This window comes from Pseudomonas lutea, from assembly GCF_000759445.1.
Classification (GTDB): Bacteria; Pseudomonadota; Gammaproteobacteria; order Pseudomonadales; family Pseudomonadaceae; genus Aquipseudomonas; species Aquipseudomonas lutea.
In genome coordinates this window covers 230687-287604 of record NZ_JRMB01000002.1, presented here as the reverse complement: position 1 = coordinate 287604, position 56918 = coordinate 230687, and the positions used below count along the sequence as shown (strand labels likewise).

Below are 56918 nucleotides of genomic sequence, written 5' to 3'. Positions count from 1 at the left end.
TGGTTTTGACGGCAGCCCTGTCGGTGTACAACAGCGGCACCTATTGCAATGCGCGCATGCTGTTTGGCATGGCCGAGCAGGGCGATGCGCCGCAAGCGCTGGCGCGGGTTGACGGTCGGGGTGTTCCGGTGCGGGCGATCCTGGTCTCGGCGGCTGTGACGCTGATTGCGGTCCTGCTCAACTACCTGATGCCGCAGGGCGCGCTGGAGTTGCTCATGTCGCTGGTGGTCGCCACCCTGGTGATCAATTGGGCAATGATCAGCTATTCCCACCTCAAATTCCGTCAGCACCTGACCCGCATCGGTCAGCGCCCCCTGTTCAAAGCGCTGTGGTACCCCTTTGGGAACTACCTCTGCCTGGCGTTCGTGGCACTGATCTTGGTCATCATGCTGTTGATTCCGGGCATCCGTGTCTCGGTCTACGCCATTCCGGTATGGGTGGCGGTGATGTGGGCGTTTTACGTGGTCAAGAACAAACGCCTGGCCCGGAGCGAGTCGATGGCCCAGCGCACCTCGATCATCAAATAATGCGAAAGCCGCTGCCCGCCTGGCAGCGGTTTTTCAGGACCCAGGGTTTTCATGCTGATCATTTCCAACAACATCCACTTGCCGGACAGCGACGTCGAGCTGACCGCCATCCGTGCTCAGGGTGCGGGTGGTCAGAACGTCAACAAAGTCTCCAGCGCCGTGCACCTGCGGTTCGACATCAATGCCTCGTCGCTGCCGCCGTTCTACAAGGAACGTCTGCTGGCGCTGCGCGACAGTCGTATCACCAGCGAGGGCGTGGTCGTCATCAAGGCGCAACAATACCGGACCCAGGAACAGAACCGAGCCGATGCGCTGGAACGGTTGAGCGAGATCATTATCAGCGCCGGCAAGGTCGAGAAGAAGCGCCGACCGACCAAGCCCACCCTGGGCTCGAAGACGCGCCGGCTGGAGTCGAAAACCAAACGCGGGTCGATCAAGGCAGGGCGAGGCAAGGTCGATTTTTGACCGGTGGGGCTGTATCAGGCCGTCGCCTTTATTACCTTGCTGCCTGTCTGGAAAAAACGGCGACCTGGGCAGTTTTGCAGTCATAGGAGCCGGCTTGCTGGCGAACCGTAATGTGCCAGTGCGTCCCTGCTGGCCTGGCGTCACGCGGTCGTTGGCAACCAGGCTCCTGCAGCAATGGGGGCGTCAAACTGCGGCAGGTTTTTCGCGCATCGCCTTGGCCTGTTTGTGCAGATACACGCTCAGTCCAAGTCCGCTCACCGCGGCGAGGGCCGCAAACAGGAAGATTGACGCAAAGCCGAATCCTGCGGCGACAGCGCCCGCCACGGGCCCCGTGATGCCCAGCGACAAGTCGATAAACAGCGAGTACGCGCCCACCGCCGCACCGCGACTCGCCGGCGGCACCAAGTTGACCGCTTCGACGCCCAGGGCCGGGAACACCAAGGAGAACCCGAAGCCGGTCAGTGCGGCACCCGCCAGGGCCAGGTTCGGGTTGGGCGCCAGCCACAGCAACAGCAGGCCCAGCGTCTCTACCGACAGGCAGACGATCGCGACGCGGAAGCCGCCGAGGCGATTGATCAGGTTGCCAAACAGCAACCGCGCGCCGATAAAGCACGCACCGAACAGGCTCAGGCACAGCACCGCGTTGGGCCAGGAATGGCTGGCGTAATACAGCGTAATGAACGTTGCGATGGTGCCAAAACCGATGGAGCCCAGCGCCAGCCCAGTGCCATGGGGTAGCACACGGCCGAGTACGTGCAGGAACGGCAGCCGCTCGCCGTGGACTAGCGGTGCAGGGGTTTTCTTCCAGGCCAGGGAAATGCCCAGCGCGGCCAGCAGCATGATGCTGACCCCCATGCTCCACAGCCCCAGCGCGTTGACCAGCAGCACGCCCAGCGGAGCACCAATGGCCAGCGCGCCGTAGCTGGCGATGCCATTCCAGGAAATCACTTTTGCGGTATTGGCAGCGCCCACTCTGCCAATGCCCCAACCGATGGACCCCGATCCGACCAGGCTTTCTGCACTGCCAAGCACTAGACGACCGATGAACAGGCTGATCAGGCTGACCATTGGCCATGCGTCGAGCCAGTCGGCGAGGAGCATGAACACCCCACTCAAGCCGCAGCCGAACAGGCCGACGATCACCGCTTTTTTCGGGCCGCGGGTGTCGATGATGCGACCGGCATACGGACGGCTGAGGAGCGTCGCAAGGTATTGGACGCTGATGACCAGTCCGGCGGCCACCGCGCCGAAACCGAGATCGGTGTGGACATAGCCTGGCAATACGGCAAGCGGGATGCCGATATTCAGGTACCCGATGAAGGTGAACAGGACGATGGAAACAACCTGCAGCGTGACGGCCATAGGACGTTGAGGGACAGCGCTCGAAGCGTCTGGCATGGGCATAGATCCACGGTTACGACTGAAAGGAAAGGCGAGGGTTAAATCTGATTGAAGCGTAGACGCTTGAGTTCCCGCGAGGGCACATCAATAGCGAGGTGTGACTGTCGGTGGGGAAGAGAATCGGGACGATCTGGAGTCGGGACGACTCGGATGTGAGCAGGGGTACAAACTGGCGCGAATGATTCAGCCCTTATGGAAATACGCCTTGAAGACGCTCTTCCATAGGGGCTGAAAAATCAGCCTTTAGCGCGGGCTTTGGGCTTTGTTGCGGTCACTGCTTTTGCTGCCTGCCTTCATTTCGATCGGCTGACCGAGTTCCTGGCGAGCTGCTGCGCTTTGCTGGGTCTGGCTTGGGAAGGGGAAGTTGGGGATTTCATGCATATCGTCGCTCCTCACAAGTTGTTGCCGCTGAATTGAACAGCGCGTCCTAAAACGCTCAGGGAGGATACAGCAGTACAAATGACAATCAGACTTTTAAATGCGGGCCGCCGGTCATGTAGTGAACACGCGCAGCTACAACACGCCTTCTGGATGCGGACGGAGCAGTGAAGAGCCCGCGGGCCCGCGAACGCCTGGTCCTGAATGCCTGGCCCCGCATGCCGTTGCGCACACAGGCCTGGCTAATCGCAGGCCAGTGTGCGCGGCACGCTGCCGTCTCAGTCCTGACACACCGCAGCAAACGCCGCCGCCAGTTCGTCCAGCCGCTTTGCGTCGATGCCTGCAATGTTGGCTCGCCCGGCCGCCACCATGTACACGCTATGCTCGTTGCGCAGGCGATCCACTTGGTGGTCGTTCATGCCAGTGTAGGAAAACATTCCGCGTTGCACGGCAATGTGAGCGAAGCGTTCGCCCAGGCCCAGCGGGGTCAGCGCGTCGACAAGGCCCACGCGCAGCTGTGCTATACGGCTGCGCATGGCTTCGACCTCTTCGGCCCACAGCGCTTTCAACTCGGGATCACCCAGGATTTCGGCGACCACCGCAGCGCCATGATCCGGCGGGTTGGACCACAGATTACGGGCCGTGGCTGACAGTTGGCTGCGTACATCAAGCAGCTTTTCCGGGGTGTCTGCGCAGACCAGCAACGCGCCCGTGCGCTCACGATAAAGGCCGAAATTCTTCGAGCACGAGCTGGTGATCAGCAGCTCGGGCAGCGCCGCGGCAAACAGCCTCACCGCCCATGCGTCTTCCTCCAGACCATCGCCAAAGCCCTGGTACGCGAAGTCAATCAACGGCAGCAGGTTGCGTTGTTTGACGATCTCAAGCACCGCATGCCAGTCATCCTGGGAGAGGTCAAAACCCGTAGGGTTGTGGCAACACGCATGCAGCAGCACGACGTCGCCTTCGGGGATGGTGTTCAGCGTCTCCAGCATGGCTGGCACGTTGAGCGTGTTGTCGCTGCCCACGTAAGGATAGTGACTGACCTTCAGGCCGGCAGCGGCATAGATGGTTTCGTGGATCGGCCAGGTCGGATCGCTCAGCCAGACGCCTTTGCCGGGGAGGCAATTGGCAATGAAATCTGCGCTCAGTCGCAGCGCGCCGGTACCGCCGGGTGTTTGCGTGGCGCCGACACGTTTGCTCGCTATCAGGGGCGAATCGCCTCCCATGACCAGCTCACAGATCAGCGTGCCGAAACGCGGTTCGCCATGCCCGCCGATGTAACTTTTGGTGGGCTGCGAGTCCACCAGGCGCTGCTCGGCGAGTTTCACTGCGCGCGGAATGGTCGTCAGGCCCTGCGCGTCTTTATAGACCCCAACGCCCAGATCGAACTTGTTCGGGTTCGGGTCTTTGGCATAAGCCTGGATCAGGCCCAGGATGGGATCGTCCGGTACGCGCTGAATCTGTGAGAAATGCATTTACTTACGGCCCTCGGCGCCTTTGGCCACCTCGTCTGTGCGGGAGGCCATGATGAAGTCATTGCGGTGCAGCCCCTTGATCGAGTGGCTCCACCAGGTCACGGTCACCTTGCCCCATTCGGTCAGCAGACCTGGGTGGTGACCTTCGGCCTCGGCAATTTCGCCGACCGCGTTGGTAAACGCCAGCGCAAATTTGAAATTCTTGAACAGAAAGACTTTTTCCAGCTGCATGACGCCGTCACGCACCTCGATGTTCCAGTCTGGGATCTGTCTTAGCAGGTCGGGCAGCTCGGCCTCGCTGACTTGAGGGGCATCGGCGCGGCAGGCTTCGCACTGGGATTGGTTGAGAGCGGTCATGGAGAGGTTCCTTTATCGGGGATCGGGTTCAGGCGGCCCGGGGTTCAGGCGGCTTTTGTCTTGGCGGGAAACTTCGGTGCGTGCAGGCCTTTTTCGCAGGCCGTACGGGTCATGCCCATGATGTCTTCCTGCGCGAGGTCGAAGAGACGCTTGAGGTCAGGCAGCACAAAATAAAGCGGCTGCAAAATGTCGATTCGGTAAGGCGTACGCATGGCTTCAATGGGGTCGAACGGCTGATGCTCGGGGGTTGATGACACGCTGTACACCGTTTCCTTGGGCGAGGAAAGGATGCCACCACCATAGATTTTGCGCCCCTGCGGTGTGTCGACCAGTCCAAACTCGATGGTCATCCAGTAGAGGCGGGCAAGATACACCCGCTGCTCTTTGCTGGCTGCCAGACCGAGCTTGCCGTAAGTGTGGGTAAATTCTGCAAACCAGGGGTTGGTCAGCAACGGGCAGTGTCCGAAAACCTCATGAAAGATGTCGGGCTCTTGCAGATAGTCGAGCTCTTCCTGGCTACGAATGAAGGTCGCGACGGGAAATCGCTTGCTCGCCAGCAGTTCGAAGAATGTCTGAAAGGGGATCAACGCGGGTACGCGCTCCACTTGCCAGCCCGTAGTGGCACCGAGAACGCGATTGATCTCGCCCAGTTGCGGGATGCGGTCGTGAGGCAACGCGAGCTGATCGATTCCATCCAGGTACTCCTGGCAGGCGCGCCCTTCGACAACCTTCAGTTGCCGCGTGATCAGCGTGTTCCAGACCTGGTGCTCGGCCTCGGGGTAGTCAATAAACCCGGTGGCGTCCGGCTCGCGGGCGACGTAATGCGTACTCATGCGGCTCTCCTGAATGGCTTGTTCTTATATGCAGCAAAGCGGTCGCGCGTTGGCGCAGCGCTCTATAGATAGCCGATTCTCCGGGTTGGATGTCGCAGGGCTTATATGAAAGGGCTGTAGATGGTTTGCCAAAACGTAAAGAAATCGTGACAGCTAGAGCGTTTGTGGAGGAACGGCGGGGATTATCGCGGCCCATACGGCTTGTGCTGTCACGTATTCTTGACGGTAAACTCTTCTGCATCCGTAATCGCTGCCACGTCGAAGAGAACTTATGCGTATCAAAGTCCATTGCCAGAACCGAGTTGGCATCCTGCGGGACATTCTTGAACTGCTGGTGGCCTACGGCGTGAACGTCTCCGGCGGTGAAGTAGGAGGCGAGCATGGCGATGCCATTTATCTGCGCTGCCCGAATCTGATCAATCTGCAGTTTCAGGCGCTAGTGCCAAAATTCGAGACCGTTGCCGGCGTGTTCGGCGTCAAGCGTGTGGGATTGATGCCCAGCGAGCGTCGGCACATGGAGCTGAATGCCTTGCTGGGAGCGTTGGAATTCCCTGTGTTGTCCATCGACATGGGCGGCTCGATCGTGGCCGCGAACCGCGCCGCCGCTCAGTTGCTCGGCGTGCGGGTCGATGAGGTTCCAGGCATTCCGCTTTCACGTTACGCCGAAGATTTTGATCTGCCGCAGTTGGTGCGCGCCAATCGCTCGCGCATTAACGGTCTGCGCGTGAAGGTGAAAGGCGACATCTTTCTCGCGGACATCGCCCCTTTGCAATCAGAGCATGAGGACAGCGAAGCCATGGCTGGCGCGGTGCTGACGCTGCACCGTGCAGATCGCGTTGGCGAGCACATCTATAACGTGCGCAAGCAGGAACTGCGGGGCTTTGACAGCATCTTTCAGAGCTCCAGGGTGATGGCGGCGGTGGTCAGGGAAGCGCGACGCATGGCGCCACTGGACGCGCCATTGTTGATCGAAGGCGAAACTGGTACGGGGAAGGAGTTGCTTGCGCGGGCCTGCCACTTGGCGAGCCCGCGCGGTCAGTCGCCCATGATGGCGCTCAATTGCGCCGGTTTTTCCGAGTCCATGGCCGAGACAGAGCTGTTTGGCTACGGCCCCGGCGCATTCGAAGGGGCACGCGCGGAAGGCAAGCTGGGTTTGCTCGAACTGACGTCGGGCGGGACCTTGTTTCTCGACGGCGTAGCGGAAATGAGCGCGCGATTGCAGGCAAAATTGCTGCGCTATTTGCAGGAGGGTTGCTTTCGGCGTGTAGGCAGCGATGAAGAGGTGTACCTGGACGTGCGGATCATCTGCGCGACCCAAGTGGACCTGTCGGAACTCTGCGCCCGAGGCGAGTTTCGTCAGGACCTTTACCACCGGTTGAACGTCCTCTCGCTGCACATTCCGCCTTTGAGGGAATGCCTGGATGGCCTCGCGCCGCTGGTGGAACACTTCGTTGATCAGGCCAGTCGGCAGATCGGGTGCGCGTTACCCAGACTGACGCCGGATGCGATGGCGCGCCTTAGCCAATACCACTGGCCTGGCAATGTGCGGCAACTGGAAAACGTATTGTTCCAGGCTGTTTCATTGTGTGACGGTAAGTGGGTAAAGCCTGAGCATATTCGTCTGCCCGATTACGGCGTTAGGCAGCCCCTGGGAGATTTCTCACTTGAAGGCGGATTGGACGATATGGTGGGACGGGTCGAGAAGGCGGTGCTCGAACAGTTATATGCAGCGCACCCAAGCAGTCGCCTATTGGGGAAGCGATTGGGTGTTTCCCATACAACGGTCGCCAACAAGTTAAAGCAGTACGGAATTGGCCAGCGACAGTGACTCATTGATAAACACCTGCAGGAGCGCGCTTGCCCGCAAATCGATTGTCTGGCATTGCATATTTAAACGGGCAAACCCTTTTCGCGGGCAAGCGCGCTCCTACACCTAGATGGCGCGCTGTCTACTTGGCTAATCATCGACGCAGTACCGAATAGGCCATTGCCAGTGATTTATCGATAAACACCTGTAGGAGCGCGCTTGCCCGCGAATCGATTGTTCTGGCATTGCATGTTTAAACGGGCACACCCTTTTCGCGGGCAAGCGCGCCTATAAGTAGGCGGCGCTCAGCCCTGCGTGACCACCTGCTGATCAGCCGTTGCTGCAACCATTGCCCATGACCTGATACTCAAGCACATGGCGTTTGCCGTGCGAGTCGTCGTAAGTCATATGCTGCGGCACCACCCTGCAGACGTTGGGTACTTCGTCCACCGATATGACTTTGGCAATATCAAGTTTGGTGCCGTATTTGTATTCCTCGACGCGCTGTTGTTGAGCGGCTACTTTTGCGCCAGATTCTTCTGCCATTGCCATGGCGCTGAAACCACAAAGAGCCATTACAACCAGTGCAGCTTTCATTACTTTATTCCTCTAAGTTGCTTCGTTGCCCAGCGGCGCAGAAAGTGCGGTCGGCAGGGCGCACAGATCCTTTGTAAGGCTCTGAGTGAAGCGAATAATAATCGGGTGGTTTGATTGACAGCCCAGTGGGGGGAACTGTTGCCAATCAATCGTTTGCCGTGTTGGCGGAACGAATTCTATGCCCCTGTCGGGGATTCATATAGAAACCATTCTGATAAAGACTGTTGAGCAAATCGGCAATAATCATCATTCCGGCTCATCAGCACAGGCTGCGCTACGCTTCAGGACCTGCCCGGCATGAAGCTTTGTCTGAAAGCGGGCACTTGGGGTGCGTTCGGGGCTATGCTCGGGGTCGGTAAGACCATCGTCGAATGGCCATTCAGGCCATCGGCAGATACAACAGGGCCATAAAACAACAACATTTCCACCGAGGTAAGAAAGATGAGTGCGGCTTCCCTGTACCCCGTCCGCCCTGAAGTGGCAGCCACGACGCTGACTGACGAGGCGACCTACAAGGCGATGTACCAGCAGTCGGTGGTCAATCCCGATGGCTTCTGGCGCGAGCAAGCCCAACGCCTTGACTGGATCAAGCCTTTTACTACCGTCAAACAGACCTCCTTCGACGACCACCGCGTCGATATCAAATGGTTCGCCGACGGCACTTTGAACGTTTCCTACAACTGTCTCGACCGCCATCTGGCCGAGCGCGGTGATTCGATCGCCATCATCTGGGAAGGCGACGACCCTTCCGAGAGCCGCAATATTACCTACCGCGAACTGCATGAAGAAGTCTGCAAGTTCGCCAACGCATTGCGCGGCCAGGATGTCCATCGCGGCGACGTGGTGACCATCTACATGCCAATGATCCCCGAAGCCGTGGTCGCCATGCTGGCCTGCGCGCGGATCGGTGCGATTCATTCGGTGGTGTTCGGCGGCTTCTCGCCTGAAGCACTGGCCGGTCGCATCATCGACTGCAAATCGAAAGTGGTGATCACCGCTGACGAAGGCCTGCGTGGCGGCAAGAAAACCGCGATGAAGGCCAACGTCGACCGGGCGCTGACCAACCCGGAAACTGCCAGCGTGCAGAAGGTCATCGTGTGCAAGCGCACCGGTGGCGATATCGAATGGAACCGTCACCGCGACATCTGGTACCACTCGCTGCTGGACGTGGCCTCCAGCACTTGCGCGCCGAAGGAAATGGGCGCCGAAGAGTCGCTGTTCATCCTTTACACCTCCGGCTCCACCGGCAAGCCCAAGGGCGTGTTGCACACCACCGCAGGCTATTTGTTGTATGCCGCCCTGACCCATGAGCGGGTGTTCGACTACCGCCCGGGTGAAGTTTACTGGTGCACCGCTGACGTCGGCTGGGTCACCGGCCATAGCTACATCGTCTACGGGCCACTGGCCAATGGCGCGACCACGCTGCTGTTCGAGGGCGTTCCGAACTACCCGGACATCACCCGCGTGTCGAAAATAGTCGACAAGCACAAGGTCAATATTCTCTACACCGCGCCAACCGCCATCCGCGCAATGATGGCCGAAGGCACCAAGGCTGTGGATGGCGCAGACGGCTCGAGCCTGCGCCTGCTGGGTTCGGTGGGCGAGCCGATCAACCCGGAAGCCTGGAACTGGTACTACAACACCGTTGGCAACAAGAATTGCCCGATCGTCGACACCTGGTGGCAAACCGAAACCGGCGGCATCCTTATCAGCCCGTTGCCGGGGGCCATTGCCCTCAAGCCGGGCTCGGCTACGCGTCCGTTCTTTGGCGTGATTCCGGCGCTGGTGGATAACCTCGGCAATCTGATCGAAGGCGCGGCCGAAGGCAATCTGGTGATTCTTGACTCCTGGCCGGGTCAGTCGCGCAGTCTGTACGGCGATCACGACCGTTTCGTCGACACTTACTTCAAGACGTTCCGTGGCATGTACTTCACCGGTGACGGCGCCCGTCGCGATGAAGACGGCTATTACTGGATCACCGGTCGCGTCGACGACGTGCTTAACGTGTCCGGTCACCGCATGGGCACCGCCGAGATCGAAAGTGCCATGGTTGCTCACCCTAAAGTTGCCGAAGCGGCGGTAGTGGGCGTGCCGCACGACTTGAAAGGGCAGGGCATCTACGTCTACGTCACGCTCAATGGCGGGGAAGTGCCGGACGAGGCGCTGCGTATCGAGCTGCGCAACTGGGTGCGCAAGGAAATCGGTCCAATTGCTTCGCCGGATGTCATTCAATGGGCGCCGGGTTTGCCGAAGACGCGTTCCGGCAAAATCATGCGCCGGATTCTGCGCAAGATTGCGACCGGGGAGTACGACGCGCTGGGCGATATTTCCACGCTGGCCGACCCGGGTGTGGTTGCGCATCTGGTGGAGACCCACAAGACCATGAACGTCGCCTGACGGTCGTGCTTCGCAAGATCCAGAGCGTCTGCCTAACGGCAGACGTTTCGCCTTCGGCGAGTTACTTGGAAAGGTCGAAAGTCGCACCATCCCCAAGTAACCAAGGGTGCTTGCTCCTGGTTTGGTCCCTCCTTCGTCGGAATACCCTCACTCCGGTCCCGCTCCGGGGCCCGCCGCCATCCGCCATCCATGGCGGGGGGCGGCTCTCGCGGCATCCATGCCGCTCGGCCCATTTCACGAGACCTGCATTCAGCCTGCAACCCAAGTCGCGTTTGGCGGTGTCTGGGCTATTGCGTAGAAGGTCAACAGCAACAGCAACAGCTTCCCGGCTAAAGCCGGTCCCACTGCTGCGTTGGTCTCCCTGGCTAGAGCAGGTTCCGCTGCTGTGCTGGTCCCTCTGGCTAAAACCATTCCCAGTGCTGTGCTGGTTCCTCTGGCAAAGCAGGTCCCACTGCTGCGTTGGTCTCGCTGGCTGAATGCAAGCCTCTGTAGGAGCCGGCTTGCTGGCGAAAGCATTTATCCAGCCGCCATCTACATACCAGACCCACCGCGTTCGCCAGCAAGCCGGCTCCTACAGGGGGGGCTGCGTTCATCCAGTCTGACCAGCGCAGGTACCGGCTTCAGCCGGAAAGCCATTGATCCTTCCATGCCGGTCCATCCTTGGTCTGCGCTTGGTCTGCGCTTGGTCTGCTCTTGATGTCCTTGATGTCCTTGATGTCCTTGATGCTCTTAATCCGCCCTTGATCTGCTTCTGATTTTCCTACGCAAAAAGCTCATACACCGCCAATCGCGACTTGGGTGCAGGCTGAACGCAGGTCTCGCGCAGTGGGCCGAGCCGCATGGATGCGGCGAGAGCGCCGTCAGGACATGGATGTCCGTTCGGCGCGGGCCCACGGAGCGGGACCGGAGTGAAGGAACCCCGACGCAGGAGGGGCCAAACCAGGAGCACAAGCCCTTGGTTACTTGGGGCTTTATCAAGTAACTCGCCGAAGGCGAAACAGTCTGCCGTTAGGCGGACGCTCTTAAAACCCTAAGCACCGGTGGAGAACCGGGATATATCGATTTGTTACCAAACACCCAACTCGGTAACCTCGCGCACCGGAGTGGGGCATTTCGACTCGACCCCAACGCATTTTATCGGCCTGCAGAAACCTGCTCCCACGCTGCGCTTGCCGGATCACAAGGCTTTGCCAATAATGGGCGCGTTATTTGCTTCGTTGATAGGTTTGCCCGGTCGGGCAGTTTCACAAAGCTTTTTGGATGTCAATCGTGTGGTCGTAGTTTTCATGCGCTTCTGTAACTTGTTGTCGCATTGAAGAAATATCGACTTTCCGCCTGCCGCTAAAATGCCGATCACTCGCCGAAAGCCTGTCGGGACTGATACCCGACGGCACATCGCGTCGCAATTTCTGATTCCTCCTGCTCATTGAGCGTTTTCGCTCACTGCCATTTGTCGCGTTATACCGATGGAGTTCCAAGAAATGAAAAAGCTCATGCTGCTGGGTGCGCTGGCACTGTCCGTACTGGCACAGCCAACGTTCGCCGATGAAAAGCCCCTCAAAATCGGTATCGAAGCGGCATACCCTCCATTTGCTTCGAAGGCGCCGGATGGCAACATCGTCGGTTTCGACTACGACATCGGCAACGCCCTGTGCGAAGAGATGAAAGTCAAATGCGTATGGGTCGAGCAAGAATTCGACGGCCTGATCCCTGCTCTGAAAGTGCGCAAGATCGACGCCATTCTGTCCTCGATGTCCATCACCGAAGACCGCAAGAAGTCCGTCGACTTCACCAACAAGTACTACAACACCCCGGCCCGTCTGGTCATGAAGCAAGGCACTGCCATCAGTGATGGCATGACCGAGCTCAAGGGCAAGAACATCGGCGTGCAGCGAGGTTCGATCCACGAGCGTTTCGCCAAGGAAGTCCTTGCTCCGCTGGGTGCTGAAATCAAGCCCTACAGCTCCCAGAATGAAATCTACCTGGACATCGGCGCCGGTCGCCTCGATGGCACCCTGGCGGATGCGACCTTGCTGCAGGACGGCTTCCTCAACACCGATTCCGGTAAAGGTTTTGCCTTCGTCGGTCCGGCCTTCACCGACGTCAACTACTTCGGTGACGGCGTCGGCATTGCCGTGCGCAAGGGCGACAAGGCTGATCTGGACAAGCTCAACGCAGCCATCGCGGCCATTCGTGCCAATGGCAAATACAAAGCCATCCAGGACAAGTACTTCGACTTCGACATCTACGGCAAGTAACGTGGTTTGAAGCCGTCAATGGCGCAAGCAGCAGGTCCTGTACCGACTGATTGCGCCATTTTTCTATCCCGCGCTTGAGGGCCAAACAACATGTTGAAAGGTTACGGAGCCGTCATTCTCGACGGCGCATGGCTGACCTTGCAGCTCGCTCTGTGCTCCATGGCGCTGGCGATCGTGCTCGGCCTGATCGGCGTGGCATTGCGGCTGTCGCCGGTGCGCTGGCTGGCGTGGCTGGGCGACCTGTATTCCACCGTGATCCGCGGCATTCCCGATCTGGTGCTGATTCTGCTGATTTTCTACGGCGGTCAGGACCTGCTCAACCGCATCGCGCCACTGCTCGGCCATGACGACTATATTGACCTGAACCCGCTGGTGGCCGGTATCGGCACGCTGGGTTTCATTTTTGGTGCGTACCTTTCTGAGACCTTTCGCGGCGCATTCATGGCGATTCCTAAAGGGCAGGCCGAAGCCGGCATGGCCTATGGCATGAGCGGCGGGCGGGTGTTTTTCCGTATTCTTGTCCCGCAGATGATTCGTCTGGCGATTCCCGGCTTCACCAATAACTGGCTGGTACTGACCAAGGCCACGGCGCTGATTTCCGTGGTTGGTTTGCAGGACATGATGTTCAAGGCCAAGCAGGCGGCAGATGCCACCCGCGAACCCTTTACTTTCTTCCTCGCAGTCGCGGCCATGTACCTGGTAATCACCAGTGTCTCGCTGCTGGTACTGCGCTACATCGAAAAGCGCTACTCGGCTGGCGTAAGGGTGGCGGACCTATGATCTTCGATTACAACGTGGTCTGGGAAAACCTGCCGCTGTATTTCGGCGGCCTGCTGGTTACCCTCAAACTTCTCGCCCTGTCGTTGTTTTTCGGCTTGCTTGCAGCGTTGCCGCTGGGCCTGATGCGCGTGTCGAAAATCGCCTGGGTGAACCTGCTGGCCTGGAGCTACACCTACGTCATCCGCGGCACGCCGATGCTCGTGCAGTTGTTCCTCATCTATTACGGGCTGGCGCAATTCGAGGCGGTGCGTGAAAGCGTGCTGTGGCCGTGGCTGTCGAGCGCGACGTTCTGCGCCTGCCTGGCCTTCGCGATCAACACCAGCGCTTACACCGCCGAAATCATTGCCGGCAGCCTCAAATCCACGCCGCCGGGCGAGATCGAAGCGGCGCGCGCCATGGGCATGTCCAAAGCCAAGATGTACCGCCGGATCCTGCTGCCATCGGCCTTGCGTCGCGCATTGCCGCAGTACAGCAACGAAGTGATCATGATGCTGCAGACCACCAGCCTGGCGTCCATCGTCACGCTGATCGACATCACCGGCGCGGCGCGCACCGTCAACGCGCAGTTCTACTTGCCGTTCGAGGCCTACATCACGGCAGGCGTGTTCTACCTGTGCCTGACGTTCATTCTGGTGAAACTGTTCAAGCTGGCCGAGCGCCGCTGGCTCAGTTACCTCGCGCCGAGGAAGCACTGATATGCAGCGCATCGATCACGACCTGCCATGGGGCAACCTTGGCACCCAGCGTACGTTGAGCGTGTTCCGCTTCGGTCAGGGCGAGCGCAAGGCCTACATTCAGGCCAGCCTGCACGCCGATGAACTGCCCGGCATGCGCACCGCCTGGGAGCTGAAGAAGCGCCTTGTTCAGCTCGAAGAGCAGGGCTTGCTCAACGGCGTCATCGAGCTGGTGCCGGTCGCCAACCCGATTGGCCTGGGCCAGCTGTTGCAAGGCAATCACCAGGGACGTTTTGAATACGGCAGCGGCAAGAACTTCAATCGCGATTTCACCGAGTTGAGCGCGCCGGTGGCTCAAGCACTGGCGGGCAAGCTGGGCGATGATCCCCACGCCAACACTCGACTGATTCGTCAGGCCATGGCCGATGTACTCGCCCAGTTGCCACCTGCCGGCAGTGAGCTGGCCGGCATGCAGCGGGTGTTGCTGAGTCACGCCTGCACCGCCGACGTCGTGCTGGACCTGCATTGCGACACCGATGCGTCGCTGCACATGTACGCCTTGCCGCAGCACTGGCCGCAGTGGCGTTCGCTGTCCGCGCATCTGGGGGTGACCGTCGCGCTGCTGGCCGAAGATTCCGGCGGCAGCTCGTTCGACGAAGCCTGTTCGCTGCCGTGGTTGCGGTTGTCCAAGCAGTTCCCCGACGCGCAGATCCCTCTGGCGTGTCTGGCGACCACGCTGGAGCTGGGCGGCCAGGCCAACACCGGCAAGGCCGAGGCCGAGGCTTACGCTGAAGGTATTCTGGCGTTTCTGGGCGAGCAGGGGCTGATCAACGGCGAGTGGCCGCAGCCTGGCTATGAGGCCTGCGAAGGCATGCCGTTCGAAGGCACCGAAATGATTTACGCGCCCCATCCCGGCGTGCTGACCTTCCTGCGCCCGGCCGGGGCCTGGGTGGAACCCGGCGAGCCGCTGTTTGAAGTCATCGACCCGTTGACCGATCGCGCCACCACCGTCTGTGCCGGCACGGCCGGGGTGTTGTTTGCCATCGAAAAACTGCGTTACGCCCAGCCGGGTTTCTGGATGGCCAAAGTGGCCGGCCGCACGCCCCTGCGCAGCGGTCGCCTGCTCAGCGACTGATTACTTGTGAGAACCGACATCATGAACAAACTGGAAGTCCAGGACCTGCACAAGTGCTACGGCAGTCACGAAGTGCTCAAAGGCGTTTCGCTGACCGCCAAGGCCGGCGATGTCATCAGCATCATCGGCTCCAGCGGCTCGGGCAAAAGCACGTTTTTGCGTTGCATCAATCTGCTGGAACAACCCAAGTCAGGCCGTATCCTGCTCAACAACGAAGAGCTCAAGCTTGTTTCCAACAAGAACGGCGGTCTGAAAGCTGCCGACCCGAAACAGTTGCAGCGCATGCGCTCGCGCCTGTCGATGGTGTTTCAGCATTTCAACCTGTGGTCGCACATGACTGCGCTGGAAAATATCATCGAAGCGCCTGTCCATGTACTGGGTGTACCGAAGAAAGAGGCGCTGGAAAAGGCCGAACATTATCTGAACAAGGTCGGTGTTTCGCACCGCAAGGACGCCTATCCAGGGCATATGTCCGGCGGCGAGCAGCAGCGCGTGGCAATTGCCCGCGCGCTGGCGGTTGAGCCGGAAGTCATGCTGTTCGACGAACCAACATCCGCGCTGGACCCCGAGCTGGTCGGCGATGTGTTGAAGGTCATGCAGGCGCTGGCGCTGGAAGGCCGGACCATGGTTGTGGTGACCCATGAAATGGGTTTTGCGCGGGAAGTGTCGAACCAGCTTATTTTCCTGCACAAGGGCCTGGTCGAGGAGTGCGGCAACCCGCGTGAGGTGTTGGTCAATCCGAAGTCCGAGCGCTTGCAGCAATTTCTGTCCGGCAGTTTGAAGTAAGACGCCGCTGCGTTTGCGCGGTGCGTTTTGCCTCACAACGGTGCATGCTGCGCGTCGTTCAGCCTGCCGCCCCCGCCTGAACGATAAACGAGTTTCCATCGCACGCCCGGCGTGCGACTCCTATCAGCGACACGTTTCGGATTGCACGCCATGACTGCCCATCGAATCGGATTTCTCATCTGGCCCGGCACCAAAGCCTTGACCCTGGCGCTGGCCGAGGAAGCCCTGCGTGTTGCTCAGCGCGTTCATCCCGAAGTGGTTTACGAGCTGTCATTTCTGCAAGCCGAGCCACCGGTAGAAAACACCGGCTGGCAACTGCCCGGGGAGCCGTGGGTGGGGCGTCTGGAGGGGTTTCAGAAGGTTTTTCTGCTGGCTGACGAGCCCCCTGCGCCTATGTCGTCTGCGCTGGGCGGCTCCCTCAAACAGTTGGTCCGCGCCGGCTGTGTCATCGGCGGGCTCTCGGCGGGCGTCTATCCACTGGCCCAATTGGGCCTGCTGGATGGCTACCGGGCCGCAGTGCATTGGCGCTGGCAGGACGACTTCGCCGAACGCTTTCCCAAAGTCATTGCCACCAGTCATTTGTTCGATTGGGATCGCGACCGCTTGACGGCGTGCGGCGGGATGTCGGTTCTGGACTTGTTGCTGGCGGTGCTGGCGCGGGACCATGGCGCCGAACTGGCCGGCGCCGTGTCCGAGGAACTGGTGGTCGAGCGCATCCGCGAAGGCGGCGAGCGCCAGCGCATTCCGTTGCAGAACCGTCTGGGTTCCAGCCACCCGAAGCTGACCCAGGCCGTGCTGTTGATGGAAGCCAACATCGAAGAGCCGCTGACCACTGATGAAATCGCTCAGCACGTGTGCGTGTCCCGACGCCAGCTGGAGCGCATCTTCAAGCAGTACCTCAACCGCGTGCCAAGCCAGTATTACCTGGAGCTGCGCCTGAACAAGGCCCGCCAGATGCTGATGCAGACCAGCAAATCGATCATCCAGATCGGCTTGTCATGTGGGTTCTCTTCGGGGCCGCACTTCTCCAGCGCCTACCGCAACTTCTTCGGTGCAACCCCACGCGAGGACCGCAATCAGCGCCGCAGCAGCAGCCCGTTCGAATTGTCATCGGTGCCCGCCGAGCGCGGTTGAGACGTGCGTCGGTCCTGTTGCATCGCAGCACTGCTACAGCCACGCGCCAACGTTTGAACTGCGCCATTGCGACGCAATTTGTCGCATTGCCGAAAACTCCGGAAAAACCCGGTTTGGCGCTATAAGAAGTTGTCGCTTGGCGGCAAGGCCCGGCCCGAATCAGTCCTTACAATCCTTCCATCGCTCGCCAGTTCCAGGCAGGCGTTCCTCTTCAGGAGACTCCGATGTCCGTTGAGCAAGTACCGGTGCAACGTGCCGATTTCGACCAGGTAATGGTTCCCAACTATGCCCCGGCAGCGTTCATTCCTGTCCGTGGGCAGGGCTCTCGTGTCTGGGACCAGTCGGGCCGTGAATTGATCGATTTCTCCGGCGGCATCGCAGTCAACGTGCTGGGCCACGCACACCCGGCGCTGGTCGGCGCGCTGACCGAGCAGGCCAACAAGCTGTGGCATGTCTCCAACGTATTCACCAATGAGCCGGCACTGCGCTTCGCCAAAAAACTGGTCGATGCCACGTTCGCCGACCGCGTGTTCTTCTGTAACTCCGGCGCTGAAGCCAACGAAGCTGCCTTCAAGCTGGCGCGTCGCGTGGCCCATGACCTGTACGGCCCGGACAAGTACGAAATCGTCGCTGCCCTGAACAGCTTCCATGGCCGCACGCTGTTCACCGTGAGCGTCGGCGGTCAGCCGAAGTACTCCGATGGCTTCGGTCCGAAAATCACCGGTATCACTCACGTCCCCTTCAATGACCTCGATGCGCTGAAAGCCGCCGTCTCGGACAAGACCTGCGCCGTGGTGCTGGAGCCGATTCAGGGCGAGGGCGGCGTATTGCCTGCCGAGCTGGAATACCTGCAAGGTGCGCGCAAGCTGTGTGACGAGCACAACGCGCTGCTGGTGTTCGACGAAGTGCAAAGCGGCATGGGCCGCAGCGGCCATCTGTTCGCCTACATGCATTACGGCGTGACACCGGACATCCTCTCCAGCGCCAAGAGCATCGGCGGCGGCTTCCCGATGGCGGCCATGCTGACCACTGAAAAACTGGCCAAGCATCTGGCCGTTGGCGTTCATGGCACCACTTACGGCGGCAACCCGCTGGCGTGCGCGGTGGGCGAGGCGGTCATTGATGTGGTCAACACCCCTGAAGTGCTGGCAGGCGTGAACGCCAAGCACGAGCTGTTCAAGGCCCGTCTGGAAAGGATCGGCCAGCAATACGGCGTATTCACTAAGGTGCGTGGCATGGGCCTGTTGATCGGCTGCGTGCTGACGGACGCCTGGAAAGGCAAGGCCAAGGACTTTTTCAACGCTGCCGAGCAGGCGGGTGTGATGGTGTTGCAAGCCGGTCCCGACGTGGTGCGCTTCGCGCCAAGTCTGGTGGTTGAAGACGCCGATATTGAAGAAGGCCTGAATCGCTTTGAACGCGCGGTTGCCCAACTCACTGGCGCGTGAAATCGCTTTAAATCGGTAGGAGCCGGCTCGCTGGCGGACGCGTTGCGTCGGCGACGTCATGGTCGATTGTCCCGACGCCTCGCCAGCAGGCCGGCTCCTACAGATCGTAGACACGCAGCATTTTTTATCTTTCGCCGTTTAACCGGCCCGATTTTTTTCCAAGGAGTGACACCATGCTGGTGATGCGCCCCGCGCAAATGGCCGATCTGAGCGAGGTCCAACGACTCGCTGCAGACAGCCCGATTGGTGTCACGTCCCTGCCGGATGACGCTGGACGTCTGAGTGACAAGATTGCGGCGTCCGAGGCTTCCTTCGCTGCAGAAGTGAGCTTCAACGGCGAGGAGACTTACTTCTTCGTGCTCGAAGACACCGAATCCGGGCGTCTTGTAGGCTGCTCCGGGATCGTTGCGTCGGCGGGCTATTCCGAGCCGTTTTACAGCTTTCGCAACGAAACCTTCGTGCATGCCTCCCGCGAGCTGAAGATCCACAACAAGATCCACGTGCTTTCTCAGTGCCATGACCTGACGGGCAACAGCCTGCTCACCAGCTTCTACGTGCTGCCTGAACTGGTGGGCACACTGTGGTCGGAACTCAACTCGCGCGCACGTCTGTTGTTCGTCGCCAGCCACCCGGAGCGCTTCGCTGACTCGGTGGTCACCGAGATCGTCGGCTACAGCGACGACAACGGCGACTCGCCGTTCTGGGACGCCATCGGCCGCAACTTCTTCGACATCAACTACGCCGAAGCCGAGCGGCTGTGCGGGCTGAAAAGCCGGACGTTCCTCGCCGAACTGATGCCGCATTATCCGATCTACGTGCCCCTGCTGCCTGACGCCGCTCAGGAGGCCATGGGTCAGGTCCACCCGCGCGCGCAGATCACCTTCGACATCCTCATGCGCGAGGGCTTCGAAACCGATCACTACATCGACATCTTTGACGGCGGCCCGACGTTGCACGCCCGTGTCTCCGGCATTCGCTCGATTGCCAACAGCCGCGTCGTGCCGGTCAAGGTCGACACCGTGAGTACTGGCGACGCGGTCAAGGGTGGCCGGCCTTATCTGGTGTCGAACGGGCAGTTGCAAGACTACCGTGCAGTGATGCTGGAGCTCGACTGGGTGCCGGGCAAGCCCGTCGCCCTGAGCCTTGCAGCTGCTGAAGCGCTGGGAGTCGGTGAAGGCGCCAGCGTGCGCATTGTTGCGGTCTGACGACCGGGCCAGATGAGTCGACGGTGACGGGCGCTGCAATGGCGGGCCCACGCCGTAAAGCAGGTTAGCGAGTTCGCCGGTGGTGGCATCATCCCGGCTTGAGGAGAAAGCATGATCGTTCGTCCCGTACGCAACAGTGACCTTCCGGCGTTGATCGAGCTGGCGCGCAGCACCGGCGCTGGCCTGACCACGCTGCCGGCCAATGAAGAGCGTCTGGCGCACCGGGTCGGTTGGGCCGAAAAAACCTTCCGCGGCGAAGCCGGGCGGGGCGACGCCGATTACCTGTTCGTACTCGAAGATGACGACGAAAAAGTGGTCGGTATTTCGGCGGTCGCCGGCGCAGTGGGGCTACGTGAGCCCTGGTACAACTACCGGGTCGGCCTGACGGTCAGCGCTTCTCAAGAGCTGAATATCTACCGCGAGATCCCGACGCTGTTTCTGGCCAACGACCTCACCGGCAACTCCGAGTTGTGCTCGCTGTTTCTCCACGCTGACTACCGTAATGGCCTCAACGGCCGCTTGCTGTCCAAGGCGCGGATGCTGTTCATCGCGGAATTCCCTGACCTGTTCGGCAAAAAAATCATCGCTGAAATGCGCGGCATCTCTGACGAGCAGGGCCATTCGCCATTCTGGGAAAGCCTGGGCCGGCACTTTTTCAAAATGGAGTTCAGTCAGGCCGATTACCTCACCGGGGTCGGCAACCGTGCCTTCATCGCCGAACTGATGCCCAAGTTTCCTCTGTACAGCTGCTTCCTCTCGGAGGCGGCGCGCGAGGTCATCGGCCGCGTACACGTCAGCACCGAACCGGCCCTGACCATGCTCAAGGCCGAGGGCTTCAGCTATCAGGGCTACGTCGATATCTTCGACGCCGGGCCAGCCATTGAGTGCGAGACCAGCAAGATCCGCGCAGTGCGCGACAGCCAGGCACTGGTGCTGGCTGTCGGCACACCGGGCGACGACGCGACGCCCTTCCTTATCCATAACCGCAAGCGCGAAGACTGCCGCGTCACGGCAGCTCCCGCGCGTTTTGCCGCCGGCACCCTGGTGGTCGATCCGCAAACCGCCAGGCGCCTGCGCCTCAGCGCCGGTGATCAGGTGCGAGCGGTGCCACTGTCGCCCGCTCGGGAGAGTATTTGATGAACACCCTATATATCGCCGGCGCCTGGCAGGACGGGCAGGGCGATGCATTTGAATCCCTGAATCCGGTGACCCAGCAGGTGATCTGGTCCGGTAACGCTGCGACTGCCGCGCAGGTCGACGCAGCGGTCAAATCTGCCCGTCAGGCGTTCCCGGCCTGGGCAACGCGTTCGCTGGATGAGCGCATTGCCGTGCTTGAAGCGTTCGCTGCTGCACTGAAGAGCCGTGCCGACGAAATCGCCCGATGCATTGGTGAGGAAACCGGCAAGCCGCTGTGGGAGTCGGCGACAGAAGTGACGAGCATGGCCAACAAGGTGGCAATTTCCATCCAGAGCTATCGCGAGCGGACCGGCGAGAAGAGCGGCCCGCTGGGTGATGCCACCGCTGTCCTGCGGCATAAGCCGCACGGCGTGGTGGCGGTCTTCGGGCCGTACAATTTCCCGGGGCATCTGCCGAATGGCCACATCGTGCCAGCCCTGCTGGCGGGCAACGCCGTGGTGTTCAAGCCCAGTGAGCTGACCCCCAAGGTTGCCGAACTCACCGTGCAGTGCTGGATCGAAGCCGGGCTGCCTGCGGGCGTGCTCAACCTGCTGCAGGGCGCACGCGATACCGGCGTTGCGCTGGCGGGGCATTCGGGCATCGACGGTCTGTTTTTCACGGGTTCCAGTCGCACCGGCAATGCCCTGCACCAACAGTTCGCCGGTCGGCCGGACAAGATCCTCGCGCTGGAGATGGGAGGCAACAACCCGCTGGTGGTCGATCAGGTCGCCGATGTCGATGCGGCCGTGTACACCGTGATCCAGTCCTCGTTCATCTCCGCCGGGCAGCGCTGCACGTGCGCCCGTCGCCTGCTGGTGCCCGAGGGTGCCTGGGGCGACGCGTTTCTGGCGAGGCTGGTGGAGGTCACATCGACCATTCAGGTCGGCGCGTTCGATCAACAGCCTGCGCCTTTCATGGGCTCGGTGATTTCCCTCGGCGCCGCGCGTGCGCTGCTGGATGCTCAGGAGCTGATGCTGGCCAACGGCGCGATAGCCTTGCTCGAAATGACCCAGCCCGACGCGCATTCGGCGCTGCTCACGCCGGGCATTATCGACGTCAGTGACGTGGCCGATCGTGCCGATGAAGAACTGTTCGGCCCACTTCTGCAGGTCATTCGCTACGCTGACTTCGACGCTGCCATCGAAGAGGCCAATGCCACTCAGTACGGCTTGGCGGCGGGCCTGTTGTCAGACTCGCAGGCGCGTTACCAGCAGTTCTGGCTGCAGAGCCGGGCCGGCATCGTCAACTGGAACAAGCAGTTGACCGGCGCGGCGAGTACCGCACCCTTTGGTGGCGTAGGCGCTTCGGGTAATCATCGCGCCAGCGCTTATTACGCGGCTGACTACTGCGCGTACCCGGTGGCATCGCTTGAGACTCAAACGCTGGCATTGCCTGCCAGCCTGACGCCTGGCATCACCTTGAAGTGAGTCTGCATCCTGCGCAGCCGCCCAGCGGGTGTAGCAGCGAACACGGGCTGTAGAAGCCGGCTTGCTGGCGTGGTAGCGAACACGGACTGTAGGAGCCGGCTTGCTGGCGAAAGCGGTGGGTCATTCGACATGAATGTGTCAGGTCAAACCCTTCGCCAGCAAGCCGGCTCCTACAGGTGACCGGCGTTTACAGGTGAAGTGTTATGGCGGTGATTGCAGCTGGCCACGCGACTTTTGATGTTTATAAAAAATTCAGATCCACGGAGCCTCACCGATGAAATCCTGCGAAGTCAACTTTGACGGTCTAGTGGGCCCGACCCACAACTACGGTGGGCTGTCCTTCGGCAATGTCGCGTCCCAGAACAACTGCCAGCAAGCCTCCAATCCGCGCGAGGCTGCACTGCAGGGCCTGGCCAAAATGAAAGCCCTGATGGAGATGGGATTTACCCAGGGCGTGCTTGCGCCGCAGGAGCGGCCCGACGTGGCGGGTCTGCGTCGACTTGGCTTCAGCGGCAGCGACGCGCAAGTCATCGAACGCGCTGCAAAAGAATCCATGCCGCTACTCGCCGCCAGTTGCTCGGCATCCAGCATGTGGGTGGCCAACGCCGCCACGGTCAGCCCGAGCGCCGATACCGCCGATGGCCGCGTGCATTTCACCGCCGCCAACCTCAACTGCAAATACCACCGCAGCATCGAACACCCGACCACCAGCCGCGTATTGGGCGCAATGTTCGCCGATCAGCAGCATTTCGCGCACCACGCAGCGTTGCCTGCCGTTGCCCAGTTTGGCGACGAGGGCGCGGCCAACCACACACGTTTCTGCCGCAGTTACGGCGAGGCCGGCGTCGAGTTTTTTGTATTCGGCCGAGCGGCGTTCGACAGCCGCTTCCCCGCACCGCAGAAGTACCCGGCGCGACAGACCCTCGAAGCTTCCCAGGCGGTGGCTCGCCTGCATGGCCTAAGCGCAGAGGGCGTGGTTTTCGCCCAGCAGAATCCGGCTGTGATCGATCAAGGCGTGTTCCATAACGACGTGATCTCGGTCGGCAACGGCGAAGTGCTCTTCTATCACGAGGACGCGTTTCTCAACACCGAGCCGATGCTGGCCGAGCTGAATGACAAGCTCGGTCGCCGGGGCGGGCGCTTCCAGGCCATTTGCGTGCCGCGCAGTGAAGTCGGCGTGGAAGACGCGGTGCGCTCGTACCTGTTCAACAGCCAGTTGTTGTCCCGCGCCGACGGCTCGATGCTGCTCATCGTGCCGGAAGAGTGCCGCAGCAATGAACGCGTGTGGAACTACCTGCAACGCTTGTTGGCCGATGACAGCCCGATCCGCGAGGTCAATGTTTTCGATCTCAAGCAAAGCATGCAGAACGGCGGTGGCCCTGCCTGCCTGCGTCTGCGGGTGGCGCTGAACGAGACCGAACTGGCCGCGGTCAATCCGGGCGTTATCATGACCGCACCGCTGTACGAGACGCTGACGCAGTGGGTCGACAAGCATTATCGTGATCGCATGAGCGACAGTGATCTGGCCGACCCGCAACTGCTGACGGAGTGCCGTACCGCGCTGGATGAGCTGACTCAGCACCTGAAGCTGGGCGCGGTCTATCCTTTCCAGATCGATTGATCCACCCCCATCCGTGAGCCATGTGCCAGAGCGGCGCATGGCGACGATGTTTTTGCTTTTGAAAAGAGAGAGTTTTGCCATGACCGACGCGCTGCGTTTGATCCTTGAAGACACCGACGGTACTCAGCTGGAAACGTCCTGCACTCGTTTTGCCGTTATCTGGCAGGGCAAGGAAGTCTGGATTCAGCAGGACGGCCGCGGCCAGCTGCTGATTGGCGTTGATGTGGAAGAAGGCGACGCCGAGTACGCCAACCTGCTGCTGCGCCCACTGGCCACCAACCTGGTCAGCCTGCAGCTGGAAATGGAACCGGCTGACATGAGCGGCGACGATGAAGACGGCCATGTGCACGGCCCCGATTGCAACCACGACTAAGCCCGCACAGGACCGTCCCATGCTCGCCCTCGGCAAATTGCTTGAACTGACACTCGCGGGTCGCGAACCTGCGGAAAAGACTCAGCTGACCGTCGACGGCGTGCGTCTGCGCTGGCTGGCAGAGGGGGCGCTTGAAGTCAGGCCCCCCGAGGCGCGCGACAACGGCACTGACCTGCTGCTGTCCGCCGGCATCCATGGCAATGAAACTGCGCCGATCGAGTTGCTCGATGCGCTGATTCACGCCATTGCCCGGGGTGAACTCAAGCCGCGGGCGCGTATTCTGTTTCTTTTCGGCAACCCTGAAGCGATGCGCCGTGGAGAGCGTTACGTCGAGCAAGACGTCAATCGCCTGTTCAACGGCCGTCACGAGCACAGCGGGGGCAGCGAAGCGCTGCGTGCCTGCGAGCTCGAACGCCTGGCGGCGAGCTTCTTCAGCATCGCGGGCCGTTACCGTTTGCACTACGACCTGCACACTGCGATTCGCGGCTCGAAAATCGAGCAGTTCGCCCTGTACCCGTGGAAAGAGGGCCGCGCGCATTCCCGACGCGAGCTCGCGCGGCTGCGAGCAGCGGGCATGGAAGCGGTGTTGTTGCAGAACAAGTCATCCATCGTCTTCAGTGCGTACACCTACGACAAGCTGGATGCCGAAGCCTTCACGCTGGAGCTGGGCAAGGCGCGCCCCTTCGGGCACAACCAGCAGGTCAATCTGCAAAAACTGCAGGCCTGCCTGGAGCGGTTGATTGCCGGCAATGAAATCGATGACGGTGTTGGGCTGGACGGATTGCAGTTGTTCAGCGTCGCGCGCGAAATCATCAAGCACAGCGATGCTTTCCAGCTGCATTTGCCGGTGGACATCGAGAACTTCACTGAGCTCGAAAAAGGCTACGTGCTCGCCGAAGATCTCGCCGATTCACGCTGGGTAATAGAAGAAGAGGGCGCCCGGATCATCTTCCCCAACCCGAAAGTCAAAAACGGCCTGCGGGCCGGGATATTGATCGTGCCGGCGACAGACGAGACGCTGGTTTAGTGCAGCCTTCTTGGCCGGCGAAAATCGTGTCTGCAGGAGCCCGCTTGCCCGCGAATGCAATATTTCTGCGCCAGCGGTATCGCCTGACCCAACGCTTTCGCGGGCAAGCGCGCTCCTACATGAAATTCGTCGAATCTGGCTGCCGTGGCTGGCTTGCAATCCATAGCCGGCTTGCTGGCGAAACTAGGCATTCCGGCCACCGCTGACGACCGACGAGCACCGTTGACGACCGCCGACAATCGCTGACGACCGCTGACCTCTGTAGGAGCCGGCTTGCTGGCGAACCTGTCGTGCCAGCCGACATATCGCTGGCTGTCCGCTCTATTCGCCAGCAAGCCGGCTCCTACACGTTTACACCGTGTGCATGGTAAAGCTGCGGAATCAACCCGCCGCCTTCTGCACCTCACCGACCCGACGCACCGCCCGCAATTTGGTCAGCGTGTCGGCGCAGGTTTTTGCTGCTTCCTGACCCTTGTGTACGAAATGATCGAAGAAGAACTTCTGATGCTCTTCACCGGCATGGAAGTGATGCGGCGTCAGCACGACCGAGAACACCGGCACCTCAGTTTCCAGCTGGACTTGCATCAGGGCGCTGATCACCGACTGCGCGACGAACTCGTGGCGATAGATCCCGCCGTCGACGACCAGGCCTGCGGCCACAACGCCGCCGTAACGGCCTGACTTGGCCAGCAACTTCGCATGGAGGGGGATTTCAAAGGCGCCGCCGACTTCAAAAAAGTCGATATCGGTTTCGGCATAGCCGTGCTGAGCCATTTCGGCGACGAAGCCCTTGCGCGCCTGATCGACGATTTCCTTGTGCCAGCAGGCTTGAATGAAAGCGACGCGCTCGTGAGCGTGAATGGCGGTAGGTTGCATGTGTTCTGACTCCTGTTTAATGAAAAAAACAGGGCGTTTGGATCGAATGGGATGCCAGGGTACGCTCGAACGTGTGCCCGACGCCATGCGCCCGGCCCGTCTCGATACGATCCTGTTGTGCCAGTCCCGTTCTCTCTTCATCCGGACTATGACCGTCGGCCCCGGAATCACACCGGGTCTGCTGTCCTTGCATCGACGCTGAAGTCGCTGCAAGCGCTCGCGGGCTAGACGCATTGCGCGCCATTACCGCCGGTGGGGAATCGCACCCCGCCCTGAGAACGTTGCCGACGGCAATCTCCGCCGGCGTGCAGTTTGTAACATAGATTTCCGTGATTCGCTTGGAGCCTTTTTGATGGGTTTCATCAGCTTTTCTTCTAAGGCGGCTTGGCATTGCGCACCCAAGCCTTGATTATCGTTGCCCCGGGCCTTAGAACAGAGGCTTGACCCTTTTTGCATGGGAGCTTTCATCGTGGCGGTTATCGATCTGCGCAGTGACACCGTGACCCAACCCTCGGCCGGCATGCGTGACGCCATGGCTAGTGCGCCACTGGGCGACGACGTGTATGGCGAGGATCCAACGGTGAATCGGCTGGAGTCCTGGCTCGCGGAGCATCTCGGTTTCGCCGCCGCGCTGTTCGTGCCCACCGGGACCATGAGCAACCTGCTGGGTCTGATGGCCCATTGCGAGCGCGGCGACGAGTACATCGTTGGCCAGCAGGCCCATACCTACAAATACGAGGGTGGCGGCGCGGCCGTGCTGGGCTCGATTCAGCCTCAGCCGCTCGACAACCAGGCGGACGGGTCCCTTGATCTGGAGCAGGTCGCCGCCGCCATCAAGGCGGACGACTTTCATTTCGCCCGCACCCGATTGCTGGCCCTTGAAAACACCATGCACGGCAAGGTCCTGCCGCTTGAATACCTCGCGGGGGCACGGGCATTGACCCGCGAAAGAGGCTTGAACCTGCACCTTGATGGCGCTCGTCTGTACAACGCCTCGGTCAAACTGGGCGTCGACGCGCGTGAGATCGCCGGCCATTTTGATTCTGTTTCCGTATGCCTCTCAAAGGGGCTCGGCGCGCCGGTCGGTTCAGTGCTGTGCGGGTCAGACGCGTTCATCGGCAAGGCCCGTCGCTTGCGCAAGATGGTCGGCGGTGGCATGCGGCAGGCGGGCTCGCTGGCCGCGGCGGGTCTTTACGCGCTTGAGCATCAAGTCCAGCGTCTGGCCGAGGACCATGCCAATGCGGCAGCCCTCGGTCAGGCCCTTGCGGAGCTTGGCTTCGACGTCGAACCGGTGCAGACCAATATGGTTTATGTGCAACTTGGCGATCGCGCTCAATCCCTCAAGGCACTGTGTGCGGAGCGGGGGATTGTCCTGAGCGCCGCGCCGCGCCTGCGCATGGTCACTCATATGGATGTGACGAGTGCGCATCTGGATCAAGTGGTCTCGGCGTTTGCCGAATTCGGCGTTCACTGATGGTGCCATCAGCCCGATTGCCGGTTTCTATCGAATAACACGCTGTACCGAGCGTACAACGCCTATATAATGCGGCCCTTTGCCGTCGCTGCGTCGAATGACGCTATGCATGTGCCAGGCCGAAGTTTCCGTGGAAGAACCTATGAAAAGCGCAGAAATCCGTGAAGCCTTCCTTCGCTTCTTCGAAGAGCAAGGCCACACCCGAGTCGCCTCCAGCTCCTTGATTCCGGGTAACGACCCGACCCTGCTGTTCACCAACGCAGGCATGAACCAGTTCAAGGATTGCTTCCTCGGCCAGGAAAAGCGGTCCTACACCCGCGCCGTCAGCAGCCAGAAGTGCGTCCGGGCCGGCGGCAAGCACAACGACCTGGAAAACGTCGGCTATACCGCACGTCACCACACCTTCTTCGAGATGCTGGGTAACTTCAGTTTCGGTGATTATTTCAAGCGCGACGCCATTACTTACGCCTGGACCTTCCTCACCGGCGTGCTGAACCTGCCCAAGGAAAAACTCTGGGTCACGGTATACGCGTCGGATGACGAAGCGTACGACATCTGGACCAGGGAAATCGGCGTGCCGGCCGAGCGCATGGTGCGTATCGGTGACAACAAGGGCGCGCCATACGCCTCCGACAACTTCTGGACCATGGGCGACACTGGCCCGTGCGGCCCTTGCACCGAGATTTTCTACGACCACGGCGCCGACATCTGGGGTGGCCCGCCGGGTTCGCCTGAAGAGGACGGTGACCGTTACATCGAAATCTGGAACAACGTCTTCATGCAGTTCAACCGCACGGCCGATGGCGTTCTGCACCCGTTGCCAGCGCCATCGGTTGATACCGGCATGGGCCTTGAGCGCGTGAGCGCCGTGCTGCAACACGTCAATTCCAACTACGAAATCGACCTGTTCCAGAGCCTGCTGGCCGCTGCTGCCAACGCCATCGGTTGCAGCAACGACAATCAGGCGTCCCTGAAAGTCGTCGCCGACCATATCCGTTCGTGCGGCTTCCTGATTGCCGACGGTGTGCTCCCGTCCAACGAAGGCCGTGGTTACGTGCTGCGCCGCATCATTCGCCGCGCCTGCCGTCATGGCAACAAGCTGGGCGCCAAGGGCAGCTTCTTCTATCAGATCGTCGCGGCACTGGTCGCCGAAATGGGCGAAGCGTTCCCTGAGCTCAAGAACCAGCAGGCGCACATCGAGCGCGTACTGAAGGCCGAAGAAGAGCAGTTCGCCAAGACCCTGGAGCAGGGCTTGAAGATTCTGGAGCAGGATCTCGCCGAGCTCAAAGGCACCATCGTCCCCGGCGACGTGGTGTTCAAGCTGTACGACACCTACGGTTTCCCGATGGACCTGACCGGCGATATCGCCCGCGAGCGCAACCTGACCCTCGACGAGGCCGGTTTCGAACGTGAAATGGACGCCCAGCGTGAGCGCGCGCGTTCTGCCAGTTCCTTCGGCATGGACTACAACAGCCTGGTGAAGGTTGATGTGGCCACGCAATTCACCGGTTACAAAGCCACCGCAGGTGAGGCCAAGGTCGTCGCGCTCTACAAAGACGGCATCGCGGTCGAGCAGCTGAGTGAAGGCGAGGACGGCGTCGTCATCCTCGACCAGACCCCGTTCTACGCAGAATCGGGCGGCCAGATCGGCGACAGCGGTTACCTGACTGCCGGTGGCGACGTACGCTTCGACGTGAGCGACACCACCAAGACCGGCGGCGCGTTCCTGCACCACGGTGTTCAAGTGTCGGGCAGCCTGAAAGTCGGCACCACCGTCAGCACCGAAGTCGCGGCCGAAGTTCGTCAGGCCACTTCGTTGAACCACTCTGCCACGCACTTGCTGCACGCCGCGCTGCGCCAGGTGCTGGGCGACCACGTCCAGCAGAAAGGCTCGCTGGTCGACAGTCAGCGCCTGCGTTTCGACTTCAGCCACTTCGAGGCCATCAAGCCCGAGCAGATCAAGGCGCTTGAAGACATCGTCAATGCCGAAGTGCGCAAGAACACCGCCGTCGAAACCGAAGAAACCGACATCGAGACCGCCAAGAAGAAGGGCGCCATGGCGCTGTTCGGCGAGAAGTACGGCGACAGCGTTCGAGTGCTGAGCATGGGCGGCGGTTTCTCGGTCGAGCTGTGCGGCGGCATCCACGCCAACCGTACCGGCGACATCGCGCTGTTTAAAATCGTCAGCGAAAGCGGCGTGGCCGCAGGCGTGCGCCGTATCGAAGCAGTCACTGGCGCCGTGGCGCTGGAATACCTCAACGCGGCTGAAGAGCAACTGAAGGAAGCCGCGAACCTGGTCAAAGGCAACCGCGACAACGTTCTGGACAAGCTGTCGGCAGTCCTGGAGCGAAATCGTCTGCTGGAAAAACAACTCGAACAGCTACAGGCCAAAGCGGCCAGCGCTGCGGGCGACGACCTGTCGGGTTCGGCTGTCGATGTCAAAGGCGTGAAGGTGCTTGCTGCCCGTCTCGACGGTCAGGATGGCAAGGCGCTGCTGGCGCTGGTTGATCAATTGAAAAACAAGCTCGGCCGCGCAGTGATCCTGCTCGGCGGGGTGCATGAAGACAAGGTCGTGCTGGTGGCAGGCGTCACCAAAGACCTGACTGGCCAACTCAAAGCCGGTGATTTGATGAAGCAGGCAGCTGCCGCTGTTGGCGGTAAAGGCGGCGGTCGCCCTGACATGGCGCAAGGCGGCGGTGTTGATGCTGCCGGACTCGAAGCAGCGCTGGCACTGGCTGTTCCGTTCGCCGAACAAGGTATTTAAGTCGACCCACCCGGGGTCCGTCGTTCGGGCTCCGGCGCTTCGCGGTTTGAATGATAACGGGCGCCCTTCATGGGCTGAGGCGGCTTTGAGATGGCTCTAATCGTACAAAAGTTTGGCGGCACCTCGGTGGGCTCGGTTGAGCGTATCGAACAGGTGGCCGACAAGGTCAAGAAATTCCGTGATGCGGGCGATGATCTGGTGGTCGTGCTGTCGGCCATGAGCGGCGAAACCAATCGCCTGATCGAACTGGCCCGGCAGATCAGTGATCAGCCGGTGCCGCGCGAGCTGGACGTGATTGTTTCCACCGGCGAGCAGGTCACCATTGCGCTGCTGGCCATGGCGCTGATCAAGCGTGGTGTTCCGGCAGTGTCGTACACCGGGAATCAGGTTCGCATCCTGACCGACAGCGCTCACAACAAGGCGCGTATCCTGCAGATCGACGACCAGAAAATTCGCACCGACCTGAAGGCCGGCCGGGTTGTGGTGGTCGCCGGATTCCAGGGCGTTGACGAAGACGGCAACATCACGACTCTCGGCCGTGGTGGCTCCGATACCACGGGTGTCGCGCTTGCAGCCGCGCTGAAAGCCGACGAATGCCAGATCTACACCGACGTCGACGGCGTCTACACGACGGACCCGCGTGTGGTGTCTCAGGCCCAGCGTCTGGACAAGATCACATTCGAAGAAATGCTGGAAATGGCGAGCCTGGGCTCCAAGGTCCTGCAAATCCGCGCGGTGGAATTCGCCGGCAAGTACAACGTCCCGCTGCGCGTACTGCACAGCTTCAAGGAGGGTCCAGGTACCCTCATTACCATTGATGAAGAGGAATCCATGGAACAGCCGATCATTTCGGGCATCGCCTTCAATCGCGACGAAGCCAAGCTGACCATCCGTGGCGTGCCAGATACCCCGGGCGTTGCGTTCAAGATTCTGGGCCCGATCAGCGGTGCGAACATTGAAGTCGACATGATCGTGCAGAACGTTTCGCACGATAACACCACCGATTTCACCTTCACCGTGCATCGCAATGATTACCAGGCTGCACTTCAGGTATTGCAGAACACCGCGAATGAAATTGGTGCGCGTGAAGTGATTGGCGATACCAAGATCGCCAAGGTCTCCATCGTGGGTGTCGGCATGCGTTCCCATGCCGGTGTGGCCAGTCGCATGTTCGAAGCGCTGGCCAAGGAAAGCATCAACATCCAGATGATTTCTACTTCCGAGATCAAGGTGTCGGTGGTGATCGAAGAGAAGTACCTGGAACTGGCGGTGCGCGCACTGCATACGGCGTTCGAGCTCGACGCCCCGCGTCAGGGCGAGTAAGCCCCGGCGAAAGGCGCGGTCATGACCGCGCCCTCGCCTGGTCGAAGTGTGAGAGAAGCTGTTCTTTTTCCGGCGCTGGTCGATACACAGGTATGGACCTGCGTCGCTTGCGGCTCGGGCCTGTGCCGTTTGTTGTGCAGACTGTAGTCCCTCGAATGCAAGCCGTAAGGAGATAGGTATGCTGATTCTGACGCGCCGTTGCGCGGAAAGTCTGATCATTGGTGACGGCGAAATTACCGTGACCGTGCTCGGTGTCAAAGGTAATCAAGTACGCCTCGGGGTTAACGCGCCCAAGGAAGTGGCTGTTCACCGTGAAGAGATTTACCTGCGTATAAAGAAGGAGAAGGACGAAGAACCAAGCCATTAATTTTTATTGAATTTTTGGTTTGCAAACGGGGAAAAGGGTGGTTATTATACGCCCCGTGTTGCGGAGAGCTGGCCGAGTGGCCGAAGGCGCTCCCCTGCTAAGGGAGTACACCTCAAAAGGGTGTCGGGGGTTCGAATCCCCCGTTCTCCGCCATTATTTGCTTAGTACGTTGTAATCTTGCTTGATCGGTAAGTTGTTGAATTTACTAGAAAAAGTGCTTGACCAAGAGATTTGACGGCCTATAATGCGCGGCAACAAATGCACTCGTAGCTCAGCTGGATAGAGTACTCGGCTACGAACCGAGCGGTCACAGGTTCGAATCCTGTCGAGTGCACCATTTAAGCGTTGCTTGTAGTGATACAAGTGACTGTCTTAAGTTAGAAAGAGCCTGGCTTCAACAGGTCTTCGGAAGCACCACTCACTTCCGGAAGTAAAACGCAGTAGCCAGCGGTGAACTGGTTTATCAAGCGCCATCTGCACTCGTAGCTCAGCTGGATAGAGTACTCGGCTACGAACCGAGCGGTCACAGGTTCGAATCCTGTCGAGTGCACCATAAAAGGAAAAGCCCGCATGCAAATGCGGGCTTTTTGCTGTCTAGCGTTTACCTTTTACGCAGCCGTGCTCGTCGAAGATGACTTGCCTGCTGTGTCCTTTCTTCTCGCTGTAGACATACCTCACCTCAGCGTTGCGGCTGACAATTTTGTCTGGCTTGCCCAGCAAGCTCTCCACGTCTCGTTTGGTCATGCCCGTCGGTGTCTTGTAATTGATGATCGCCTTGCGGCGTTGTTGTGCGTTCAAGACATTGCCGCATCCATCATCACGCTGCCCCACGACGACCGCCTCCCTGGTTCTGAGCGGATGCAGTGCGTCTGCTTTCGTCGTCGGAGGGGTGAAGGTCATGCCTGATGCCGGGTTGATATTCACGGCTGTTGTGTCCTGTCCCGCACCGCAACTCAACGTTGTGAAGGTCACATTCCCGCCTTGATCGTGGCACCGATTGACTGTTGTGGCTGCGGCGGGAAGCGGCAGCAAAAGCAGCAGGCCGGTTAAAGAAAGCATGGGGTGTATTGGCATCGCAGTGTCCTCCTTGACGAACGTCGAGGAAGGTTAGCGACGGGTGTTTATCGCGGCGAGCGGGTTTTGTTCACGGGATGTGACGCCATTGGGATTGCGACTCGGCGGGTTATTAACATTGTGTTGCAACCGGTTGTTCCACGTTGAATTTTTAGCCTTCCCCCACAGCAAGCGGTGTATGATTGCGCCCGTCAGCCCCGCCGGGGCTTGTGGAATACCTCCATGGACTTACCCAGTAGTCACTCAACACTAAGTTTCACCAATCAAGAATCGACTGATTGATCTTCTGGCGTGTTCCACTGCTGGGAGTGGAGTTCGCCTATGACCGAAGTAGAAGTAAAAAAAACGCAGGAAAGCCTGCAGGACCGTCTGGCCCAGGTCGTCGATCTGCTGCAGCGTCAGCGCATCGTTGAAGACCTGACTCATCGTCAGGAAGGCCAGCATCAGGACCGTGTCGAGAACCTCGTTCACCGGCAAAACCTCGTCGAGCTGCAGCGCAAACTCGATGATCTTCACTCCGCCGACGTCGCCTACATACTCGAAGCACTTCCCCTCGAAGACCGCCTGACGGTCTGGCAGCTGGTGAAGGCCGAGCGCGACGGTGACATCCTCCTTGAAGTGTCCGACTCCGTCCGGGAAACCCTGATCGCCGACATGGACGATCACGAGTTGCTTGCGGCAGCCAAGGAGATGGACGCCGACGAGCTCGCCGACCTTGCACCAGAACTGCCGCGTGACGTCGTCCATGAGTTGATGGAGGCGCTGGACACTCAGCAACGCGAGCGGGTCCGCTCGGCACTGTCGTATGACGAGGAGCAGGTCGGTGCGCTGATGGACTTCGAGATGGTGACCATCCGTGAGGATGTCAGCCTGGAAGTGGTTCTACGTTATCTGCGCCGCCTGAAGGAGCTGCCGGGTCATACCGACAAATTGTTCGTAGTTGACTCCGACGGCATACTCAAAGGTGTGCTGCCGATCAAGCGTTTGCTGGTCAATGACCCCGAGAAGCAAGTGTCGGAGGTGATGGCCAGTGACCCGGTAAGCTTCCATCCCGACGGCGATGGTTACGAAGCGGCGCAGGCGTTCGAGCGATATGACTTGATCTCCTCCCCGGTGGTCGACAAGAACGGCAAGCTGATTGGCCGTCTGACCATCGATGAAATGGTCGATCTGATCCGTGAGGAAAGCGAAACCGAAGTCCTCAATATGGCGGGTTTGCGCGAAGAGGAAGACATCTTTGCGTCTGTGTGGCGTTCATTGCGGAACCGCTGGTCCTGGCTGGCGGTGAACCTGGTCACAGCCTTCCTCGCTTCCCGGGTCATCGGGCTGTTCGAGGGCTCCATCGAGAAGCTGGTGGCGCTCGCAGCCTTGATGCCGATTGTGGCAGGCATTGGTGGCAACTCCGGCAACCAGACCATTACGATGATTGTTCGGGCAATGGCGCTGGATCAGGTAAGCACCGGCAATACGTCCCGTTTGATGCGCAAGGAACTGGCGGTGGCACTCATCAACGGTCTGGTATGGGGTGGGGTGATCGGTATTGTGGCCTACCTGCTTTATAACAGCTGGTCACTGGGTGTGGTCATGACCGCAGCGATGACCTTGAACCTGTTGCTTGCAGCGTTCATGGGGGTATTGATTCCGATGACACTCGTTCGATTCGGGCGCGACCCGGCGATGGGGGCAAGTGTCATGATCACGGCCATGACCGACAGCGGCGGCTTCTTCATCTTTCTGGGGTTGGCCACGCTCTTTCTCTTGTAACCGCTTTCGCCTACTGCGTTTTAAACCGAAAAACCGCCCATCCAGGCGGTTTTTTATTGTGCGCTTTCCGGCGGATCAATGCCTTTCGGACACAAAAAAGCCAGCTTGGCGCTGGCTTTCAATTCTCTGGATGAACCGACTTTATTCTTCGTCGTTCGCCAGGCTGGTGTCATGAGCGATCAGCGAAACCAATGCATTCTGTTGGCGGTGGGCCAACTGACGGAAGCGTTGCAGAAGCTCGCGTTCATGCAGCGAGAGCTCCGGGCTGTCCAGACGCAGGCTTGGCTCGTCGCCCAAAGCGCCTTCCTGAAGCAAGCTTTGCTCGATGCGCGCGATGATTTCCGAGTTCATGCTGCGGTGATGCTGTTTGGCGACGTCAGCAATACGTTCGCGCATACCTTCCGGAAGGCGAACGACGAACTTGTCAGCTGTGCGACTTGAATAATTGGCCTGTTTCATAGGGCTCATATATTTAACCGAATTAGTTCAAAAGAAAGAGGCGGTTCTTGCATTAGGCCGCGAGATGTCAGTCTCTGACTGTCTTTCGCCCAAAATGTTCAACCGGCCCGCATAAAGGATCGCCATCCTGCACCAATGCGTCGAATCCTTGGCGTCAAATGTGTGACAAATATTGAACTAGATAAAGGCGATTAGCCAGCACCAATCATCAGAAATGCGCCCCAGTTTGCAAACATACACGCCGGGAGCCCTGAAAGTGCTGGACGAGCGCCATGATGGCTATCTGTCTTCAGCGTAGTGGGAAAGTGAGAAGAATACGAGGGGAGAGGTGAGAAAAGGACGAAGGGTCTTACAAAAAGTCAGCAACGGAAGTGCGGAGCCGGCGGTGAATGACGCTGCGGTCTGCGGCAACGACGCTCCATAGAGCGACGTGGGGTGAATCAAGGCTTGGCTTGGCGCAATACCGGATCAAATTTGATGCGGCGACCTACGAAGAGCGCGGCGATGAACAGGCTCGCAAAAACGCCAGCGGCGGCTTTTGCCAAGGTGCTCAGACTTTCCGCGGAGGGAAGCAGCAACTGATCTGTAGCGACGGCCATCAAGGCCAGAATCAAAAAGGAAATTGCTGCTTTGGACATGGCTGCTCTCTAAAATTTTGCTGGGGCTTATAAGGCTGGCTGGCGTGCTTTGAACAGCAATCAGAACACCCAACGCTCTGACCGTGGCACTGCAACCGATTCCTCGCTGTCGTGGGCCAGGATGGCCTCACTGCTTTGGCTAGGCATCGTCGCGAAGCGCGGCCCCTGCTGCATCAGGTGGTGAGGCTGAGCTTGAACCGCCACGCTCTCCGGTTTGCCACCATCAGCCTGGAAGTGAAAAGCTACCAATGTGATGAGTGCGGCGGCGTTGAGCAGGGAGAGCGTCATGTTCATCTCGGATACCTTCGCGATGGCGGCGTTAGTGGGCAATTCGCCAGGATACTAATGCAGCCTGCATGCCAAATACACAGCGTAGTAAATTCCTTATAAATCAACTAGATATAAAGCTATTCACGGATTGTAGGGTTGCGTTTTGCAATGATGTCACTAGGCCTCATTGCAATCTGCACGATGGCGCGATGATATGCACGGAGATGAAGGACTACAACTCGGGTTGTGAATGACGACATGACAAGCCAGCGCCTTATCGTTAAGATGCACGCCGTCCGATTTGGTGTCCTCTTAGTTCAACGGATAGAACGAGCCCCTCCTAAGGGCTAGATGCAGGTTCGATTCCTGCAGGGGACATATCTGCCTTGTTCGCACGCCGCTCCCGCTGGCCACTTCGCCCTCACAGGCTGCCTCAGTCCCGTCTTCCCTCAAACTTTACCTTCAGCGCCCGCCTGCACATCCTTGTCCGCGTACCAGCGGTTGCGCCCGTTGTTTTTGGCGAAGTACAGGTAGGCATCCGCGGCTTTGATCATCCCTGCCGGGGTCGTGTCTTCAAGCGCAGGTGATCTGACCGTAACGCCGGCGCTTGCGGTGACGAACTGTTCAGGGTGATCCGCGTGCTCCAGAGCCAGTCCTCGAATAGCCTGCAGGATGTTCTCGGCAAGACGGCCCGCGCCGCGTATGTCAGTGTCCGGCAGGAGCACGGTGAATTCCTCACCGCCGTAACGGACTGCAAGGTCAGCAGGGCGCCTCAATACGCCGTTGATAGCCTGGGCGACCTGACGCAGGCAGTCGTCGCCTGCCGCATGCCCGTAGCGGTCGTTGAAGCGCTTGAAATAGTCGATGTCCAACATGATCAGCGCGAGCGGATAACGCTGTCGTTTTGCGCGTCCGATCTCGCTCTGCAGCGCCATGTCCAGACGCCGCCGGTTGCCCAACCCCGTCAGGCTATCGGTCAGTGCCATGTCTTTGACTGCCTGATGGGCGAGACGAATCTCGCTTTCCATGGCCATCCGGCTGCGCAACTGGCTGAGCACGATGAAGGCAAACCCGATGAATACCGCAACCAGCAACAACAGCACCAGTCCTGATTTGAGGAGGTCATGCCGCCAAGGCCCGACGAATGATTCCCTCGACAGCCCCGCCTCGACCACCAAAGGGTAGCTGGAGAGCGCGCGAAATCCGTACAGCCGGTGCGTACCGTCCACAACCGCTTTGACTTCCGCAACGCCCTCGTTGGCGTAAGGCAGATAGTTCTTGAACACTTCACTGTCCGCCAGGCTTTGGCCTACCACCGAATCCACAAAAGGGCGCCTGACCAGAATTGTTCCGTTACGCATTGCCAGGACCAGTGCCCCGCGATCATCGATCTTGAAATCGCCGTAATAGTCCATGAAGTAACTGAGCTTGATCGTCCCCAGGAGCACGCCGGCGAATGAGCCGTCAGGGTTATTGAGCCTTCGAGACACGGGAATAATAAGCTCGTCGGTGGAGCGGCTTTTGACCACATTACCGATGCGAACGCGGTGATCGGTGTGGGTGCGGTGATAGTTGAAATACTCTCTGTCCGCGTTGTTTGCCGTGTCCGGGGTCACGTCCTTATCGGTGACGATCCAGCGACCGTCGGCACCATAGATAAACAGGCCATGCAGCTGGGGCATGATTCTGGACTGCTGCACCATCATGGCGTGGATGCGCGGAACGTCCATGGTCGCCAGGCCGTCGCCCTCAACGCGCTCCCCCAACGTATAGGTCAGGATGTCAACCTGCCTGATGGCGTCTTCGGCATGCTGCGCCGTGGCGCGTGCCAGGTTGGTCACCGAGTCCCGGGCGAAGTCGTAGGCGTGCCTGTAGTCGCGCCAGGCTCGCCATCCCTCAACAGAGATGAATGTCACCAGCACCAGGATCATGAAGGCCAGCGTGAGGCGAAACACCGTTGTGTTCCGTCCCGGACCCAGGTCTAGCAGATCGAAGGCGCCTGGCGCTGGCTGATGGTGTTCGCCTCCTGGCATTCTCTCGATCCTCCTGTTAACGCGTCAGCGGCGGATGCGGCCGACCGCTGTGGATAACGTAGCCGCCAACTCCGCTACGCCCACACTCACGCTGGAAGGAACCTTCTGCATGGCTTGAATGGGCATGCTCGGCACCGCTGCTTCCTCGGGCCGCTGTACGAAGCTTAGCCCCCCGGCGTTCAAAACAGCCACCGCACCGTCCGAACCATCGGAGTCACCGCCTGACAGTACCAGACTGATGACCCGGCTTCCGTACACCTCGGCTGCACTCATAAAAAGCTGATCGGCAGCGGGGCGGGCAAAATTCACTTTCGGGCCATCGCTCAGGCGGATGATGCCCGGCGCCATGACCTCCAAGTGGCGGTCGGCCGAGGCGAGGTAGACGTGGCTTGGCAGCACGGGCTGGCCATGTTCGGCGTATTCGACGGGCAAGTTGGAGTAGCGATTGAGTACCGAAGCCAGATAGCCGGGACTCGACGGGCTGGTGTGGATCACGATGAGGATCGCGGCCGGGAAATCGGCGGGTAACTGTGCAAGCATGATCCGCAGCGCTTCCGTCGCGCCTTGCGAACCTGCCACTACAACGATATCTCTCAATACGTCAGTGTTTTGAGCGTCCATACCTTTCTTCCTGAAGGGTTGTACACGGTGGACACGGCAAACGCGCTTGCCGTTCCTTCGGAACTGGCGACTGGAGGTCTGGATGCGCGTGTTGGCAGGCGAGAAGGTGGTAGCCGGCGACAAAGGCGCTATGAGCGGGCAATAAAAAAGCCACGAGACGCGAGTCTCGTGGCTTCAATGAACGGCGGCATCAGCGTCGATGCGAACCGGTTCGGCGTTATTAGAGCGCCATGTCGCTGGCAGCTTTGCTCTCGGCAGGCTTGCCCGGAGCAGCGGTGCTGGTGCCGACACTTGGGTCAAGCACAGGCGGTTTGCCCAGTTGCAGGACTTCGGCGGTGTAGTTCCACTCTTGCTGAACCGCGGCCGGTGAGTCGTTCAGCTTGGTGCCATAGCTCGGCACGATCTGATGGATCTTCGCTTGCCATTCCGGCGTCGCGACCTGGTTTTTGAAGAGCTTCTCCAGGACGTTCAGCATGATGGGTGCAGCAGTCGAAGCGCCTGGCGATGCGCCCAGCAATGCGGCGATGGTGCCGTCCTGCGAAGCGACGACCTCGGTGCCCAGCTTCAGCACGCCGCCCTTGTCGGCATCACGCTTGATGATCTGCACGCGCTGACCGGCTTGCCACAAGCGCCAGTCTTCTTTTTTGGCATGCGGGAAGTATTCCTGCAGCGCCTTGAAGCGATCGTCGTCAGACAGCATCAACTGCCCGGCGAGGTATTCGACCAGTGGGTACTGTTCGATGCCCACTTTGGTCATTGGCCAGAAGTTGTGGGTGGTCATGCTGCTGAAGAGGTCCAGGTACGAACCTTCTTTCAGGAACTTGGTGGAGAAGGTTGCGAACGGGCCAAACAGGATCACGCGCTTGCCGTCGAGCACGCGGGTGTCCAGGTGTGGAACCGACATGGGCGGCGCGCCGGTGGAGGCGATGCCGTAGGCCTTGGCCATGTGCTGCATGGCGACGGTCGGGTTCTCGGTCACCAGGAACGAGCCGCCAACCGGGAAGCCTGCGTATTCCTGAGCTTCAGGGATGCCGGATTTCTGCAGCAGCTTCAGCGCCCCGCCGCCTGCACCGATGAACAGGAACTTGGCGTCGGTACCGGTGGTGGTGCCGTCTTTCAGGTTCTTGTATTCAACGTGCCACGAGCCGTCGTCGTTGCGCGTGATGTCGTTGACTTCGCTGGACAGCTTCAAGTCAAAGTTCGGGCGGGTCTGCAGGTAGGACACGTACTGACGGGTGACTTCACCCCAGTTGACGTCGGTACCGATCGGCGTCCAGGTGGTCGCCAGCTTCTGCGAAGGATCGCGGCCTTCCATCATCAGCGGGACCCACTTGGCGATTTGCGCCGGGTCTTCGGAATACTGCATCGGGCGGAACAGCGGGCTGGTCTGCAGCGCGTCGTAACGCTTCTTGAGGAATTTGATGTTGTCATCGCCCCACACGAAGCTCATGTGCGGAGTGGTGTTGATGAACGAAGGCGGGTTCTTCAGGACGCTCTGGCGAACCTGCCAGGAGAGGAACTGACGGGTGACCTGAAAGGCTTCGTTGATTTCGATGGCTTTGGCGATGTTGACCTTGCCGTCTTTGTCTTCCGGCGTGTAGTTCAGCTCGGCAAGGCCGGAGTGACCGGTGCCGGCGTTGTTCCAGCCGTTGGAGCTTTCTTCTGCGACGGCGTCGAGGCGCTCGACCATTTCCATCGACCAGCTCGGCTCCAGCTCATTGAGCCATACGCCCAGGGTCGAACTCATGATGCCGCCGCCGATCAGCAGTACATCGACTTTCTTGCTTTCTGCGGCATGGGCTTGCAGGAAGGTTGCCGAAATCGCCAGGCCCAACAGAGCCGTGCTGGTTTTCTTGAACATCGAATCATCCACTAGATAAAAAGTTATCCGCCTGCCGCATTCGTCGCGCAACGTCCTGCGTTGGCGGGCGCCGGTTGCGGCGCGAACGTCAGGCAGGCTTCGCTCTCGGAAAACGAGGAGGAAGGGTCATGAGGCCAGTGAAACGGGTCGACCTCGTGTTCCATGTCCCTTGGCGCTGTGCTTTTTATTCGATCATTGGATTCAGCAGCTTGGGTAAACATGAGTCACCGCAGAACCTGGTCATCAGGTCCATCCCCTGCGGCGGGCGGGGATTGTACCCGAAATGTCATTTTCGACAAATCGGACGACGAATTAGTCAATACGCCATTTTGTCTCAGGGTGGCGATTGGCTGGCTTGGCGTTAAATCGCCGGCCACTTACAGGGTGAATTTGCCGACCATTGAATGAAACGACACCGCCAGGCGCGAGAGTGCCTGACTCGATGCGCTGGTCTGATTGGCGCCCGCCGCCGTTTGCGTCGACAGGTCCTGAATGTTCACCAGATTGCGGTCCACCTCGCGGGCGACCTGCGCCTGCTCTTCGGCCGCGCTTGCGATCACCAGGTTGCGCTCGTTCATCTGGCTGACGCCTTCGCTGATGCGCTCCAGCGCGTGTCCGGCCTCGGTGGCCAATGACTGGGTATGCACGGCGATCGCCTGACTCTTGCCCATGGCCTGCACGGCTTCGTCGGCACCGTTGCGCACCTTGGTGATCATCGATTCGATTTCGCCGGTAGAGGTTTGAGTGCGGTGGGCGAGGGCGCGTACTTCGTCTGCCACCACCGCAAAGCCTCGACCCTGCTCGCCCGCACGAGCTGCTTCGATGGCCGCGTTGAGTGCCAGCAGGTTGGTCTGTTCGGCGATGCCGCGGATCACGTCCAGCACTTTGGTGATGTCACGGATCTGCCCGGCCAGCGCTTCGACACGCTGGGTCGATTCGGTGATTTCCACCGTCATCGTGTTCATCGCGCTGACCGCCTGCTGCACCTGTTGCTGACCCTTGATGGCATCCTCGGAAGTCTGCGCAGACACTTGCGACGCGCTCGCGGCATTGCGCGCCACTTCTTCCACTGCGGCGGTCATCTCGTTGACGGCCGTCGCGGCTTGCTGAATTTCATCGTTCTGACGCATCAGCCCGCGGTTGCTGTCGTCCGTCACCACCGTCAGTTCCTCGGCCGCGGACGCGAGTTGGTCAGACGCGCTGGCGATTTGCTGGACCGTGCCCTTGAGGCTGCCCTGCATGTCGGCCAATGCCTTGAGCAATTGACCGGTTTCATCCTGGCCGCCGAGCTGGACGGCCTGACTCAAATCGCCGCCCGCTACTCGGGTGGCGCTGGCCACCGACTGGTAGATCGGCTGCGTAATCATCCGCGTCACCAACAGGCCAAGGGTGATGGCGCAGATCACTGCAATCAAGGAGCCGATGATCAGCGTCCACGTTACCTGGCGGTCGGTTTCAACCCCGGCCTGGGCCTGTTCCCTGGCTTGCCTGGCGTTGGACTCAATCATGATCTTGAGCTCGCCCATGGTCTTGCGATAGCTCGGCGTCACGCTGCTGGCTGCCAATTTGCTGGCCTGGTCCAGATCCCCGCTTTGCACCACCGTCAGTGCGCCAAGCGCAGCGCTGATGTAGGTCACCCAGTCACGCTCGAAGTCGTCGCCAGCGGCTTTTTCATCGGCCTGCAGGGGTGTGGCCCGGTAAATCTTGAAGTCGGCTTCGGCCTGGGCCTGGTTTTCTTTCAGCGACTGGATCGCCGCATTGATATCGTCGGGGCTGGCTTTGAGTGCGCTCAGGCCGATGACTTTAAAGAAGTCGCGGTTGGTCGCAATGACATTGGCTTTGACCGAGTCAATCTTGGCAATCGAGGCCATGTTGTTGTTGACGGTGCCCTGGAACAAATCGTACAGCCGGGCGATACCACTCTGCCCCAGCACGCCCACCACGACGGTGATCAATGCGCACAGGCAAAAAGCCGAGAGCAACTTGGTCTTCAATTTCAGGTCGGTCAGCCAGGACATGGAGAGCACTCGGATGAGGATAGGGGTTACGGCTGTTGGGCGATGCATTGCATGAATGGATATCGGCGGCGCCCTCAAGGACTTTACCCATGAAATCGCGCCCAGATGGCCACCGGCCACACTTCGACGGAGCCCGAACCGCATCACATTCCGGCGTTGCGTGGCTAAGTTTTGCTTCGCTGCCGCCGATAACTCGGACAAGCGGCACATGCCGCACCTTCATTGGCTATTTCCGCCGAGTACCGCGCGGATGGCCGACTTCATGTAAGTGCCCCAGGGCCGACTTTTATCCGTTGCAGGAATCTCGATGCTGGCGTGGAATCAAAAAACCTTTCTGATCGTCGATGACTTTTCCGACTTCCGCAGCTCGGTCCGGTCGATGCTGCGCGAGCTGGGTGTCAAGGAAGTGGACACCGCCGACACCGGCGAACAGGCGCTGAAGATGTGCTCGCAGAAGCGCTACGACTTCATCCTGCACGATTTCAATCTGGGCGACGGCAAGAAGAATGGCCAGCAGGTGCTTGAAGACCTGATGACCGATCGGCTGATCAGCCACGAAAGCGTGTTCGTCATGGTCACCGCCGAGAACAGCCAGGCCATGGTGATGAGTGCGCTGGAGTGGGAGCCGGATGCCTACCTGACCAAGCCGTTCAACCGCGCGAGCCTGGCCCAGCGGCTGGAAAAGATTGTCCAGCGCAAAACCCTGCTCAAGCCGATTCTGCAGGCGCTGGACCGGGGCAATCCGGCCGAAGTGCTGACCGCCTGTGTAGCCCTGACCAAGCAGGACCCCCGGTTTGCGCCGCTGTGCCTGCGCTACAAGGCCGATGCGCTGCGTGATCTCAACCAGCACGAGCCGCTCGAGACGTTCCTCAAGTCAATCTTGGCCGACCGGCCGCAACCCTGGGCGTATGTAGCGCTGGGCAAGCTGCTGTTCAAGCGCGGGCGCAATCCCGAAGCGCAGACCGTGTACGAAGAGGCCATTCGCGCGTTCAATGCCATGCCGGTGTTGTACGACGGGCTCGCCGATGTGTTGATGGCCAGCGGCGATAACAAGCGTGCACAAAAGATGCTCGAAGAAGCGGTGCGCCTGTCGCCTTACGCGGTACGGCGTCAGAGGCTGCTGGGCAAGCTGGCACTGGAAAATCAAGACTTCGACGGCGCCTCAAAGGCCTATCGCCAGGCCGTTTCCCAAGGCCAGTTTTCACGGTTCAAAGACCCTGAAACCAATCTGGGCCTGGCTCAGGCGTTGATCAGCCGGGGCGGTGAGCGCGGGCTGGATGCGCGCACCCGCGTGGAGATCAACCAGACCCTGACCGAAGTGGCCAAGGAGAACGGCAACGACGCCGGGCTGCAAGTGCGCGCGCGCCTGATGAAAGCCACCAGCGTCGCGTCTTCGGACCCTGAAATGGCGGCCAAGCTGACCGAGCAGGCGATGGAACGCCTGGAAGGCATGGAGCAGTTCCTCAGCGCCGATGCTGCACTGGCTGTGGCGTCGCAGCTGAAGTCGCTGGGTCAGGCAGATGCCGGCGCTGGTATTCTGAAAAGCTGTGCCGAAATTTATGGCGACGATCCACTGGTCATGCAGAACATTGCCAAGCAGACCGACGACCCGGAGATCCTTGGCGCCGGCAAGGCGGCCATCGACTTCAACCTGCAGGGGATTCGCTGCTACCGCGCCGGCAAGTTGGGCGAAGCGCAGGATCTGTTCCGTCAAGGGTTGGCCTTGCAGCCGAAAAACATCAGTATCGCCCTCAACATGGCGCAGTCTTTGTTGCACATGGGCGTGAAGAATCTCGACGCGGCGAGTCTGGCCGAGTGCCAGAACAGCCTCAAGCTGGTGGGCAAGATGCCGGAGACCGATCCACGCTTCGAGCGCTTCCAGAAACTACGAATCAGGGCTTTCGGCGAATGAAAGATGAGGATCTCGGGCTCGACTTTTCGATGGTGATTGCGTCCACCGTTCACGACATGAAGAACTCGTTGGGGTCGTTGATTCAGGCTCACGGTCAGTGGGTCAAGCAGCTTCCCGAGGCTTATCGCGGCACGCCGGAGCAAGGCGTGATCGATTACGAGTTCGCCCACCTCAACGGCATGCTGGTGCAGTTGCTGGGGCTGTACAAACTGGGGGTCAACCAGTTGCCGTTGCGCCCGGACTACCACGAGCTGGACGATTTCATCGAGGCGCAGCTGGCGTTCCACCAGGAAGTGCTCAATAGCCGTGGCATCGCCGCGCGCTATGCGCTGGATGACTTCGGTCTGCCGGGCTTTTTTGATCGCGAGCTGGTGGGGTCGGTGGTGTCCAACGTGGTGATCAATGCGATTCGCTTTGCACGCCGCGAAGTGTTGATCACAGCGAGGCAAGTCGGCGAGCAACTGGTGATCAGCATCAACGACGACGGCCCGGGCTTTCCTGCACGCATGATCGATCAGCAGACCGATTACGTGCTGGGCATCAACCAGAACAGCGGCAGTACCGGGTTGGGCCTGTATTTCGCGGCGAACATCGCCCGACAGCATCAGCGCAAGGGCGTACACGGCCACATTGAAATCGCCAACGGCGGTGAGCTGGGCGGCGGTTTGTTCAGTATTTATCTGCCCTGAGCTTCGCATCGCCTTGGCGGGATAAACAGGAGTCCAGAGGCTTCCCGGCTAAAGCCGGTCCTACGGGCTGCGCGCGTGGTTCTCGTGGAACTAAAGCTTTACGCCTTGGCCCAGTACCACGTTGAGTGCGTTGCGGGCGTCGTCCAGCTGCACCAGCGTGGCGTGATGAGCGCCCAGCGCGTCGCGGTTTTCAATGGCCGTGAGGATGGCGCGATGACGGGGTAAGGCCAGTTCATGCAGGTTCGGGCGCTTGTTGGAATGTTTCAACGCCTCGCGCAGGGCCAGCGACAACATGTTGCACAGGTGGGCAAGCAGATCGTTGTGGGTGGCGTCGGCAATCCGGCTGTGAAAATCGAGGTCGGGCTGCAGCACGTCTTCAACGGTTGGCGCGGCGGCCATGCGCTCGTAGGCTTCGCCGATGGCGGTGAGGTCTTCAGGCGTCGCGTGTTGCGCGGCCAGTGCGGCGGCGGCCGGTTCGATGATGCTGCGCACACTGGTGAGCAGGGCGAAGAATTCATTTTGCGGCGAACTTTGCATCAGCCAGTGCAGGACGTCCGGGTCGAGAATGTGCCATTCGCGGCGCGGCTTGACCACTGTGCCCACCCGCGGCCGTGAATACACCAGACCTTTGGCGACCAGGACCCGCGTGGCTTCGCGCAGCACCGGGCGGCTGACCGCATATTCTTCACAGAGCAAGGCTTCGGCGGGGAGTTTGTCGTCCGGTTTGAAACGGCCCGAGACAATCTGCATGCCGATGTCCTGGACAATGCGCGAGTGCATGCTTTTACGGTCGGAGGGCTTACGGTAATCCATGGGGCGCGGGACGATCCTGAGCGGTGAATGCGGCGCATCATAGCATTGGCGGGTCCCGCCCGGATGGGCCTGCTTTTGCGGCAGCGTGGTGCATTGATTTTCAGGTGAGACGCCGATCCCTGTAGGAGCCGGCTTGCTGGCGAACGCGGCGTTTCAGTCGGCAGCAGATTTGCTGACACACCGCGTTCGCCAGCACGCCGGCTCCTACAGTTCAATGCCCCGGCCGTGGGGCCTCAAAGTAATGCGAATACCCGGCTGCGGGCCTCAATTAATGCGAATGCCGTGGCACTTCCGAGCCGCGCATGCCAACCAGGAAGTCGAAGTCGCAGCCCTGATCCGCCTGCATTACATGATCGATGTACAGCTGACGGTACCCGCCGATCAACAGCTGTGGCGGCGCTTGCCAATCGGCCAGACGCGCGGCCAATTCCGCTTCCGGAATGTCCAGGTGCAAACGGCCGGTTGCGCAGTCCAGTTCGATGAAGTCACCTTCCTGCACCACCGCCAGCGGGCCGCCGGCAGCAGCCTCGGGCGCCACGTGCAGAACAACCGTGCCGTACGCCGTGCCACTCATGCGCGCGTCGGAAATCCGCACCATGTCGGTCACACCCTGGGCGAGCAACTTGGCTGGCAGCCCCATGTTGCCCACTTCCGCCATGCCCGGGTAACCCTTGGGCCCGCAGTTCTTCATGACCAGAATGCTGCTGGCGTCGACGTCCAGATCCGGATCGTTGATGCGCGCCTTGTACATGTCGAAATTCTCGAACACCACGGCGCGACCCCGATGCTTCATCAGCGCAGGTGTCGCGGCGGAGGGCTTGAGCACCGCGCCCAGCGGCGCAAGGTTGCCGCGCAGGACGCAGATCCCGCCATCAGCCACCAGCGGATTATCGATGGCGCGGATAACTTCGTCGTCACCGTAGATCGGCGAGTTCTGCACGTTTTCCCATAACGTTTTGCCGTTGGCGGTCAGTGCCTCCGGGTGCGGGATCAGGTTGTTCTCGCCAAGACGACGCAACACGGCAGGCAGGCCGCCGGCGTAGTAGAACTCTTCCATCAGGAAGCGCCCGGACGGCTGCAGGTCAACCAGCGTCGGGGTGCCGCGGCCAATACGGGTCCAGTCGTCGAGCTCCAGCTCTACACCGATACGGCCGGCGATGGCTTTCAAGTGGATCACGGCATTGGTCGAGCCACCGATGGCGGCGTTGACACGAATAGCGTTTTCAAAGGCTTCGCGGGTCAGGATTTTCGACAGGCGCAAGTCCTCGTTCACCATTTGCACCGCGCGCATGCCGGACATGTGCGCCAGTACATAACGGCGTGAGTCGACGGCGGGAATCGCAGCGTTGTGTGGCAAGGAGGTGCCAAGTGCTTCAGCCATGCAGGCCATGGTCGAGGCGGTGCCCATGGTGTTGCAGGTGCCCGCAGAGCGCGACATGCCTGATTCAGCGGACAGGAACTCGTCAAGGCTGATCTGGCCGGCTTTGTAGGATTCGTGCATCTGCCAGACGATGGTGCCGGCGCCGATGTCTTTGCCCTTGTGCTTGCCGTTGAGCATCGGGCCGCCGGTCACGACGATCGCCGGAATGTCGCAGCTGGCAGCGCCCATCAGCAGGGCAGGGGTGGTCTTGTCGCAACCGGTCAGCAGAACCACACCGTCGATAGGGTTGCCGCGGATGGCTTCCTCGACGTCCATGCTCGCCAGGTTACGCGTCAGCATGGCGGTGGGGCGCAGATTGGACTCGCCGTTGGAGAAGACCGGGAATTCGACCGGGAAACCACCGGCTTCGATGACGCCACGTTTGACGTGTTCGGCGATGGTGCGGAAGTGGGCGTTGCACGGGGTAAGTTCGGACCAGGTGTTGCAGATGCCGATGATGGGCTTGCCCTGGAACTGATGGTCGGCGATGCCCTGGTTCTTCATCCAGCTGCGGTACATGAAGCCGTTCTTGTCGGCGGTGCCGAACCATTGGGCGGAGCGCAGGACGGGTTTCTTATTGGAATCGGACATAAATCAGCACTCTTATTGTAAGGCTTTATTTGTAAGACTAAAGGCTGCGGCTGACGACTAAAATAGGCCGAAAATGTCGCCAGTGGAAGAGTTGTCACCTTAAATAGTAATACTATATAGTCGATCCAGACCGAGGGACGACCCTGCCAGCCTTATTCGCAGCAATGCGCACACGAGGGCAGAGGCGATCACCGCAGGCTTCCATAACAAAAACAATGAGGACCGCATCCATGAGCCAGGAACTCAGGCTTATACGTCGCATCACCCTGAAACTCATTCCCTTTCTGATCCTGCTTTACCTGATTGCCTACGTTGACCGCTCCGCCGTCGGCTTTGCCAAGCTGCACATGGGCGCAGACGTCGGCATCGGTGACGCGGCCTATGGCATGGGCGCGGGCCTGTTCTTCATTGGCTACTTTCTGTTGGAAATCCCCAGCAACCTGATGCTTGAACGCTTCGGCGCGCGCCGCTGGTTCGCCCGGATCATGCTCACCTGGGGTGCTATCACCATGGGCATGGCGTTCATTCAGGGGCCCACCAGCTTTTATGTGATGCGCTTTCTGCTCGGTGCGGCCGAGGCGGGCTTCTTCCCGGGCGTGCTGTATTACATCACTCAGTGGTTCCCGGTCCGCCATCGCGGCAAGATCCTGGGCCTGTTCATTCTTTCTCAACCCATCGCGATGATGATCACCGGGCCGATTTCCGGCGGCTTGCTGGGCATGGAAGGTGTGGCCGGTCTGCACGGCTGGCAGTGGCTGTTTCTGTGCATCGGCGCGCCGGCGATTCTGCTGACCCTGCCGGTCTTGCGCTGGCTGCCTGACGGCCCGAAAGACGTGAAATGGATGGACCCGGTGGAGAAGGACTGGCTCGCCGGCGAGCTGAAAAAAGATTTGGAAGAATACGGTCAGACCCGCCACGGCAACCCGCTGCATGCGCTGAAAGACAAGCGCGTCCTGCTGCTTGCGCTGTTTTACCTCCCCGTGACTTTGAGCATTTATGGCCTGGGACTGTGGTTGCCGACGCTGATCAAACAGTTCGGCGGCAGCGACCTGACAACCGGGTTCATTTCGGCCGTACCTTATATTTTTGGCATCGTTGGCTTGCTGATCGTGCCGCGCAGCTCGGACCGGCTCAACGACCGCTACGGTCATCTGGCCGTCCTTTATGTGATTGGCGCGATCGGCCTGTTCCTCAGCGCGTACCTGAGCGTGCCGGTGTTGCAGCTGGCGGCGCTGTCGCTGGTGGCGTTCTCGCTGTTTTCCTGCACGGCGGTGTTCTGGACATTACCCGGGCGCTTCTTTGCCGGTGCCAGCGCAGCGGCGGGCATCGCCCTGATCAACTCGGTGGGCAACCTGGGCGGCTATATCGGCCCGTTCGTGATCGGCTGGCTGAAAGAGCTGACCGGCAACCTCGCCAGCGGCTTGTACTTCCTTTCCGGCGTGATGATTTGCGGGCTGATCCTGACAGGTGTGGTCTACCGTGTCCTGGAGCGCAAGCACGTCCTGCCCGAGTCGAAATTTGCCGCCAGCGCGCGTCCGCGTTAACCCATGCGTCTCCCACGGAGACCGTGTAGACACCAATAGGAGAAACCCATGCATTTAGTACAGTTCGAACTGGGCAACGGCCAGCGTCGGGTCGGTTTGGTAGATGGCCCGCTGGTGCGTGAGATTCAGGGCGCAACCAGCACCCGTGATCTGGCGCTGGCGGCGATCGACAAAAACATTTCCCTGGCCGAGCAGGTCGACAGCCTGGGCCTGGGTGACAACCACGATTATTCCCAACTGCGCGCCGATCTGATGATCCTCCCGCCGCTGGACCACCCCGATCCTGCGCATTTGCTGGTCAGCGGTACAGGGCTGACCCACTTGGGCAGCGCCTCAGCGCGGGACAAAATGCACCAGCATGGCAACGACGAGTCGGCCATGACCGACACCATGCGCATCTTCAAATGGGGCCTGGAAGGCGGCAAACCGGCGGCGGGCCAGGCTGGCGTGCAACCGGAGTGGTTCTATAAAGGCGATGGCAGCATCGTCATCCGTCCCGGTGAGTCGTTCCCGCAGCCGCCTTTCTCCGAAGATGCCGGCGAAGAGCCCGAGCTGAGCGGGCTTTATGTGATCGGTCACGACGGCAAGCCTTATCGTCTGGGTTTCGCCATCGGTAACGAATTCTCCGATCACATCATGGAGCGCAAGAACTACCTGTACCTCGCCCATTCCAAGCTGCGCGCCTGCTCGTTCGGCCCTGAGCTGCGCGTCGGCGATCTGCCGCAGAACCTTGCCGGTACCAGCCGCATCCACCGCGACGGGCAAGTGCTGTGGGAGAAGGAGTTTCTCAGCGGCGAGGCCAACATGTGCCACAGCCTGGAAAACCTTGAATACCATCATTTCAAATACGCGCAGTTCCTGCGGCCGGGCGATGTACACGTGCATTTCTTCGGCACCGCGACGCTGTCGTTTGCCGACGGCATCAAGACCCAGCCGGGGGATAAATTTGAGATCAGCCAGCACGAGTTTGGTGCGCCGCTGATTAACGGTATCAAACCGGCCGATGCGGTTTTCCAGCCGGGTGGTATCAAGCAGCTTTGATGCTTCAAACCCTGCAGCAGCGCTAGCCGGTCCCACTGAGTGGGTGGGTTTTGGGCTGCACGTGGGGCAGGGCGTGAGCGAAATAATGTTCGCTTACGCGGATTTTGTAGGAGCGACCGGGGTGGCGCTCCACCTTGCCCGCGAAGGCGTAGGTAAGGACTGCCGATATGCGTCGGATGTACCGGCCTCTTCGCGGGCAAGCGCGCTCCTACAGTTGGCCGCGTTAGTCCTCACTCCTGCAGGGTTTTTCGGCTCCGCGTCCTGCACACCCCGGACACCCACATAAAAACAAAACGAGGTGCGACCCATGACCGCCACTGCCATCCCGCTGGACCAGCTCGACGCCGACGCGCTCGAGGACAGCATCTATCGCAAGGTGAGCTGGCGCATCGTGCCGTTGTTCATCTGCTGTTTTCTGTTTGCGTACCTGGACCGGGTCAACATCAGCTTCGCCAAGCTGCAGATGGCCAGCGACCTGGGCTTCAGCGAAACCGTCTATGGCCTGGGCGCGAGCTTGTTCTTCGTCGGCTACTTCCTGTTTGAAGTGCCGAGCAACGTGCTGCTGCACAAGATCGGCGCGCGGATCTGGATCGCCCGGATCATGGTCTCGTGGGGCATCGCATCTGCCTGCATGATGTTCGTGCAAACCGAATTCTGGTTTTACACGCTGCGCTTCCTGATCGGCGTGATGGAGGCAGGGTTCGTCCCCGGCGTGCTGTACTTCTTCACCCAGTGGTATCCGGGTTCGCGTCGGGCACGGGTCAACTCCTACTTTAAAAGCTCCATTTGCCTGTGCGGGATTGTCGGCGGTCCGATTGCGGGTCTGATCCTTGGCCATTTCGATGGCGTCATGGGCCTGGCCGGCTGGCGCTGGCTGTTCCTGATCGAAGGCATCCCGTCGATTCTGCTCGGTGGTGTGGTGTTCTGGCTGGTCAAGGATCGTATCGAAGACGCCACCTGGCTCAGTGAGCAGGAAAAGCAGGTGGTGCTGGCGCGTATGGCCAAGGAAGCCAAGCCCGCTGTCACGCAGAAGGTCAAAGACATCTGGAAACACCCGACCACCTATGTCATGTCCGGCATCTACCTGTGCCTGGTCATGGCGTTGACCGGGCTGCTGTTCTGGATGCCGCAACTGATCAAGACCGCCGGCGTAACCGACACCCTGAACATCGGGCTGCTGACGGTGATCCCGTATGTGGGCGCAGTGATCGGCAACCTGTTGATTGGCGCCAGCTCCGACCGCCACGGCGAACGCCGTTGGCACATGGCCGGCTGTGCGACGATGACGGCGGCGGGTTATCTGGTCTGCGCGCTGTTTGCGGGTCAGTTGGTGCCGTTGATGATCGGCATGACATTGATCATGACCGGGATCATTGCCTGGATGCCGATTTTCTGGACCATCCCGCCGCGTTTTCTGACCGGCATTGCTGCCGCCGCCGGCATCGCGCTGATCAACTCCCTCGGCCAACTGGGAGGCATCATTGCGCCGTTCATGGTCGGACGCATCAAGGACCTCACCGGGACGGCCACCCCTGCGCTGTTCGCCTTGTTTGCGGTGAGCGTGCTGGCCATCGCGTTGATCGTCTGGGGTATTCCCGCGCGCTACTACGCCAGGGAAACGGTGCAGGACTGAGCCACATGAAGCAAGCGTCGAGGCCAGCGCTTCGACGCTTTTTCACCTATCATTCGCGCTTTCACTGATGCGAACCACTGCCATGACCACCACGCCACACTCGCTGCGCACTGAACTCCAGGCCGCACTGACCGCCCACAGCATGCTGGAGATCGATGGCTTGCACGCCTTCGACTTCAGCCTCGACGAAATGCTGCAGATTGAAAGCATGGACGGACGCGAGCGCAAGGTCTGGCGCTTCTCACTGGCGCAGATCGACGCCGCCGAATACGACAGCCAGTTGCAGAGCTGGGTCATCAACGACGGCAATGCCGACCACCGCATCGTGGTGCTCAACGGCATTTCGGCGAGTGACGAGGACGAGGATGAAGAGGGCGTGCAGGGCTAACTCGGCATTGCCTTCGTAGACCTTGCGGCAATGAATCGGCATTTTTATGGCTGACCTGGCTGACCTGGCTGACCTGGCTGACCTGGCTGACCTGGCTGACCTGCCTGCCCCTGCTCACCTGCCTGACTTGGGTGCCTGAACACGTGGCAATGCAGATCCACTGATTGCCGTCGTCGACCCCGCGGCAATGAATCGGCATTTTTATGGCTGACCTGCCTGAACTTGCTCACCTGCCTGACCTGGCTGACCGAACACGCGGCGATGCAGGTCCTCTGTAGGAGCCGGCTTGCTGGCGAACGCATTCTTCCAGTCGCCCCAGCGGTGGCAGATTCGCCCGGTTCGCCAGCAAGCCGGCTCCTATAGATTGTTTGCGTGCGCGGGGGCGCGGCTTGCCGTGCAACCTACAGCACCCGCCAGGCAACTACTCTCAGCAACATGCTGTCATATCCGTGAACTTCCGCGTCTACGGCGCGCCAACAACTCCAAAAAGAGAACAGCCCCATGACTCCCAGAATTCTGCCGTGGTTAGCGCTCGCCAGCAGCCTTGCCGCGCTCACTGCTCAGGCCAAGCCCATGACTGATTACGACGTACTGGTCGGCTCCTACACTGCCGGCGCCAGCGAAGGCATCTACCGATTCGGTTTCAACACCCAAACCGGCCAGCTCGACGCCAAGCCGCGCCAAGTGATTAAAAGCGAAAACCCGTCATGGCTCACCCTGTCCAAAGACCAGCGCCACATGTTCGCGGTCAACGAGAATGGCCCCGGGCAAACTGACGTTGTCGGCAAAGTCAGCAGCTACGCCATCGACCCCAAGACCCATGCGGTGTCGTTCATCAACCAGATCGAAACCAAGGGCGAAGAGCCTACCCATTCCAGTCTGAGCCTGGACGGGCGCTTTCTGTTCGTCGCCAACTATGCGGTTCATCCTGATCCGGGTGGCGTACTCGCCGTGGTGCCGGTCGGCAAAGACGGCAAGCTTGCGCCAGTCGCGCAAACGGCGACCCACGAGGCGAGCAAGGTCAACCCTGAGCGTCAGGCGTCGTCCCACGTCCACGCCGCTGTGCCGACCCCGGATGGCAAATACCTGGTTGCCATGGATCTGGGCGCGGACAAGATGTTTGTCTTCAATTACGACGGCAAAAAAACGCAGCCGCTGCAGCCCGCGAAAATGCCTTCGGTTGATTTGCCGCCGGGCAGTGGTCCGCGTCACCTGACGTTCAGCAAAGACGGTAAGCATGCCTGGCTGACCATGGAAATGAGCGCCCAAGTGGCCGTGTTCGATTACCACGACGGCGTATTCAAGCGTACCCAACTGGTCGGACTGGCCAACAAGGACGGTCAGCAAAACCGCGCCGCGGGTGGCCTGCACACCTCGCCTGACGGCAAATTCCTTTACGTCGCCAACCGTGGCGAAGTGAACGAGCTACTGGTGTTCTCCATTGACGCCGGTACTGGCCAGTTGAAGGAAGTGCAGCGCCGTACCGTGGAAGGCAAGGAACCACGCGAGTTCGCCTTCGACCCTACCGGCCATTTCGTGCTGATCGCCAACCAGAAGAGCAACCAGATCGTCACCCTGCGCGTCGACCCGAAAACCGGCCTGTTGGGAGACACCGTGCAGAAAGTCGACTTCGACTCGCCGTCTGACTTCCATTTCCTCACTGCTCACTGACACCCTGCGACGCTTTGACGCAGTCTGAGCCCTTGATTTTCAAGGGCTTTTTTTATGTATCAATTGAAGTGATAAGGGCTAGTGCCAGAAAAGATTTTTTCTGGATCTGGCGCGGGCGTAACTTTCATTCCACGGCCACGACGGTCAAGACTTGAAACGACACACCACAGCGAGGTACCCATCATGAACTTCAATATCTTCTCCATCATCGCCGCGTCCGCCATCTCCGCCACTGTCGCATTGCCCGCCAGTGCCAGTGTTGAAGCGACCGACAAAAAAGTCAGCTCGACCCAGAGCTACACCCCAAAGTACCTGCAACAAAGCGCCAACTTCTATGCCGCTCTGGATCACAAAGTTCAGCAATGAAAGTTCAGTAATGAATAGAACGTCGAAGTGAATCCATTCCCCGTTAACGAATGTATCGTTGCCGGGGAATGGATTTGTAAGAACGTTGTTCGAACTGAATCTTCGATTACTGGAAAACGCTTTCGCGAGCAACTTCGTCTTCAACAGGTCGATGCGACCCACTGACCACTGCGTGTCAGGCCATGCATCAAGTGCCGGCTAGCTTGTTCGCGAAAGCGTTGAATTCCCTCCCTTTGGTCCCCGTCTGCTGGTAAGCGACGGGGATTTTTTTGTGGGTGAATATTAAGTGGCGGGTGTTAGCCCCGTACATTCGCCAGCAAGCCGGCTCCTGCAAAGGCCTTTCTTCAACACATCATCCGCGTCGGCTCCCATATGTAGGAGCCGGCTTGCTGGCGAAACTATTAGCCCGATTGAATAGTTAAATAATTAACCACATCGATCTTTTGAATTGCCAGCCATCGTTTTTTAATAAGTATCACTTCACGCATTCTGGGCGCCTGAAATAAACATGTCCCGGAGCTGCATCCATGGCCACTGCCATTCTTGATTCAATCAAACACGGCGCTTACACCGCCATCGCGCTGTATGTCGTATTCGTCGCAGTGGTGACCGTTGTCAGCATGAACCCACAACTTAACTCACCCTCGACTGTGTCAGCGCAAACGGCATCCGTTGAAATCAGTCGTGCGACTGTTCAGTCCCAGGGGCGTGCATCGTGAAAGGCGCGAACTTCTGGGTAATCGTGTTCTTCGCGGTGATCAACAATGGCTGCTCATTGCTTGGCCATGGCGAAGGCTCAGTGGGCGGCGTGGCGCGGAGTATGGAGTTTAAGACCGAGGTCGCCGAGGCGGTGGAAATGCAGCGTTCGCAGAAGCTCAACGCGGGTAATCCTCCTCCCAGGCACGGCGAGATGATTTCGTCGATCTTCCAGTGGGACGTCGTGGAGGGATGGAGCGACCGCGTTTAGCGCTTGGCCATTGCGGCAACGAACAGCTCGGAGTCGAGAAAACAACCCAACCAGCGTTGCAGGTGAGGGTAGGGGCTTTGCCAGAACCAGTCCGCGTCCACGGAGCAAAACTGCCGAATGAAGGGCGCGATGGCGATATCGGCGAGGGTCAGTCGGTCGGCGATCAGAAAGGCTCGTGACGCCAGCAGGTCATCGAGACGACGCAGGAAGTGCTCACCCTGGGATCGGTAGGCTTCCTGGGGGTGTTCGGGGTAACGCACCGAGTATTTATAACGATCCAGATCAGGCTTGAAGCGGCTGTCGTTTTCTTCGATCAGCTCGGCAATGAGTCGCTGCGCTTCGTCATTTCCGATCATGGACCAGTCATCCGGGTCGTGTTGTGCCAAGGCCCAACGCATGATGTCCAGGCTCTGCTCCAGCACGTTTTCTTGCAGCACCAGAACCGGCACGGTGCCTTTCGGCGAGTGTTCCAGCATCTCTGGCGGTTTGGCCTTGAGGCTGACTTCGACGGTATTGACCGTTACGCCGCAATACCCCAGCGCCATGCGCGCGCGCATGGCGTAGGGGCACCGGCGGAACGAGTAGAGCGTCGGCGTCGTCGATGTGGCGTGAGGCGCCGACGTCATGCTCAGGCCTCGGTCAGCTCGCCGCAGTCGGCGATGACGACTTTCTTGCTGGTGCGACCGGACTGCGAGCCCAGGGCTTCGATGGCCTTGACCACGTCCATGCCTTCAATGACTTTACCGAAGACGACGTGTTTGCCGTCCAGCCACTCGGTCACGATGGTGGTGATGAAGAACTGGCTGCCGTTGGTGTTCGGGCCAGCGTTGGCCATCGACAGATCACCCGGGGCGGTGTGCTTGAGGGTGAAGTTTTCGTCTTCGAACTTGTTGCCGTAGATCGACTTGCCGCCGGTGCCGTTGTGGTTGGTGAAATCGCCACCTTGCAGCATGAAGTTCTGAATGACGCGGTGGAACGAGGAGCCTTTGTAGCTCAGGCCGTCGCCTTTCTCACCGGTGCACAGGGCGCGGAAGTTCTCGGCGGTTTTCGGCACGACGTCGTT

At 59.9% G+C, this 56918-nt stretch carries 51 protein-coding genes, 4 tRNA genes and 1 riboswitch (2 of these 56 running past the window's edge); of the genes, 36 read left to right on the top strand and 19 right to left on the bottom strand.

Translation table 11 applies throughout. The features are described from left to right. Window positions 1–527: the final stretch of an amino acid permease gene (locus LT42_RS13440; RefSeq protein ID WP_037013758.1), read on the top strand. The gene continues 898 nt to the left of window position 1, outside the view; 527 of the gene's 1425 nt are visible here — the last part of the coding sequence; the start codon falls outside the window, past its left edge; its stop codon occupies window positions 525–527. Window positions 528–578: 51 nt separating this feature from the next. After that, a complete protein-coding gene (arfB, locus tag LT42_RS13435; protein ID WP_037013757.1) occupies window positions 579–992 on the top strand; it encodes an alternative ribosome rescue aminoacyl-tRNA hydrolase ArfB in 414 nt (137 codons plus the stop codon). 183 nt (window positions 993–1175) lie between these two features. Here arfB and LT42_RS13430 read toward each other — a convergent pair whose 3' ends face one another. The 5 genes from LT42_RS13430 to phhA all read right to left on the bottom strand — a co-directional run bounded on the left by LT42_RS13430 (window position 1176) and on the right by phhA (window position 5436). Beyond that, window positions 1176–2390, bottom strand: coding sequence for an MFS transporter (locus LT42_RS13430; RefSeq protein ID WP_037013756.1), 1215 nt, complete (start codon window positions 2388–2390; stop codon window positions 1176–1178). A 246-nt stretch (window positions 2391–2636) separates the two neighbouring features. Continuing rightward, window positions 2637–2774 (bottom strand): hypothetical protein, encoded by a 138-nt coding sequence (locus tag LT42_RS26020; protein WP_162835406.1) that lies wholly within the window; start codon window positions 2772–2774, stop codon window positions 2637–2639. 275 nt (window positions 2775–3049) lie between these two features. After that, window positions 3050–4246, bottom strand: coding sequence for an amino acid aminotransferase (locus tag LT42_RS13425; protein WP_037013754.1), 1197 nt, complete (start codon window positions 4244–4246; stop codon window positions 3050–3052). Beyond that, window positions 4247–4603, bottom strand: coding sequence for a 4a-hydroxytetrahydrobiopterin dehydratase (locus LT42_RS13420; RefSeq protein ID WP_037013752.1), 357 nt, complete (start codon window positions 4601–4603; stop codon window positions 4247–4249). A gap of 44 nt (window positions 4604–4647) precedes the next feature. Next, window positions 4648–5436, bottom strand: coding sequence for a phenylalanine 4-monooxygenase (phhA, locus tag LT42_RS13415; RefSeq protein ID WP_037013751.1), 789 nt, complete (start codon window positions 5434–5436; stop codon window positions 4648–4650). Between the two features lie 271 nt (window positions 5437–5707). Between phhA and LT42_RS13410 the strand changes: the two genes are divergently transcribed. Continuing rightward, window positions 5708–7264, top strand: a complete 1557-nt coding sequence (locus LT42_RS13410) for a sigma-54-dependent phenylalanine hydroxylase transcriptional regulator PhhR (RefSeq protein WP_037013750.1) — start codon at window positions 5708–5710, stop codon at window positions 7262–7264. A 309-nt stretch (window positions 7265–7573) separates the two neighbouring features. Here the strand turns inward: LT42_RS13410 and LT42_RS13405 are convergent, their stop codons facing one another. After that, on the bottom strand, window positions 7574–7840 hold the full coding sequence (locus tag LT42_RS13405; RefSeq protein ID WP_037013749.1) for a DUF2790 domain-containing protein: 267 nt from the start codon (window positions 7838–7840) through the stop codon (window positions 7574–7576). A 441-nt stretch (window positions 7841–8281) separates the two neighbouring features. On the opposite strand from LT42_RS13405, the gene acs reads away from it, so the two are divergent. The 14 genes from acs to astE all read left to right on the top strand — a co-directional run bounded on the left by acs (window position 8282) and on the right by astE (window position 25278). Further along, window positions 8282–10237 carry an acetate--CoA ligase gene (gene acs, locus LT42_RS13400; protein ID WP_037013748.1) on the top strand — a complete coding sequence of 652 codons (1956 nt, stop codon included), beginning with the start codon at window positions 8282–8284 and terminating at the stop codon, window positions 10235–10237. Window positions 10238–11718: 1481 nt separating this feature from the next. Next, window positions 11719–12495, top strand: coding sequence for an ABC transporter substrate-binding protein (locus LT42_RS13395; RefSeq protein WP_037013747.1), 777 nt, complete (start codon window positions 11719–11721; stop codon window positions 12493–12495). A 90-nt stretch (window positions 12496–12585) separates the two neighbouring features. Continuing rightward, window positions 12586–13275, top strand: coding sequence for an ABC transporter permease (locus LT42_RS13390; RefSeq protein ID WP_037013746.1), 690 nt, complete (start codon window positions 12586–12588; stop codon window positions 13273–13275). Further along, on the top strand, window positions 13272–13970 hold the full coding sequence (locus tag LT42_RS13385; protein ID WP_037013745.1) for an ABC transporter permease: 699 nt from the start codon (window positions 13272–13274) through the stop codon (window positions 13968–13970). Before LT42_RS13390 ends, LT42_RS13385 begins: the two co-directional genes overlap by 4 nt. A gap of 1 nt (window position 13971) precedes the next feature. Further along, window positions 13972–15084 carry a succinylglutamate desuccinylase/aspartoacylase family protein gene (locus LT42_RS13380; protein ID WP_037013744.1) on the top strand — a complete coding sequence of 371 codons (1113 nt, stop codon included), beginning with the start codon at window positions 13972–13974 and terminating at the stop codon, window positions 15082–15084. Window positions 15085–15105: 21 nt separating this feature from the next. Beyond that, the gene (locus tag LT42_RS13375) at window positions 15106–15870 is read left to right on the top strand and encodes an ABC transporter ATP-binding protein (protein WP_037013743.1); all 765 of its coding nucleotides are present in this window, start codon (window positions 15106–15108) and stop codon (window positions 15868–15870) included. Window positions 15871–16020: 150 nt separating this feature from the next. After that, window positions 16021–17004: a transcriptional regulator ArgR gene (gene argR / locus LT42_RS13370; RefSeq protein WP_037013742.1), complete on the top strand. Its 984-nt coding sequence runs from the start codon at window positions 16021–16023 to the stop codon at window positions 17002–17004. A gap of 224 nt (window positions 17005–17228) precedes the next feature. Next, window positions 17229–18449 carry an aspartate aminotransferase family protein gene (locus LT42_RS13365; RefSeq protein ID WP_037013741.1) on the top strand — a complete coding sequence of 407 codons (1221 nt, stop codon included), beginning with the start codon at window positions 17229–17231 and terminating at the stop codon, window positions 18447–18449. Between the two features lie 173 nt (window positions 18450–18622). Further along, window positions 18623–19654, top strand: coding sequence for an arginine/ornithine succinyltransferase subunit alpha (gene aruF, locus LT42_RS13360; RefSeq protein ID WP_037013740.1), 1032 nt, complete (start codon window positions 18623–18625; stop codon window positions 19652–19654). 111 nt (window positions 19655–19765) lie between these two features. Beyond that, window positions 19766–20791, top strand: coding sequence for an arginine N-succinyltransferase (astA, locus tag LT42_RS13355; RefSeq protein WP_037013739.1), 1026 nt, complete (start codon window positions 19766–19768; stop codon window positions 20789–20791). Then, entirely contained in the window at window positions 20788–22257 is a 1470-nt protein-coding gene (gene astD / locus LT42_RS13350) for a succinylglutamate-semialdehyde dehydrogenase (RefSeq protein WP_208855908.1), read from the top strand. The genes astA and astD overlap by 4 nt, the downstream gene beginning before the upstream one ends. 274 nt (window positions 22258–22531) lie before the next feature. Then, on the top strand, window positions 22532–23878 hold the full coding sequence (gene astB / locus LT42_RS13345; RefSeq protein ID WP_037013737.1) for an N-succinylarginine dihydrolase: 1347 nt from the start codon (window positions 22532–22534) through the stop codon (window positions 23876–23878). A gap of 79 nt (window positions 23879–23957) precedes the next feature. Then, the gene (locus LT42_RS13340) at window positions 23958–24251 is read left to right on the top strand and encodes a hypothetical protein (RefSeq protein ID WP_037017250.1); all 294 of its coding nucleotides are present in this window, start codon (window positions 23958–23960) and stop codon (window positions 24249–24251) included. A 19-nt stretch (window positions 24252–24270) separates the two neighbouring features. Beyond that, entirely contained in the window at window positions 24271–25278 is a 1008-nt protein-coding gene (gene astE, locus LT42_RS13335) for a succinylglutamate desuccinylase (RefSeq protein WP_037013736.1), read from the top strand. Between the two features lie 381 nt (window positions 25279–25659). Here the strand turns inward: astE and LT42_RS13330 are convergent, their stop codons facing one another. Beyond that, complete coding sequence (locus tag LT42_RS13330; RefSeq protein WP_037013735.1) at window positions 25660–26154, bottom strand: 6,7-dimethyl-8-ribityllumazine synthase; 495 nt, start codon at window positions 26152–26154, stop codon at window positions 25660–25662. A gap of 124 nt (window positions 26155–26278) precedes the next feature. Then, window positions 26279–26438: riboswitch (FMN riboswitch) on the bottom strand. A 185-nt stretch (window positions 26439–26623) separates the two neighbouring features. On the opposite strand from LT42_RS13330, the gene ltaE reads away from it, so the two are divergent. From ltaE to LT42_RS13295, 7 genes are all read left to right on the top strand, one after another. Beyond that, on the top strand, window positions 26624–27628 hold the full coding sequence (gene ltaE, locus LT42_RS13325; RefSeq protein ID WP_037017247.1) for a low-specificity L-threonine aldolase: 1005 nt from the start codon (window positions 26624–26626) through the stop codon (window positions 27626–27628). A 142-nt stretch (window positions 27629–27770) separates the two neighbouring features. Then, the gene (gene alaS, locus LT42_RS13320; protein ID WP_037017244.1) at window positions 27771–30392 is read left to right on the top strand and encodes an alanine--tRNA ligase; all 2622 of its coding nucleotides are present in this window, start codon (window positions 27771–27773) and stop codon (window positions 30390–30392) included. Window positions 30393–30482: 90 nt separating this feature from the next. Beyond that, window positions 30483–31715 carry an aspartate kinase gene (locus tag LT42_RS13315; RefSeq protein ID WP_037013734.1) on the top strand — a complete coding sequence of 411 codons (1233 nt, stop codon included), beginning with the start codon at window positions 30483–30485 and terminating at the stop codon, window positions 31713–31715. Window positions 31716–31893: 178 nt separating this feature from the next. Continuing rightward, entirely contained in the window at window positions 31894–32082 is a 189-nt protein-coding gene (csrA, locus tag LT42_RS13310) for a carbon storage regulator CsrA (protein ID WP_037013733.1), read from the top strand. A gap of 62 nt (window positions 32083–32144) precedes the next feature. Further along, window positions 32145–32235 (top strand) — tRNA-Ser (locus tag LT42_RS13305). Between the two features lie 107 nt (window positions 32236–32342). Continuing rightward, window positions 32343–32419: transfer RNA gene (locus tag LT42_RS13300), tRNA-Arg, on the top strand. A gap of 139 nt (window positions 32420–32558) precedes the next feature. Beyond that, window positions 32559–32635 (top strand) — tRNA-Arg (locus LT42_RS13295). 41 nt (window positions 32636–32676) lie between these two features. On the opposite strand, the gene LT42_RS13290 is transcribed toward LT42_RS13295, so the two are convergent. Beyond that, window positions 32677–33156, bottom strand: a complete 480-nt coding sequence (locus LT42_RS13290) for a DUF4124 domain-containing protein (RefSeq protein ID WP_037013732.1) — start codon at window positions 33154–33156, stop codon at window positions 32677–32679. 321 nt (window positions 33157–33477) lie between these two features. Between LT42_RS13290 and mgtE the strand changes: the two genes are divergently transcribed. Then, on the top strand, window positions 33478–34920 hold the full coding sequence (gene mgtE, locus LT42_RS13285) for a magnesium transporter (protein WP_037013731.1): 1443 nt from the start codon (window positions 33478–33480) through the stop codon (window positions 34918–34920). Between the two features lie 141 nt (window positions 34921–35061). On the opposite strand, the gene LT42_RS13280 is transcribed toward mgtE, so the two are convergent. The 3 genes from LT42_RS13280 to LT42_RS13270 form a co-directional block, all read right to left on the bottom strand. Further along, window positions 35062–35388: an Arc family DNA-binding protein gene (locus LT42_RS13280; RefSeq protein ID WP_037013730.1), complete on the bottom strand. Its 327-nt coding sequence runs from the start codon at window positions 35386–35388 to the stop codon at window positions 35062–35064. A 431-nt stretch (window positions 35389–35819) separates the two neighbouring features. Next, entirely contained in the window at window positions 35820–36017 is a 198-nt protein-coding gene (locus LT42_RS13275) for a PA3371 family protein (RefSeq protein ID WP_037013729.1), read from the bottom strand. 60 nt (window positions 36018–36077) lie between these two features. Continuing rightward, window positions 36078–36311, bottom strand: coding sequence for a hypothetical protein (locus LT42_RS13270; protein WP_037013727.1), 234 nt, complete (start codon window positions 36309–36311; stop codon window positions 36078–36080). 282 nt (window positions 36312–36593) lie between these two features. On the opposite strand from LT42_RS13270, the gene LT42_RS13265 reads away from it, so the two are divergent. Further along, a tRNA-Arg gene (locus LT42_RS13265) sits at window positions 36594–36665 on the top strand. Window positions 36666–36736: 71 nt separating this feature from the next. On the opposite strand, the gene LT42_RS13260 is transcribed toward LT42_RS13265, so the two are convergent. The 4 genes from LT42_RS13260 to LT42_RS13245 all read right to left on the bottom strand — a co-directional run bounded on the left by LT42_RS13260 (window position 36737) and on the right by LT42_RS13245 (window position 42820). Beyond that, the gene (locus LT42_RS13260; RefSeq protein WP_081955388.1) at window positions 36737–38320 is read right to left on the bottom strand and encodes a sensor domain-containing diguanylate cyclase; all 1584 of its coding nucleotides are present in this window, start codon (window positions 38318–38320) and stop codon (window positions 36737–36739) included. A 24-nt stretch (window positions 38321–38344) separates the two neighbouring features. After that, on the bottom strand, window positions 38345–38941 hold the full coding sequence (locus LT42_RS13255) for a chemotaxis protein CheB (protein ID WP_052075278.1): 597 nt from the start codon (window positions 38939–38941) through the stop codon (window positions 38345–38347). A gap of 220 nt (window positions 38942–39161) precedes the next feature. After that, the gene (gene mqo / locus LT42_RS13250; RefSeq protein ID WP_037013725.1) at window positions 39162–40802 is read right to left on the bottom strand and encodes a malate dehydrogenase (quinone); all 1641 of its coding nucleotides are present in this window, start codon (window positions 40800–40802) and stop codon (window positions 39162–39164) included. Between the two features lie 377 nt (window positions 40803–41179). Then, window positions 41180–42820, bottom strand: coding sequence for a methyl-accepting chemotaxis protein (locus LT42_RS13245; protein WP_037013724.1), 1641 nt, complete (start codon window positions 42818–42820; stop codon window positions 41180–41182). A gap of 307 nt (window positions 42821–43127) precedes the next feature. Between LT42_RS13245 and LT42_RS13235 the strand changes: the two genes are divergently transcribed. Continuing rightward, a complete protein-coding gene (locus tag LT42_RS13235) occupies window positions 43128–44732 on the top strand; it encodes a tetratricopeptide repeat-containing response regulator (protein ID WP_037013721.1) in 1605 nt (534 codons plus the stop codon). Next, window positions 44729–45421, top strand: coding sequence for a sensor histidine kinase (locus LT42_RS13230; protein ID WP_037013720.1), 693 nt, complete (start codon window positions 44729–44731; stop codon window positions 45419–45421). The genes LT42_RS13235 and LT42_RS13230 overlap by 4 nt, the downstream gene beginning before the upstream one ends. A gap of 90 nt (window positions 45422–45511) precedes the next feature. Here the strand turns inward: LT42_RS13230 and LT42_RS13225 are convergent, their stop codons facing one another. Together LT42_RS13225 and LT42_RS13220 are read right to left on the bottom strand one after the other, a co-directional pair. Next, window positions 45512–46234: a FadR/GntR family transcriptional regulator gene (locus LT42_RS13225; protein WP_037013719.1), complete on the bottom strand. Its 723-nt coding sequence runs from the start codon at window positions 46232–46234 to the stop codon at window positions 45512–45514. Window positions 46235–46502: 268 nt separating this feature from the next. Then, entirely contained in the window at window positions 46503–48245 is a 1743-nt protein-coding gene (locus LT42_RS13220; protein WP_037013717.1) for an IlvD/Edd family dehydratase, read from the bottom strand. 230 nt (window positions 48246–48475) lie between these two features. On the opposite strand from LT42_RS13220, the gene LT42_RS13215 reads away from it, so the two are divergent. The 8 genes from LT42_RS13215 to LT42_RS13180 all read left to right on the top strand — a co-directional run bounded on the left by LT42_RS13215 (window position 48476) and on the right by LT42_RS13180 (window position 55855). Continuing rightward, complete coding sequence (locus LT42_RS13215; protein WP_037013716.1) at window positions 48476–49789, top strand: MFS transporter; 1314 nt, start codon at window positions 48476–48478, stop codon at window positions 49787–49789. 48 nt (window positions 49790–49837) lie between these two features. Continuing rightward, window positions 49838–50830, top strand: a complete 993-nt coding sequence (araD1, locus tag LT42_RS13210; protein ID WP_037013714.1) for an AraD1 family protein — start codon at window positions 49838–49840, stop codon at window positions 50828–50830. 307 nt (window positions 50831–51137) lie between these two features. Then, window positions 51138–52463, top strand: coding sequence for an MFS transporter (locus tag LT42_RS13205; protein ID WP_037013712.1), 1326 nt, complete (start codon window positions 51138–51140; stop codon window positions 52461–52463). An 82-nt stretch (window positions 52464–52545) separates the two neighbouring features. Beyond that, a complete protein-coding gene (locus LT42_RS13200) occupies window positions 52546–52851 on the top strand; it encodes a DUF5629 family protein (RefSeq protein ID WP_037013710.1) in 306 nt (101 codons plus the stop codon). 501 nt (window positions 52852–53352) lie between these two features. Next, window positions 53353–54522 carry a lactonase family protein gene (locus tag LT42_RS13195; RefSeq protein ID WP_037013708.1) on the top strand — a complete coding sequence of 390 codons (1170 nt, stop codon included), beginning with the start codon at window positions 53353–53355 and terminating at the stop codon, window positions 54520–54522. A 183-nt stretch (window positions 54523–54705) separates the two neighbouring features. Next, window positions 54706–54888: a hypothetical protein gene (locus tag LT42_RS13190; protein WP_037013707.1), complete on the top strand. Its 183-nt coding sequence runs from the start codon at window positions 54706–54708 to the stop codon at window positions 54886–54888. A 527-nt stretch (window positions 54889–55415) separates the two neighbouring features. Then, on the top strand, window positions 55416–55607 hold the full coding sequence (locus tag LT42_RS13185; protein ID WP_037013706.1) for a hypothetical protein: 192 nt from the start codon (window positions 55416–55418) through the stop codon (window positions 55605–55607). Next, window positions 55604–55855, top strand: a complete 252-nt coding sequence (locus LT42_RS13180; RefSeq protein WP_037013705.1) for a hypothetical protein — start codon at window positions 55604–55606, stop codon at window positions 55853–55855. The genes LT42_RS13185 and LT42_RS13180 overlap by 4 nt, the downstream gene beginning before the upstream one ends. On the opposite strand, the gene LT42_RS13175 is transcribed toward LT42_RS13180, so the two are convergent. Together LT42_RS13175 and LT42_RS13170 are read right to left on the bottom strand one after the other, a co-directional pair. Then, window positions 55852–56481 (bottom strand): glutathione S-transferase, encoded by a 630-nt coding sequence (locus tag LT42_RS13175; protein ID WP_037013704.1) that lies wholly within the window; start codon window positions 56479–56481, stop codon window positions 55852–55854. The two genes, LT42_RS13180 and LT42_RS13175, sit on opposite strands and share 4 nt — an antisense overlap. Before the next feature lie 2 nt (window positions 56482–56483). Further along, window positions 56484–56918 carry the 3' portion of a peptidylprolyl isomerase gene (locus LT42_RS13170; RefSeq protein WP_037013702.1) on the bottom strand. It continues 75 nt past the right edge of the window, so only the last 435 of its 510 coding nucleotides appear in the window; the start codon falls outside the window, past its right edge; it ends in the stop codon at window positions 56484–56486.

Coding starts and splice junctions, on each gene's coding strand:
- arfB (WP_037013757.1), top strand. CDS start 579: ATGCTGATCATTTCCAACAACATCCACTTGCCGGACAGCGACGTCGAG.
- LT42_RS13430 (WP_037013756.1), bottom strand. CDS start 2,390: ATGCCAGACGCTTCGAGCGCTGTCCCTCAACGTCCTATGGCCGTCACG.
- LT42_RS26020 (WP_162835406.1), bottom strand. CDS start 2,774: ATGCATGAAATCCCCAACTTCCCCTTCCCAAGCCAGACCCAGCAAAGC.
- LT42_RS13425 (WP_037013754.1), bottom strand. CDS start 4,246: ATGCATTTCTCACAGATTCAGCGCGTACCGGACGATCCCATCCTGGGC.
- LT42_RS13420 (WP_037013752.1), bottom strand. CDS start 4,603: ATGACCGCTCTCAACCAATCCCAGTGCGAAGCCTGCCGCGCCGATGCC.
- phhA (WP_037013751.1), bottom strand. CDS start 5,436: ATGAGTACGCATTACGTCGCCCGCGAGCCGGACGCCACCGGGTTTATT.
- LT42_RS13410 (WP_037013750.1), top strand. CDS start 5,708: ATGCGTATCAAAGTCCATTGCCAGAACCGAGTTGGCATCCTGCGGGAC.
- LT42_RS13405 (WP_037013749.1), bottom strand. CDS start 7,840: ATGAAAGCTGCACTGGTTGTAATGGCTCTTTGTGGTTTCAGCGCCATG.
- acs (WP_037013748.1), top strand. CDS start 8,282: ATGAGTGCGGCTTCCCTGTACCCCGTCCGCCCTGAAGTGGCAGCCACG.
- LT42_RS13395 (WP_037013747.1), top strand. CDS start 11,719: ATGAAAAAGCTCATGCTGCTGGGTGCGCTGGCACTGTCCGTACTGGCA.
- LT42_RS13390 (WP_037013746.1), top strand. CDS start 12,586: ATGTTGAAAGGTTACGGAGCCGTCATTCTCGACGGCGCATGGCTGACC.
- LT42_RS13385 (WP_037013745.1), top strand. CDS start 13,272: ATGATCTTCGATTACAACGTGGTCTGGGAAAACCTGCCGCTGTATTTC.
- LT42_RS13380 (WP_037013744.1), top strand. CDS start 13,972: ATGCAGCGCATCGATCACGACCTGCCATGGGGCAACCTTGGCACCCAG.
- LT42_RS13375 (WP_037013743.1), top strand. CDS start 15,106: ATGAACAAACTGGAAGTCCAGGACCTGCACAAGTGCTACGGCAGTCAC.
- argR (WP_037013742.1), top strand. CDS start 16,021: ATGACTGCCCATCGAATCGGATTTCTCATCTGGCCCGGCACCAAAGCC.
- LT42_RS13365 (WP_037013741.1), top strand. CDS start 17,229: ATGTCCGTTGAGCAAGTACCGGTGCAACGTGCCGATTTCGACCAGGTA.
- aruF (WP_037013740.1), top strand. CDS start 18,623: ATGCTGGTGATGCGCCCCGCGCAAATGGCCGATCTGAGCGAGGTCCAA.
- astA (WP_037013739.1), top strand. CDS start 19,766: ATGATCGTTCGTCCCGTACGCAACAGTGACCTTCCGGCGTTGATCGAG.
- astB (WP_037013737.1), top strand. CDS start 22,532: ATGAAATCCTGCGAAGTCAACTTTGACGGTCTAGTGGGCCCGACCCAC.
- LT42_RS13340 (WP_037017250.1), top strand. CDS start 23,958: ATGACCGACGCGCTGCGTTTGATCCTTGAAGACACCGACGGTACTCAG.
- astE (WP_037013736.1), top strand. CDS start 24,271: ATGCTCGCCCTCGGCAAATTGCTTGAACTGACACTCGCGGGTCGCGAA.
- LT42_RS13330 (WP_037013735.1), bottom strand. CDS start 26,154: ATGCAACCTACCGCCATTCACGCTCACGAGCGCGTCGCTTTCATTCAA.
- alaS (WP_037017244.1), top strand. CDS start 27,771: ATGAAAAGCGCAGAAATCCGTGAAGCCTTCCTTCGCTTCTTCGAAGAG.
- LT42_RS13315 (WP_037013734.1), top strand. CDS start 30,483: ATGGCTCTAATCGTACAAAAGTTTGGCGGCACCTCGGTGGGCTCGGTT.
- csrA (WP_037013733.1), top strand. CDS start 31,894: ATGCTGATTCTGACGCGCCGTTGCGCGGAAAGTCTGATCATTGGTGAC.
- LT42_RS13290 (WP_037013732.1), bottom strand. CDS start 33,156: ATGCCAATACACCCCATGCTTTCTTTAACCGGCCTGCTGCTTTTGCTG.
- mgtE (WP_037013731.1), top strand. CDS start 33,478: ATGACCGAAGTAGAAGTAAAAAAAACGCAGGAAAGCCTGCAGGACCGT.
- LT42_RS13280 (WP_037013730.1), bottom strand. CDS start 35,388: ATGAGCCCTATGAAACAGGCCAATTATTCAAGTCGCACAGCTGACAAG.
- LT42_RS13275 (WP_037013729.1), bottom strand. CDS start 36,017: ATGTCCAAAGCAGCAATTTCCTTTTTGATTCTGGCCTTGATGGCCGTC.
- LT42_RS13270 (WP_037013727.1), bottom strand. CDS start 36,311: ATGAACATGACGCTCTCCCTGCTCAACGCCGCCGCACTCATCACATTG.
- LT42_RS13260 (WP_081955388.1), bottom strand. CDS start 38,320: ATGCCAGGAGGCGAACACCATCAGCCAGCGCCAGGCGCCTTCGATCTG.
- LT42_RS13255 (WP_052075278.1), bottom strand. CDS start 38,941: ATGGACGCTCAAAACACTGACGTATTGAGAGATATCGTTGTAGTGGCA.
- mqo (WP_037013725.1), bottom strand. CDS start 40,802: ATGTTCAAGAAAACCAGCACGGCTCTGTTGGGCCTGGCGATTTCGGCA.
- LT42_RS13245 (WP_037013724.1), bottom strand. CDS start 42,820: ATGTCCTGGCTGACCGACCTGAAATTGAAGACCAAGTTGCTCTCGGCT.
- LT42_RS13235 (WP_037013721.1), top strand. CDS start 43,128: ATGCTGGCGTGGAATCAAAAAACCTTTCTGATCGTCGATGACTTTTCC.
- LT42_RS13230 (WP_037013720.1), top strand. CDS start 44,729: ATGAAAGATGAGGATCTCGGGCTCGACTTTTCGATGGTGATTGCGTCC.
- LT42_RS13225 (WP_037013719.1), bottom strand. CDS start 46,234: ATGGATTACCGTAAGCCCTCCGACCGTAAAAGCATGCACTCGCGCATT.
- LT42_RS13220 (WP_037013717.1), bottom strand. CDS start 48,245: ATGTCCGATTCCAATAAGAAACCCGTCCTGCGCTCCGCCCAATGGTTC.
- LT42_RS13215 (WP_037013716.1), top strand. CDS start 48,476: ATGAGCCAGGAACTCAGGCTTATACGTCGCATCACCCTGAAACTCATT.
- araD1 (WP_037013714.1), top strand. CDS start 49,838: ATGCATTTAGTACAGTTCGAACTGGGCAACGGCCAGCGTCGGGTCGGT.
- LT42_RS13205 (WP_037013712.1), top strand. CDS start 51,138: ATGACCGCCACTGCCATCCCGCTGGACCAGCTCGACGCCGACGCGCTC.
- LT42_RS13200 (WP_037013710.1), top strand. CDS start 52,546: ATGACCACCACGCCACACTCGCTGCGCACTGAACTCCAGGCCGCACTG.
- LT42_RS13195 (WP_037013708.1), top strand. CDS start 53,353: ATGACTCCCAGAATTCTGCCGTGGTTAGCGCTCGCCAGCAGCCTTGCC.
- LT42_RS13190 (WP_037013707.1), top strand. CDS start 54,706: ATGAACTTCAATATCTTCTCCATCATCGCCGCGTCCGCCATCTCCGCC.
- LT42_RS13185 (WP_037013706.1), top strand. CDS start 55,416: ATGGCCACTGCCATTCTTGATTCAATCAAACACGGCGCTTACACCGCC.
- LT42_RS13175 (WP_037013704.1), bottom strand. CDS start 56,481: ATGACGTCGGCGCCTCACGCCACATCGACGACGCCGACGCTCTACTCG.